The 56,950-nt window shown below is 68.1% G+C and carries 48 protein-coding genes and 1 pseudogene (1 of these 49 cut by a window edge); 26 read left to right on the forward strand and 23 right to left on the reverse strand.

Going from position 1 to position 56,950, the window contains the following annotated elements; translation table 11 throughout:
* Nucleotides 1-61: 61 nt before the first annotated feature.
* On the reverse strand, nt 62-1,453 hold the full coding sequence (gene radA, locus ACCC97_RS12330) for a DNA repair protein RadA (RefSeq protein WP_007836793.1): 1,392 nt from the start codon (nt 1,451-1,453) through the stop codon (nt 62-64).
* Between the two features lie 100 nt (nt 1,454-1,553).
* Here radA and hpaR point away from each other — a divergent pair, with 100 nt between their 5' ends.
* The 16 genes from hpaR to ACCC97_RS12410 all read left to right on the forward strand — a co-directional run bounded on the left by hpaR (nt 1,554) and on the right by ACCC97_RS12410 (nt 15,299).
* Nucleotides 1,554-1,988 (forward strand): homoprotocatechuate degradation operon regulator HpaR, encoded by a 435-nt coding sequence (gene hpaR, locus ACCC97_RS12335; RefSeq protein ID WP_007836792.1) that lies wholly within the window; start codon nt 1,554-1,556, stop codon nt 1,986-1,988.
* Nucleotides 1,985-2,620, forward strand: coding sequence for a fumarylacetoacetate hydrolase family protein (locus ACCC97_RS12340; protein WP_007836790.1), 636 nt, complete (start codon nt 1,985-1,987; stop codon nt 2,618-2,620). Before hpaR ends, ACCC97_RS12340 begins: the two co-directional genes overlap by 4 nt.
* The gene (locus tag ACCC97_RS12345) at nt 2,617-3,387 is read left to right on the forward strand and encodes a fumarylacetoacetate hydrolase family protein (RefSeq protein WP_413315954.1); all 771 of its coding nucleotides are present in this window, start codon (nt 2,617-2,619) and stop codon (nt 3,385-3,387) included. The genes ACCC97_RS12340 and ACCC97_RS12345 overlap by 4 nt, the downstream gene beginning before the upstream one ends.
* Before the next feature lie 42 nt (nt 3,388-3,429).
* Complete coding sequence (locus ACCC97_RS12350; protein ID WP_413333030.1) at nt 3,430-4,422, forward strand: Bug family tripartite tricarboxylate transporter substrate binding protein; 993 nt, start codon at nt 3,430-3,432, stop codon at nt 4,420-4,422.
* A 20-nt stretch (nt 4,423-4,442) separates the two neighbouring features.
* Nucleotides 4,443-5,909: a 5-carboxymethyl-2-hydroxymuconate semialdehyde dehydrogenase gene (gene hpaE / locus ACCC97_RS12355; RefSeq protein WP_413333032.1), complete on the forward strand. Its 1,467-nt coding sequence runs from the start codon at nt 4,443-4,445 to the stop codon at nt 5,907-5,909.
* A 2-nt stretch (nt 5,910-5,911) separates the two neighbouring features.
* Complete coding sequence (locus tag ACCC97_RS12360; RefSeq protein WP_413333090.1) at nt 5,912-6,880, forward strand: tripartite tricarboxylate transporter substrate binding protein; 969 nt, start codon at nt 5,912-5,914, stop codon at nt 6,878-6,880.
* Nucleotides 6,881-6,883: 3 nt separating this feature from the next.
* Nucleotides 6,884-7,219: an aromatic ring-opening dioxygenase subunit LigA gene (locus ACCC97_RS12365; RefSeq protein ID WP_413333034.1), complete on the forward strand. Its 336-nt coding sequence runs from the start codon at nt 6,884-6,886 to the stop codon at nt 7,217-7,219.
* Nucleotides 7,216-8,043, forward strand: coding sequence for an extradiol ring-cleavage dioxygenase (locus tag ACCC97_RS12370; RefSeq protein WP_007836781.1), 828 nt, complete (start codon nt 7,216-7,218; stop codon nt 8,041-8,043). Before ACCC97_RS12365 ends, ACCC97_RS12370 begins: the two co-directional genes overlap by 4 nt.
* Before the next feature lie 13 nt (nt 8,044-8,056).
* On the forward strand, nt 8,057-8,464 hold the full coding sequence (locus tag ACCC97_RS12375; protein ID WP_413333036.1) for a 5-carboxymethyl-2-hydroxymuconate Delta-isomerase: 408 nt from the start codon (nt 8,057-8,059) through the stop codon (nt 8,462-8,464).
* Nucleotides 8,465-8,474: 10 nt separating this feature from the next.
* A complete protein-coding gene (gene hpaH / locus ACCC97_RS12380; RefSeq protein ID WP_413333038.1) occupies nt 8,475-9,278 on the forward strand; it encodes a 2-oxo-hept-4-ene-1,7-dioate hydratase in 804 nt (267 codons plus the stop codon).
* Nucleotides 9,279-9,413: 135 nt separating this feature from the next.
* A complete protein-coding gene (gene hpaI / locus ACCC97_RS12385) occupies nt 9,414-10,235 on the forward strand; it encodes a 4-hydroxy-2-oxoheptanedioate aldolase (RefSeq protein ID WP_413333039.1) in 822 nt (273 codons plus the stop codon).
* A gap of 25 nt (nt 10,236-10,260) precedes the next feature.
* Entirely contained in the window at nt 10,261-10,731 is a 471-nt protein-coding gene (locus ACCC97_RS12390; RefSeq protein ID WP_413315946.1) for an ester cyclase, read from the forward strand.
* Between the two features lie 4 nt (nt 10,732-10,735).
* Nucleotides 10,736-12,469 carry a dihydroxy-acid dehydratase gene (ilvD, locus tag ACCC97_RS12395; RefSeq protein ID WP_413333041.1) on the forward strand — a complete coding sequence of 578 codons (1,734 nt, stop codon included), beginning with the start codon at nt 10,736-10,738 and terminating at the stop codon, nt 12,467-12,469.
* Between the two features lie 36 nt (nt 12,470-12,505).
* Nucleotides 12,506-13,498 carry a Bug family tripartite tricarboxylate transporter substrate binding protein gene (locus ACCC97_RS12400; protein ID WP_007831660.1) on the forward strand — a complete coding sequence of 331 codons (993 nt, stop codon included), beginning with the start codon at nt 12,506-12,508 and terminating at the stop codon, nt 13,496-13,498.
* An 18-nt stretch (nt 13,499-13,516) separates the two neighbouring features.
* Complete coding sequence (locus ACCC97_RS12405; RefSeq protein ID WP_413333043.1) at nt 13,517-14,308, forward strand: class II aldolase/adducin family protein; 792 nt, start codon at nt 13,517-13,519, stop codon at nt 14,306-14,308.
* A gap of 13 nt (nt 14,309-14,321) precedes the next feature.
* Nucleotides 14,322-15,299 carry a 2-dehydropantoate 2-reductase gene (locus tag ACCC97_RS12410; protein ID WP_007831665.1) on the forward strand — a complete coding sequence of 326 codons (978 nt, stop codon included), beginning with the start codon at nt 14,322-14,324 and terminating at the stop codon, nt 15,297-15,299.
* A gap of 57 nt (nt 15,300-15,356) precedes the next feature.
* On the opposite strand, the gene ACCC97_RS12415 is transcribed toward ACCC97_RS12410, so the two are convergent.
* Both ACCC97_RS12415 and alr read right to left on the reverse strand, forming a co-directional pair.
* Complete coding sequence (locus tag ACCC97_RS12415) at nt 15,357-16,079, reverse strand: hypothetical protein (RefSeq protein WP_413333045.1); 723 nt, start codon at nt 16,077-16,079, stop codon at nt 15,357-15,359.
* Nucleotides 16,076-17,185, reverse strand: coding sequence for an alanine racemase (alr, locus tag ACCC97_RS12420; protein WP_007831670.1), 1,110 nt, complete (start codon nt 17,183-17,185; stop codon nt 16,076-16,078). The genes ACCC97_RS12415 and alr overlap by 4 nt, the downstream gene beginning before the upstream one ends.
* A gap of 182 nt (nt 17,186-17,367) precedes the next feature.
* On the opposite strand from alr, the gene lplT reads away from it, so the two are divergent.
* The 3 genes from lplT to ACCC97_RS12435 all read left to right on the forward strand — a co-directional run bounded on the left by lplT (nt 17,368) and on the right by ACCC97_RS12435 (nt 20,176).
* Nucleotides 17,368-18,672 (forward strand): lysophospholipid transporter LplT, encoded by a 1,305-nt coding sequence (lplT, locus tag ACCC97_RS12425; protein ID WP_007831672.1) that lies wholly within the window; start codon nt 17,368-17,370, stop codon nt 18,670-18,672.
* Between the two features lie 112 nt (nt 18,673-18,784).
* On the forward strand, nt 18,785-19,678 hold the full coding sequence (locus ACCC97_RS12430) for a DMT family transporter (protein ID WP_007831678.1): 894 nt from the start codon (nt 18,785-18,787) through the stop codon (nt 19,676-19,678).
* A 9-nt stretch (nt 19,679-19,687) separates the two neighbouring features.
* Complete coding sequence (locus tag ACCC97_RS12435) at nt 19,688-20,176, forward strand: glutathione peroxidase (protein WP_007831681.1); 489 nt, start codon at nt 19,688-19,690, stop codon at nt 20,174-20,176.
* Nucleotides 20,177-20,180: 4 nt separating this feature from the next.
* On the opposite strand, the gene ACCC97_RS12440 is transcribed toward ACCC97_RS12435, so the two are convergent.
* Genes ACCC97_RS12440 through ACCC97_RS12450 form a run of 3 tightly spaced genes read right to left on the reverse strand, consistent with a single transcriptional unit; the run spans nt 20,181 to nt 26,701 of the window.
* Nucleotides 20,181-20,633 carry a hypothetical protein gene (locus tag ACCC97_RS12440; RefSeq protein ID WP_413333047.1) on the reverse strand — a complete coding sequence of 151 codons (453 nt, stop codon included), beginning with the start codon at nt 20,631-20,633 and terminating at the stop codon, nt 20,181-20,183.
* A gap of 3 nt (nt 20,634-20,636) precedes the next feature.
* The gene (locus tag ACCC97_RS12445) at nt 20,637-21,497 is read right to left on the reverse strand and encodes an OmpA family protein (protein WP_413333049.1); all 861 of its coding nucleotides are present in this window, start codon (nt 21,495-21,497) and stop codon (nt 20,637-20,639) included.
* A gap of 20 nt (nt 21,498-21,517) precedes the next feature.
* Nucleotides 21,518-26,701, reverse strand: a complete 5,184-nt coding sequence (locus ACCC97_RS12450; protein ID WP_413333051.1) for an ESPR-type extended signal peptide-containing protein — start codon at nt 26,699-26,701, stop codon at nt 21,518-21,520.
* Between the two features lie 306 nt (nt 26,702-27,007).
* Between ACCC97_RS12450 and ACCC97_RS12455 the strand changes: the two genes are divergently transcribed.
* The 3 genes from ACCC97_RS12455 (at nt 27,008) to ACCC97_RS12465 (ending at nt 31,552) form a co-directional block, all read left to right on the forward strand.
* Nucleotides 27,008-27,745: a response regulator transcription factor gene (locus tag ACCC97_RS12455; RefSeq protein WP_007831689.1), complete on the forward strand. Its 738-nt coding sequence runs from the start codon at nt 27,008-27,010 to the stop codon at nt 27,743-27,745.
* Nucleotides 27,746-27,839: 94 nt separating this feature from the next.
* Nucleotides 27,840-29,168 carry a FecR domain-containing protein gene (locus ACCC97_RS12460; RefSeq protein WP_413333053.1) on the forward strand — a complete coding sequence of 443 codons (1,329 nt, stop codon included), beginning with the start codon at nt 27,840-27,842 and terminating at the stop codon, nt 29,166-29,168.
* Between the two features lie 14 nt (nt 29,169-29,182).
* Nucleotides 29,183-31,552, forward strand: coding sequence for a CHASE2 domain-containing protein (locus ACCC97_RS12465; protein ID WP_413333055.1), 2,370 nt, complete (start codon nt 29,183-29,185; stop codon nt 31,550-31,552).
* Nucleotides 31,553-31,565: 13 nt separating this feature from the next.
* Here ACCC97_RS12465 and ACCC97_RS12470 read toward each other — a convergent pair whose 3' ends face one another.
* The 9 genes from ACCC97_RS12470 to ACCC97_RS12510 all read right to left on the reverse strand — a co-directional run bounded on the left by ACCC97_RS12470 (nt 31,566) and on the right by ACCC97_RS12510 (nt 41,282).
* The gene (locus ACCC97_RS12470) at nt 31,566-32,000 is read right to left on the reverse strand and encodes a carboxypeptidase regulatory-like domain-containing protein (RefSeq protein ID WP_413333057.1); all 435 of its coding nucleotides are present in this window, start codon (nt 31,998-32,000) and stop codon (nt 31,566-31,568) included.
* Nucleotides 32,001-32,090: 90 nt separating this feature from the next.
* Complete coding sequence (glcF, locus tag ACCC97_RS12475; RefSeq protein ID WP_413333059.1) at nt 32,091-33,323, reverse strand: glycolate oxidase subunit GlcF; 1,233 nt, start codon at nt 33,321-33,323, stop codon at nt 32,091-32,093.
* Between the two features lie 13 nt (nt 33,324-33,336).
* On the reverse strand, nt 33,337-34,446 hold the full coding sequence (gene glcE / locus ACCC97_RS12480) for a glycolate oxidase subunit GlcE (protein WP_413333061.1): 1,110 nt from the start codon (nt 34,444-34,446) through the stop codon (nt 33,337-33,339).
* A gap of 309 nt (nt 34,447-34,755) precedes the next feature.
* The gene (locus ACCC97_RS12485; RefSeq protein ID WP_413333063.1) at nt 34,756-36,258 is read right to left on the reverse strand and encodes an FAD-linked oxidase C-terminal domain-containing protein; all 1,503 of its coding nucleotides are present in this window, start codon (nt 36,256-36,258) and stop codon (nt 34,756-34,758) included.
* A 141-nt stretch (nt 36,259-36,399) separates the two neighbouring features.
* On the reverse strand, nt 36,400-37,284 hold the full coding sequence (locus tag ACCC97_RS12490) for a LysR substrate-binding domain-containing protein (protein ID WP_413333065.1): 885 nt from the start codon (nt 37,282-37,284) through the stop codon (nt 36,400-36,402).
* A gap of 122 nt (nt 37,285-37,406) precedes the next feature.
* A complete protein-coding gene (locus tag ACCC97_RS12495; protein WP_413333067.1) occupies nt 37,407-38,339 on the reverse strand; it encodes an SMP-30/gluconolactonase/LRE family protein in 933 nt (310 codons plus the stop codon).
* A 213-nt stretch (nt 38,340-38,552) separates the two neighbouring features.
* On the reverse strand, nt 38,553-39,977 hold the full coding sequence (locus ACCC97_RS12500; protein WP_007833397.1) for an ammonium transporter: 1,425 nt from the start codon (nt 39,975-39,977) through the stop codon (nt 38,553-38,555).
* A gap of 29 nt (nt 39,978-40,006) precedes the next feature.
* Complete coding sequence (gene glnK, locus ACCC97_RS12505; RefSeq protein ID WP_007833403.1) at nt 40,007-40,345, reverse strand: P-II family nitrogen regulator; 339 nt, start codon at nt 40,343-40,345, stop codon at nt 40,007-40,009.
* A gap of 64 nt (nt 40,346-40,409) precedes the next feature.
* Nucleotides 40,410-41,282: a TorF family putative porin gene (locus tag ACCC97_RS12510; protein ID WP_413333070.1), complete on the reverse strand. Its 873-nt coding sequence runs from the start codon at nt 41,280-41,282 to the stop codon at nt 40,410-40,412.
* Between the two features lie 214 nt (nt 41,283-41,496).
* On the opposite strand from ACCC97_RS12510, the gene ACCC97_RS12515 reads away from it, so the two are divergent.
* A complete protein-coding gene (locus tag ACCC97_RS12515) occupies nt 41,497-43,041 on the forward strand; it encodes a YifB family Mg chelatase-like AAA ATPase (protein ID WP_413333072.1) in 1,545 nt (514 codons plus the stop codon).
* Nucleotides 43,042-43,072: 31 nt separating this feature from the next.
* Here the strand turns inward: ACCC97_RS12515 and ACCC97_RS12520 are convergent.
* From ACCC97_RS12520 to tssJ, 6 genes and pseudogenes are all read right to left on the reverse strand, one after another.
* Nucleotides 43,073-45,162: pseudogene (locus tag ACCC97_RS12520) on the reverse strand (serine/threonine-protein kinase).
* Between the two features lie 46 nt (nt 45,163-45,208).
* Entirely contained in the window at nt 45,209-45,922 is a 714-nt protein-coding gene (gene tagF / locus ACCC97_RS12525; RefSeq protein ID WP_007831816.1) for a type VI secretion system-associated protein TagF, read from the reverse strand.
* Nucleotide 45,923: 1 nt separating this feature from the next.
* A complete protein-coding gene (tssM, locus tag ACCC97_RS12530) occupies nt 45,924-49,589 on the reverse strand; it encodes a type VI secretion system membrane subunit TssM (protein WP_413333073.1) in 3,666 nt (1,221 codons plus the stop codon).
* Nucleotides 49,589-50,998, reverse strand: coding sequence for a DotU family type VI secretion system protein (locus ACCC97_RS12535; protein WP_413314915.1), 1,410 nt, complete (start codon nt 50,996-50,998; stop codon nt 49,589-49,591). The genes tssM and ACCC97_RS12535 overlap by 1 nt, the downstream gene beginning before the upstream one ends.
* A gap of 8 nt (nt 50,999-51,006) precedes the next feature.
* A complete protein-coding gene (gene tssK, locus ACCC97_RS12540; protein ID WP_237726069.1) occupies nt 51,007-52,302 on the reverse strand; it encodes a type VI secretion system baseplate subunit TssK in 1,296 nt (431 codons plus the stop codon).
* Between the two features lie 254 nt (nt 52,303-52,556).
* Entirely contained in the window at nt 52,557-53,075 is a 519-nt protein-coding gene (gene tssJ / locus ACCC97_RS12545) for a type VI secretion system lipoprotein TssJ (protein WP_042673165.1), read from the reverse strand.
* Nucleotides 53,076-53,204: 129 nt separating this feature from the next.
* Between tssJ and ACCC97_RS12550 the strand changes: the two genes are divergently transcribed.
* The 3 genes from ACCC97_RS12550 (at nt 53,205) to ACCC97_RS12560 (ending at nt 56,413) form a co-directional block, all read left to right on the forward strand.
* Nucleotides 53,205-53,612, forward strand: coding sequence for a TssQ family T6SS-associated lipoprotein (locus tag ACCC97_RS12550; RefSeq protein ID WP_007831825.1), 408 nt, complete (start codon nt 53,205-53,207; stop codon nt 53,610-53,612).
* Between the two features lie 67 nt (nt 53,613-53,679).
* Nucleotides 53,680-55,617 (forward strand): type VI secretion system-associated FHA domain protein TagH, encoded by a 1,938-nt coding sequence (tagH, locus tag ACCC97_RS12555; protein ID WP_413333075.1) that lies wholly within the window; start codon nt 53,680-53,682, stop codon nt 55,615-55,617.
* Entirely contained in the window at nt 55,610-56,413 is an 804-nt protein-coding gene (locus ACCC97_RS12560) for a PP2C family protein-serine/threonine phosphatase (protein ID WP_413333077.1), read from the forward strand. The genes tagH and ACCC97_RS12560 overlap by 8 nt, the downstream gene beginning before the upstream one ends.
* Before the next feature lie 25 nt (nt 56,414-56,438).
* Here ACCC97_RS12560 and ACCC97_RS12565 read toward each other — a convergent pair whose 3' ends face one another.
* Nucleotides 56,439-56,819, reverse strand: coding sequence for a DUF4150 domain-containing protein (locus tag ACCC97_RS12565; RefSeq protein WP_413314911.1), 381 nt, complete (start codon nt 56,817-56,819; stop codon nt 56,439-56,441).
* A gap of 15 nt (nt 56,820-56,834) precedes the next feature.
* Nucleotides 56,835-56,950 carry the final stretch of a DUF3540 domain-containing protein gene (locus ACCC97_RS12570; RefSeq protein ID WP_413314910.1) on the reverse strand. 547 nt of this gene lie beyond the right edge of the window, so the window shows 116 of its 663 coding nt (coding positions 548-663); the start codon falls outside the window, past its right edge; it ends in the stop codon at nt 56,835-56,837.

Consider the following 56,950-nt stretch of genomic DNA (forward strand, 5'->3'; position numbering starts at 1 on the left):
GCCCGGCGCCACGGTGCGCCGGGCCATTTTTTCCCGGACTTCCCGGTCACTGATCAATCAATCAGTCGAGCCGGCGGACCACGTCCATCGCCTCTTCGATGCGGTCGACGGCGTGGATCGTCAGCCCTTCGATTTCCTTCGCGCCCTTGCGGGGCGCGTTGGCCTTTGGAACCACCGCCACGCTGAAGCCCAGCTTGGCAGCCTCGCGCAGGCGCTCCTGCCCGCGCGGCGCCGGCCGCACCTCGCCGGCCAGGCCCACCTCACCGAACGCGATGAAGCCCTTGGGCAGCGGTTTGCCGCGCAGGCTCGAGGTGATGGCCAGCATCACGGCGAGGTCGGCCGCGGGCTCGCTGATGCGCACGCCGCCCACCGCGTTGACGAACACGTCCTGGTCCATGCAGGCCACGCCCGCATGGCGGTGCAGCACCGCCAGCAGCATCGCGAGGCGGTCGCGGTCCAGGCCCACCGACAGGCGGCGCGGGCTCGGACCGCCGTTGTCGACCAGCGCCTGGATTTCCACCAGCATCGGCCGCGTGCCTTCGAGCGTCACCAGTACCACGCTGCCGGGCACCGGCTCGGCATGCTGGCTCAGGAAGATGGCGCTCGGATTGGTCACGCCCTTGAGGCCGCGCTCGGTCATGGCGAACACGCCGATCTCGTTGACCGCGCCGAAGCGGTTCTTGATGGCGCGCACGAGGCGGAAGCTCGAATGCGTGTCGCCCTCGAAGTACAGCACCGTGTCGACCATGTGTTCGAGCACGCGTGGGCCGGCCAGGGCGCCTTCCTTGGTGACGTGGCCCACCAGCACCACGGCCGTGCCGCTGGTCTTGGCGAAGCGCGTCAAGTGCGCCGCGCATTCGCGCACCTGCGCGACGGAACCGGGGGCTGACGTGAGCTGGTCCGAATAGACAGTCTGGATCGAATCGATCACCGCGATGGCCGGACGCGTGGCGTCGAGCGTGGCGATGATCTTCTCCAGCTGGATCTCGGCCAGCACCTGCACCTGAGAGTGATCGAGCCCGAGCCGTTTGGATCGCAGCGCCACCTGCGCCCCGCTTTCTTCACCGGTGACATACAGCGCGTTCTGCCCCGCGCGCTGCAGCGCATCGACCGCCTGCAGCAGCAGCGTCGACTTGCCGATGCCCGGGTCGCCGCCGATCAGCGTGACGCCGCCCGAGACGATGCCGCCGCCCAGCACGCGGTCGAGCTCGTCAATGCCTGTGGGCGTGCGCGCGACGTCGGTCGCTTCTATTTCCGACAGCGTGGCGAGCTCCGACGCGCCCGCGAGCGATGCGAACTGCGTACCGAAGCGGTTGTTGGCCGGGCCGCTGCCCGCGCCCGCGACCTGCTCGATCAATGTGTTCCAGGCGCCGCAGCTCGGACATTTGCCGAGCCATTTGGGGCTGGTGCCGCCGCATTCACTGCAGACGAAAAGTGTTTTGTCCTTGGCCATGCGGCGAGTTTAGGTGTCCGCACAAACCCTGATGACTGACAGCTAGGAAAGCTTTGGCGAATCATTTAACATGTTAAGTAATTTCAAAGAGAGACGCGTCTTGAGCACGACATTCACGCATCGCAATTTGCCGCGCCTGCTGCTGCAGGCCCGCGAAGCCGTGATGGCCCACACCCGGCCCAGCCTGCGCGAGCACGCGCTGTCCGACCAGCAATGGCGCGTGCTGCGCGTGCTGGGCGAACACGGTGCGGTCGACACCGGCCGCGTGGCGCGCGAAGCTTTCATCCTCGGGCCCAGCCTCACCGGCGTGCTTGCGCGCATGGAGCGCGACAACCTCATCACCCGCGCGCGCGACCCTGCCGACCAGCGCCGCACCGTGGTCGAGGCCACGCCGCACGGCATGAAGCTGGTGAAGCGGCTGGGCACCAGCATCGAGGCGCATTACGACTGGATGGAAAAGTCGCTCGGCAAGGCCAAGCTCGCGCAGCTCTACGGGCTGCTCGACGAACTCATCGCACTGGAGCAACCTTCATGAGCAGCGCCCCCCATTTCCTGCCCACCGGCACGGTGTACGGCACCCTGCTGAACTTCCGCGCCGAAGTGGTGGCGCTCGCAGCGCAGATGACGCAGCCGCCCTACAAGGCACCGCCGAAGGCGCCCGTGCTCTATGTGAAGACGGCCAACACCTGGAGCCCGCACGGCAGCGCCATTGCAGTGCCGGCGACCGTGCCCGAGGTGGAAATCGGCGCAAGCATCGGCATGGTGATCGGCGCCGAAGGCGATGTCGAGGGCTTCGTGCTGATGAACGATCTGTCGATTCCCCATGCGAGCTTCTTCCGCCCGCCGGTGAAGTTCAAGTGCGTCGACGGCTTCCTCGGCATCGGCCCCGTGCTGCGCGACGCACAGGAGGTGGCCGACCCCGCGAACTTCCTCGTCGAGGTGCGCATCGACGGCGAGCTGAAGCAATCCATCGTCTTCTCGCAGCTCGTGCGCCCGGCGCAGCAACTGCTTGCCGATGTCGGCGAGTTCATGACGCTGGCGCACGGCGACGTCCTGATGCTCGGCTGCGACCTTGGCCGTCCGCTGGCCCGCGCGGGCCAGCGCATCGACATCTCGGCGCCGGGCTTCGAGACCCTGAGCAACACGCTGGTGAAGGAGGCCGCATGAAGCACGCACGCGTCATCTTCGAAGGCCGCGAGCATTCCGGCACGAGCCATGAGTTCAATGGGCAGCAAGACGCCGCCGTGCGCCTGGACGACGGCCGCATCGTGCCGCAGGAGCAGCTCGTCTGGCTGCCGCCGCTCGCGCCCACGGCGCGGCCGCGCACCATCCTCGCGCTCGGCCTCAACTACGCCGACCACGCGAAGGAGCTCGAGTTCAAGGCACCCGAGGAACCGCTGGTGTTCGTCAAGGGCCAGAGCACGCTCATCGGCCACCGCCAGCTCACGCACCGGCCGGCCGGCGTGCAGTTCATGCACTATGAATGCGAGCTCGCCATCGTGGTCGGCAAGACCGCGAAGAACGTGAAGCGCGATGACGCGTATGACTTCATCGGCGGCTACACGGTGGCCAACGATTACGCGATCCGCGACTACCTCGAGAACTGGTACCGCCCCAACCTGCGCGTGAAGAACCGCGACACCTGCACGCCGCTGGGTCCGTGGTTCGTCGACGCGGCCGACGTGCCCGACCCCATGGCTCTTGCATTGCGCACCACGGTCAACGGCACGGTCACGCAGCAAGGCAACACGCGCGACATGATCTTCGACGCACCCTTCCTCATCGCGTACTTCAGCCGCTTCATGACGCTGTCGCCGGGCGACCTGATCCTCACGGGCACGCCCGACGGCGTGGTCGATTGCAAGCCGGGCGATGTGGTCGTGACCGAGATCGAGCACATCGGCGCGCTGGTCAACACCATCGACGCGGCCTGAACCCTTTTTCCTGTCACACATCAACAAGCGGAGACAAACGCAATGAACGCCGGAAAGAAAACGCTCGCCCTCGCCGCCGCCCTCGTGGCCGTGAGCGCCTCGATGTTCGCGCTCGACGCGCCCGCGCAGACTGCGGCCTTCCCCACCAAGCCCGTGCGCTGGGTGGTGGGCTACCCGGCGGGCGGCGGCACCGACTTTCTCGCGCGCACGGTCGGCGCGCAGGTATCGCAGCAGCTAGGCCAGCCGGTGCTCGTCGACAACAAGCCCGGCGCGGGCGCGATCATCGCGTCGGAGAACGTGGCGCGCGCACCGGGCGACGGCTATACCGTGTTCTCGGCCGACAACGGCGTGCTGGTCTACAACCCCGCGCTCTACAAGAAGCTGCCCTACGACGCCGAAAAAGACTTCGCGCTGGTCGGCATGATGGGCCGCTCGCCGCTCATCCTCACGGCCGCGCCCAATGCCGGCATCGCCGATGCCAAGGCATTGCTCACCGCGCTCAAGGCTTCGCCCGGCAAGTACAGCATCGCCACGCCGGGCACCGGCAGCCCGCACCACCTGGCGCTCGAGTTGTTCCAGCGCGAAGCCGGCGTGTCGATGCTGCACGTGCCGTACAAGGGCGGCGCGCCCGCACTGCAGGACCTGATGGGCGGCCAGGTCGCGCTGATGATGCTCGACCTGCCCAGCGGCGTGAGCGCCGTCAAGGCCGGCAAGGTGGTGCCGCTTCTCGCCATGTCGGCCGAGCGCGTGCCGCAGCTGCCGAACATTCCCACCGCGAAGGAACTCGGCTTTGCCAACGTCGAGGCCTACACCTGGCAGGGCCTCGTCGCGCCCGCGGCCACGCCGAAGGAAGTGCAGGCGAAGCTGGGCGCCGAGCTTCAGAAGGCCATGGCCGATGGCGGCGTGCGCCAGAAGCTCTACGACGCGGGCTGGGAAGCACGCCCCGCCGACGCCACCGAAATGACGCGCTACACCGACGCCGAGCGCAAGAAATGGCATGCCCTGATCAAGGCGCGCGACATCAAACTCGATTGAACCGGACCGGACACTTCTTCATGCAACAGATCGACCATCTCATCGGCGGCAAGTCCGTCGCGGGCAAGGACTACTTCGAAACCGTCAACCCCGCCACGCAGGAAGTGCTGGCCGAAGTCGCCTCGGGCGGCGAGGCCGAAGTGAACGCGGCCGTGGCTGCGGCCAAGGACGCCTTTCCGAAATGGGCCGGCCTGCCCGCGCCCGAGCGCGCGAAGCTCATTCGCAAGCTCGGCGACCTGATCGCCAAGCACGTGCCCGAGATCGCGCAGACCGAAACCAACGACTGCGGCCAGGTCATCGCCCAGACCGGCAAGCAGCTGGTGCCGCGCGCGGCCGACAACTTCTACTACTTCGCCGAGATGTGCACGCGCGTGGACGGCCACACCTACCCCACGCCCACGCACCTGAACTACACGCTGTTCCATCCGGTGGGCGTGTGCGCGCTCATCAGCCCGTGGAACGTGCCCTTCATGACGGCCACCTGGAAGGTCGCGCCCTGCCTGGCCTTCGGCAACACCGCGGTGCTGAAGATGAGCGAACTCTCCCCGCTGACGGCTGCGCGCCTCGGCGAGCTGGCGCTCGAAGCCGGCATTCCGCCCGGCGTGCTGAACCTCGTGCACGGCTACGGCAAGGAAGCCGGTGAGCCGCTGGTGGCGCACCCCGACGTGCGGGCCATTTCGTTCACCGGCTCCACCGCCACGGGCAACCGCATCGTGAAGAGCGCGGGCCTGAAGAAGTTCAGCATGGAGCTGGGCGGCAAGAGCCCGTTCGTGATCTTCGACGACGCCGACCTCGACCGCGCGCTCGACGCGGCCGTGTTCATGATCTTCAGCAACAACGGCGAACGCTGCACCGCCGGTTCGCGCATCCTGGTGCAGCAGTCGATCTACGCCGACTTCGCCGCGAAGTTCGCCGAACGCGCGAAGCGCATCACGGTGGGCGACCCGCTGGACGAGAAGACCATCGTCGGCCCGATGATCTCGCAGGCCCACCTGGCCAAGGTGCGCAGCTACATCGCGCTGGGCCCGAAGGAAGGCGCGACGCTGCTGTGCGGTGGCCTCGAAGCGCCGTCGAACCTGCCCGAGCGCGTTCAGCGCGGCAACTACGTCATGCCGACCGTGTTCGCCGACGTCGACAACCGCATGAAGATCGCGCAGGACGAGATCTTCGGCCCGGTGGCCTGCCTGATTCCGTTCAAGGACGAGGCAGATGCCATTCGCCTGGCCAACGACATCCAGTACGGCCTGAGCAGCTACGTGTGGACCGAGAACATCGGCAAGGCGCACCGCGTGGCCGCGGCCGTGGAAGCCGGCATGTGCTTCGTCAACAGCCAGAACGTGCGAGACCTGCGCCAGCCCTTCGGCGGCACCAAGGCCTCGGGCACGGGCCGCGAAGGCGGGACCTGGAGCTACGAGGTGTTCTGCGAGCCGAAGAACGTGGCGGTGTCGATGGGCTCGCACCACATTCCGCACTGGGGCGTGGCGTGAGCATGCAACGTCGCACGCTGCTGCAAGGCGCAGCGGCACTCGCGGCCCTGCCCTCGCTGGCGCGCGCGCAAGCGGCATGGCCCGCCAAGCCGATCCGCGTGATCGTGCCCTTCACGCCCGGCGGCACCACCGACTTCGTGGCGCGCCTGGTGGGCACGGAACTGTCGAAGGCGCTCGGCCAGCCGGTGATCGTCGACAACAAGCCCGGCGCGGGCACGGTGATCGGCGTCGATGCCGCAGCCAAGGCCGCGCCCGACGGCTACACCTTCGTCTGCGTGGCCAACAGCTTCACGGCCAACCAGACGCTGATCCGCAAGCTGCCCTACGACACGCAGAAAGACCTGCGCCCGGTCGCGCTCATGGGCATGTCGGAGCACGTGCTCGCCACGCACCCCAACAGCGGCCTGAAGACGCTGGCCGACCTGCGCAACGCAGCCAAGGCCAAGCCGGGCACGCTGAGCTTCGCCTCGTTCGGCAACGGCACCTCGGCGCACCTGTCGGGCGAAATGCTCAAGCAGCAGATGGGCCTGGACATCGTGCACGTGCCCTACAAGGGACAAGGCCCGGCGCTGACCGACCTGCTCGGCGGCCAGGTGACGACGATGTTCGGCAACTGGCCCGAGTTCCGCGGCCACATCCAGAGCGGCAAGCTGGTGGCGCTGGGCATGGCGACCGCGCAGCGCTCGCAGTACGCGCCCGCCATACCCACACTGGCCGAACAGGGCGTGCCCATCGAGTCCAATTCGTGGAACGGCCTGCTGGCGCCGGCCGGCACGCCCGACGCCATCGTGCAGCGCATGAACGCCGAGGTGAACCGCGCGCTCGCGGGCCCCGCGTTGACCGAGGCCTTCCAGAAGGGAGGCATCGCGTCGCTGTCGGGCACGCCGGAGCGCTTCGCGGCCTTCATCCAGAGCGAGATCGCGAAGTACGACGACGTGATCCGCAAGGCCAACATCCAGATCGAGGGCTGAACCATGAGCCTCTATGCGATGCAGAAATTCCTCTTCGCGCTCAACCGCGAGCAGGAGGTGCAGCGGCGCTATGCCGAAGGGGGCGACACGCGCACCGCGCTGCTCGCCGGCTATGACCTCGACGACGAAGAACGCGAAGCCATCGACACCGGCGACATCGGCAAGCTCTACGTGCTCGGCTGCAACGGCCAGTTGCTGATGCACTTCGCGCCCCTGCTCGGCATTCCGTGGGCCGATTACCTCGAAGCCATGCGCGAAGGCGTGCGCAAGTACGGACCGGTGCGCGCGGGCATCTATGCGATGACGACGGGCACAGACGAAAAGGTGGCAGGCGTATGAGTCTGGTTTTTGCAGGCGTGTGCAGCCACGCCCCCGGCATCACCGGCCGCGCGCATCTGGCGGACCCGGCCGTAAAGGACGAGTTCCATGCGCAGTTCCACCGCTTCGGCGAGGCCATGCGCGCCACCAAGCCCGACGCGGTGATCGTGATCGCCGCGGAGCACTTCGCGAACTTCTTCATGAACAACATGCCGGCCTATGCCATCGGCATGGCCGACAGCTACGAAGGTCCGATCGAAGACCCGAAGTGGCTGGGCATCGAGAAGCACACCATCCCCGGCGACGCAGCACTGTCGCAGCGCATCATCCGCGAGGTGATGCAGACAGTGGACGTGGCCTATGCGGAGGAATGGAAGTTCGACCACGGCATCATGGTGCCGCTGAACTTCCTCACGCCGAACTTCGACACCAAGGTCATCCCCGTGAACATCAACTGCCAGGGCCCGCCGCTCACGCCGCTGCACCGCGCCTGGGCCTTCGGCGAGGCCTTGCGCCGCGCCTGCGACAAGGTGCCCGAGCGCATCGCGCTGGTGGGCACGGGCGGTATCTCGCACTGGCCGGCCACGCCCGATTCTGGCAAGGTGAACGCGGAGTGGGACGCCGAGTTCATGCGCCGCTGGTGCGCCAACGATCGCGAGGGCATGCTCTCGCTGGACGACTATGGCGACGAAGCCACCTACCGCGAGGCGGGCCAGGGCGGCTTCGAGATCCGCACCTTCCTCAGCGTGGCCGCGGCCGCGCGCGGCAAGGGTGAGATCTTCCATATGAAGGCGATTCCGATCTTCGCGGTAACGTGCACGGCCGCGACCATGTCGGTGGAATGAACGGAGAACAGCAATGCCTCATCTGGTGATCCTCTACACGCCGAATATCGAGGCCGAGACCGACATGTCGGCCCTGTGCCGCACGCTGGCCGACACCATGCTGGAGCAGCGCGACGAAGCCGGCAAGCCGGTGTTCCCCATCGGCGGTACGCGCGTGCTGGCCTACCCTGCGGCGCACCACGCGGTGGCCGATGGCAAGGCCGACTACGCCTTCGTTTACCTCAACCTGCGCATGGCTGCGGGCCGCGCCGAGGCGGTGAAGAAGAAGGCCGGCGACGATCTGCTGGCCGGCGTGCGCGCGCATTTCGCGCCGATCTTCGACCAACGCCCCATCGGCATCACGCTGCAGATCGACGAAAGCCCCGGGCAGGTGTACGACGGCAAGCACAGCAACCTGCATCCCCTGTTCAACAAGAACTGAACGAAACCACATGCTCTCCAAAGCCACCATCGCCCAACTGGCCGCCGAGTTGCACGAAAGCGAGAAGTCGCGCGTGCAGGTCGAGCACTTCTCCAAGCGCTTTCCCGAGATGACCGTGGAAGACGGCTACGCCATCTCGCGCGAATGGGTGAAGGCCAAGATTGCCGAAGGCCGCACCGTGAAGGGCCACAAGATCGGCCTGACCTCGCGCGCCATGCAGCAGTCCAGCCAGATCGACGAGCCCGACTACGGCACGCTGCTGGACGACATGTTCTTCGAGCAGGGCGGCGACATCCCGTTCAAGCGCTTCATCGCGCCGCGCGTCGAGGTGGAGCTGGCCTTCGTCCTCGGCAAGAAGCTGCGGGGCCCGAACGTGACCATCTTCGACGTGCTGGCCGCCACCGACTACGTGGTGCCGGCCATCGAGATCATCGATGCGCGCATCGAGCAGTTCGACCGCCACACCAAGGCGCCGCGCAAGGTGTTCGACACCATCGCCGACAACGCGGCCAATGCCGGCATCGTGATGGGTGGCCGGCCGGTGAAGCCCGACGCGGTCGACCTGCGCTGGGTGAGCGCGCTGCTCTACAAGAACGGCGTGATCGAGGAATCGGGCGTGGCCGCGGCCGTGCTCAACCACCCGGCGACCGGTGTGGCGTGGCTTGCGAACAAGCTGGCGCCGTGGGACGAATGCCTCGAAGCCGGCGAAGTGGTGTTGGGCGGTTCGTTCACGCGGCCCACCACCGCAGTTCCCGGTGACACCTTCCACGCGGACTACGGCCCGCTCGGCTCCATCTCCTTCCGACTTGTATGAAGCTCGCCCCCAGGCTTCGCGCACTTCGTGTCGCTTCGCCAACCCCCTACCGGGGGCAACACCTGCGGCCCGGCAAAGCCGGTTCCGCGGTGCTCCACGAATGAAGACATCACCCTTCCACCTCCCGGACTAAACATGCACACCCCTATCAACACCTTCAAGCAAGCCCTTCAATCGGGCAAGCCCCAGATCGGCCTGTGGGTCGGGCTGGCCGACGGCTATGCCGCCGAGATCCTGGCCGGCACCGGCTACGACTGGCTGCTGGTCGACGGCGAGCATGCGCCCAACGACCTGCGCTCGGTGCTCGCGCAGCTGCAGGGCATTTCGAGCGCATGGTCGGCGCAGCCCGAGTCGGAGCGCTCGCACCCCGTCGTGCGCATTCCGGTCGGCGACACCACGCTGATCAAGCAGCACCTCGACATCGGCGCGCAGACGCTGCTGGTGCCGATGGTCGACACGGCCGAGCAGGCGGCGCGGCTGGTGCAGGGCATGCGCTACCCGCCTGAAGGCATCCGCGGCATGGGCAGTGCGCTGGCGCGCGCCTCGCGCTGGCAGGCCTACCCCAACTACCTGCACGAGGCCAATGCGCAGACCTGCCTGCTGGTGCAGGCCGAGACGGTGGAGGCAATGAAGAACCTCGACGCCATCGCGGCCACGCCGGGCGTTGACGGCGTGTTCATCGGCCCGGCCGACCTGTCGGCCTCGATGGGCTTCGTGGGCCAGCCGAACCACCCCGAGGTGCAGGCCGTGATTGCCGACGCGATTGCGCGCATCCGCAAGGCCGGCAAGGCGCCGGGCATCCTGTCGACCACCGAGGAACAGGCACGCAAGTGGCTCGCGGCCGGCGCGCTGTTCGTGGCGGTGGGCGTGGACACCATCGTGCTGGCGGCGGCGGCGAAGCAGCTGCTGGCCATGTACAAGGCCGCGCCCGGCACCGCCTCGCCCAACGGCTACTGATTTTCTTCACACCGGAGCACGCTCGATGCAACGCATGACTTTGGCGGCCATCGCCACAGCAGCCACCCTCTTCCTCGCCGCGTGCGCACCCATGGGCGCCGGCAAGCAAGGCGCGACCGCCCAGCAGGAAGCCAACCGCCAGGCGGTGCTCGCCTTCTATGAAAAAGGCCTGAACCAGAAGGACGCCGACGCAGCGCTGCAGTACGTGGGCAGCCGCTACGTGCAGCACAACCCCACGGCGGCCGACGGCCCCGAGGGTTTTCGCAAGTTCATCGCGTTCCTGCGCGAGAAGTTTCCGAACTCGCGCAGCGACATCAAGCGCAGCTTCGTCGACGGCGACTACGTGATCCTGCACGTCAACGCGGTGCGGGAACCGGGCACGCGCGGCAGCGCCATCGTCGACATCTTCAAGCTGGAGAACGGCAAGATCGTCGAGCACTGGGACGTGGTGCAGCCCGTGCCGGAAACCGCTGCAAACAAGAACGGGATGTTCTGACCCCATGACCGCGCCCGCCGACCCACCCAAGCGCTTTCGCTCCGCCACCATCCGCGAGGGCACGATCCGTGCGACCACGCGCAGCTTCCTGCATGCGCTGGGACAGGACGACGAGGACATCGCGCGCCCGCACATCGGCGTGTTCCATACGGGCGGCGAGATGAGCCCGTGCAACCTCAACCTGCGCGAGCAGGCGCAGCACGCCAAGACCGGCATCTATGCGGGCGGCGGCACGCCGCACGAATGCCCGGTGGTGTCGATCAGCGACGGGTTGACGATGGCGCACTCGGGCATGCGCTTCTCGCTGATCTCGCGCGAGCTGATCGCCGACAGCGTGGAAGCCTCCACGCGCGGCCACCAGTGGGACGGGATCTTCGCCATCGGCGCGTGCGACAAGAACCTGCCCGGCCTGATGATGGGCATGGTCCGCTGCAACGTGCCCAGCGTGTTCGTGCATGGCGGCTCGGCGCTGCCTGGCCAGATGCCGGGGCCGGACGGGCGCGACCTGAACGTGGTCGACACCTACGAGACCATCGGCAAGGTGCTGGCCGGCACCGCCACGCACGACGAACTCGACGCGATGAGCCGCGCCTGCCTGCCGACGGCCGGCGCCTGCGCAGGGCAGTTCACGGCCAACACGATGGGCATGGTGTCGGAGGCACTGGGCCTCGCGCCCATCGGCTCGAGCATGGTGCCTGCCGTGTTCAGCGAACGCGCGCCGCTGATGCGCCGCGCCGCGAAGACGCTGATGAAGGCAGTGATGGGCGACAGCCCGCTGCCGCGCGACATCGTCACGCGCAAGGCGCTGGAAAACGCCTGCGCCGTGGTATCGGCCACGGGCGGTTCGACCAATGCCGCGCTGCACCTGCCGGCGATTGCGCACGAGGCGGGCATCAAGTTCCACCTCGACGACGTGGCCGAGGTCTTCGCGCGCACGCCGCTCATCGCCGACCTGCGCCCCGGCGGCCAGTACCTTGCGCGCGACGTGTTCTACATCGGCGGCGCGGGCGTGATCCTGCGCACGCTGCTGGAGCAGGGCTTCCTGCATGGCGATGCGCTCACCTTCACCGGCCGCACGATGGCCGAGGAACTGGCCGGCGCCCTTGCGCCTGATGGCCGCGTGGTGCGCGAGGCCGGCAACCCGATCACGCGCGACGGCGGCCTCGCAGTGCTCAAGGGCAACCTTTGCCCGGACGGCGCGCTGCTCAAGACGGCGGGGCTCCAGGGGCTGGTGTTTCGCGGGCCGGCGCGCGTCTTCAACTCGGAGGAAGAAGCGCAGACCGCCGTGCAGAACCGCCTGTACGAACCCGGCGACGTGATCGTGATCCGCAACGAAGGCCCCAAGGGCAGTCCCGGCATGCGCGAGATGCTCGGCATCACCGCCCTGCTCTATGGCCAGGGCATGGGCGACAAGGTGGCACTGCTGACCGACGGGCGCTTCTCGGGCGCCACGCGCGGCCTGTGCATCGGCTACGCGGGGCCCGAAGCGGCCGACGGCGGACCGATTGCGGCGCTGCGCGACGGCGACGTGATCGCCATCGACGCGCGTGCCGAGGCACGCTCGATCACGGTCGATCTCACCACGGAGGAAATCGCCGCGCGGCTCACCCGACGTGAGGTAAACGCGGGGGCGGCCCGCGGGGGCTTGCTGGAAAAATACGCGCTCACCGTGCGCCCTGCCCATCAGGGCGCCGTGACCCACTCGGGCGCGGTCACCTGGCTGCGCGACGAGTCTTGATCGACCCTCCATAACCACCGTCCGGAGAGAGACACCATGAGCTTCACCCGCCGCCAGATCCTGCAGACCACCAGTGCATCCGCCTTGATGGCCAGCCTTGGCCAGAACGTCTTCGCGCAGGCGATGAGCATCGAGACCGCCACCATCGTCACCGGCTTCGCGGCCGGCGGCACCTCGGACACCACCTGCCGGCGCCTCGCGCAGAAGCTCAGCCCCGAGTACGCGAAGGTGGCGGTGGTCGAGAACCGCACCGGCGCGGGCGGCCAGATCGCCGTGAGCTACGTGAAGGGCCGCCCGGCCGACGGCAGCACCATCCTGCAGACGCCGACCTCGATCCTCACGATCTATCCGCACATCTACAAGAAGCTGCCGTACGACCCGATGGTCGACATCACGCCCGTCAGCCTGGCCTGCATCTTCGACTTCGGCTTTGCCGTGGGCCCGGCCGTTCCGGCCAGCGTGAAGACGGTGCCCGAGTTCCTGGCCTGGGCCAAGGCCAATCCGGCCGGCGCCAACTACGGTTCGCCCGCCGCGGGCTCCACGCCGCACTTCATCGGCGCGCTGCTGGGCAAGAAGGGCGGCGTCGAGCTCAAGCACGCGGCCTACCGCGGCACGCAGCCCGCCATGCTCGACCTGCTGGGCAGCAACATCTCGGCGGTGTCGGGGCCGATCGGCGACATCACACAGCACCTGCCCTCAGGCAAGGTGCGCATCCTGGGCGTCTCGGGCGCCAAGCGCAGCCGCTTCGCGCCCGAAGTGCCCACCTTCGGCGAACAGGGCATCAAGGACATGGCGCACAGCGAATGGTTCGCCTTCTTCCTGCCGGCCAAGGCCTCGCCCGAGCTGGTGGCGAAGCTGAACACCGCAATGAAGAACGCGCTCGCGCAGAAGGACGTGATCGACGGCCTCGGCACATTCGGCCTGGAGGCGATGTCTTCCACGCCGGCCGAGCTGGCCGATCTGCTGAAGAAAGACACCGCCAAGTGGGCGCCGATCGTCAAAGAGGTCGGCTTCACCGCGGAGGGTTGAACACATGAAGGAACTGCCATGAACACACTCGCCACCACCGCGCCGTCGGCGCTGGTCCATCCCTCGCTGCACCCCGACGAGCGCACCGCGCGCGAGCAGCTCGCGGCCTGCTACCGCGTGTTCGCGATGCTGGGCTGGACCGAGATGATCTACAACCACATCACGATGCGGCTGCCCGACAGCGTGACGGGCGGGGAGAAGCAGTTCCTCATCAACCCCTTCGGCCTGCACTACAGCGAGGTCACTGCGAGCAACCTGGTGAAGATCGACCTGCAGGGCAAGGTGCTCGACGGCCCGACCCATCCGGTGAACCCGGCCGGCTTCACGGTGCATGCCGCCATCCACGACGGCCTGCCCGGTGCGCACTGCGTGATGCACACGCACACCACGGCCGGCGTGGCCGTGGCCTGCCTGCAGGGCGGGCTGCAGCAGACCAACTTCTATACCGCCCAGCTGCACGACATGGTGGCGTACCACGACTTCGAGGGCATCACCATCCATGCCGACGAAGGCCCGCGCCTGCTCAAGAGCATCGGCAACCGCAACGCGGTGATCCTGCGCAACCACGGGCTGCTGGCCTGGGGCCAGACGCTGCCGCAGACCTTCGCGATCCTCTGGACGCTGCAGCGCGCCTGCGAGATCCAGATGGCCACCTTCTCGATGGGCGCGGCCATTCCGGTGAGCGATGAAATCGCGCAGCGCTGCACGCGCGACGCGCTGCAGTTCAGCCCCGAGCATGGCGCGGGGCAGGACGTGTTCGATGCGCTGGTGCGGCAAGTGGACCGCATCGACCCGAGCTACCGCAACTGAGGCGCCTGTTCCCATGAAGATTTGCATCTACGGCGCCGGCGCGATCGGCGGATGGATCGGCGTCGGCCTCGCACAGGCAGGCCAACGCCTCAACGTGGTGGCGCGCGGCGCCACGCTCGATGCGCTGCAACGCGACGGCCTCTCGCTCATGCGTGGCGACGTGCGCACGCGTGTGCCGGTGAACGCGGTGGCCGACCCCGAAGCGCTCGGTGTTCAAGACCTGGTGGTGATCGCCGTGAAGGCGCCCGCGCTGGCCGGCGTGGCCGAGCGCATCGGGCCGCTGATCGGCGCCGACACCATCGTGCTGGTCGCGATGAACGGCGTGCCATGGTGGTTCCTCGAAGGCGGCTTCGGCGGCGAGATCACGGGCCACCGGCTCGCGGCGGTGGACCCCGAAGGCGCTATTGCCAAGGCCATTCCCGCGCGCAACGTGATCGGCTGCGTGGTGCACGCGAGCTGCTCGCTCGACGGACCCGGCGTGGTGCGGCATCACTTCGGCAACGGGCTGATCGTGGGCGAGCCTTCGGGCGAAGCCACGCCGCGCGTGCAGAAGCTGGTCGAGCTGCTGAACGCCGCAGGCATCGACACCACGCTGTCGCCGCAGATCCAGAAGGACGTGTGGTTCAAGCTGTGGGGCAACATGACGGTGAACCCGATCAGCGCGCTGACGGGCTGCACCACCGACCTGATCATGGACGACGACTACGTGCGCGGCTTCATCTCGGCGGTGATGCTGGAGGCCAAGGAGATCGGCCGGCGCATCGGCATCGAGATCACGCAGAGCCCGGAAGACCGGCATGCGATCACGAAGAAGCTCGGCGCGTTCAAGACCTCGATGCTGCAGGACGTGGAAGCCGGCCGCTCGGTGGAGCTGGACGCGCTGGTGACCGTGGTGCGTGAGCTGGGCGAGTTGACTGCGGTGGCCACGCCCTTTACCGACGCGCTGCTGGGCCTGGCGCGATTGAGGACGCGGCAGCTCGGCCTGTATTGAGCGCGTCATGCACACCATCGCGGCGCGCAGGAAGGCGGCGCTGCTCGCGCTCGGTGCTCAGTGCTTCTTCAGCAGGACGCGCACCGCCTCGGGCAGGGAGTCGACCTGCGGCATGAAGTGGTCGAGCAGCGCGCCCAGGGCCACCGCGCAGACCACCGCGCCCAGCAGCGGCTTCCATGTGAGCCGCACGGCCGCCATGAGCCAGCCCTCGCGCGCCACGCGCACCGCGGCGCGGGCCGACACGTACGAGAACGCGACCTCGATGGCCACGGCCAGCAGCGCGTCCCAGCCGAAGTACAGCAGCACGAGCGAACCGGCGCCGAGCACGACGGCCGCGCAGATCAGGAAGATGGCGATCACCGGCACGACGATGACTGCGCCTTCGTCCGCCCCGCCCGCGATGTCGAGCGCGCCGCTCGCCACGTCGGACAGGCCGCTGCCGTCGCCGGCGCTCGCACGGCTTTGGGAACCACCGCCGAAGTCCAGATCGGGCGCATCGACGTTGGCGTCCACCTCGCGGCCCTCCACCAGGCGCCTGGCCCACCAGCGCAGCACCAGCAGATAGCCGAGGTATCCCACGCCCAGCGTGAGGAGGTAGCGCACCGCCAGCGAGTGCACATGCAGCAGGTGCATCTGCAGCGCCGACACGCCCCACATCAGCAGCATCGTGAACGTGCCGATCAGGATGCCGTGCGTGCGCAGGCTGTAGCTGCGGTGCAGGTCGCGTTCGATCTGCGTTTCCCACAGGCGCACGGAGCGCCAGTCGGAAAGGATCTTCATCGGCCTTCGGTGGGGGCCGGATCGGCGAAAGGCACGCGCTGCGCCACGGCGCACATGAGTTCGTAGCCGATCGTGCCCGCGGCCTTCGCAACCTCGTCGATGGGAAGCACCGCGCCGGTCTTCGCGGACTTGCCCCACAGCGTGACCTCGCTGCCGAACTTCGCGTCGGGCACGTTCGTGAGGTCGACGGTGATCATGTCCATGCTCACACGGCCGACCATGTGGGTGCGCACGCCGTTCACCAGCACCGGCGTGCCGCTGTCGCAGTGGCGCGGATAGCCGTCGGCATAGCCGACCGCCGCGATGCCGATGGTGAGTGGCCCCTGCGCCGTGAACCTGGAGCCGTAGCCGATGGTGTCACCGGCCTTCAGCGTCTGCACCGAGATGATCTGGGTCGACAGCGTCATGGTGGGCTGCAGCTGCCAGTGCGCCGCATCGTGCTCGGGAAAATCGGGCGCGCTGCCGTACAGCAGGATGCCGGGGCGCACCCAGTCGCCGCGCGTCTGCTCGGCATGGCGCAGCGTGGCGGCACTGTTGGCGATGGAGCGCTCGCCCGGCAGGTCGCGCGTGGCGCGCTCGAAGGTCGCGAGCTGGTGGGCGATGCCGCGCGCGCCGTCGGCGTCGCTGAAGTGGGTCATCAGCGAGATTTCGTCGACCTGCGTCAGCGCGTTCAGGCGGGTCCAGGCGGAGCCGAAGCGCTCGGGCGTGAAGCCCAGGCGGTTCATGCCCGAATTCATCTTCAGGAACACGCGCTGCGGCTTCAGGGTCTTGTGGGCGGCGAGCATGTCGATCTGCTCGTCGCAGTGCACGGTGTGCCAGAGGTCCAGCCGCGAGCACAGCTCCAGGTCGCGGGCGTCGAACACGCCTTCGAGCAGCAGCACCGGGCCGCGCCAACCGAGTGCGCGCACGCGCTCGGCCTCGGCCAGGTCGAGCAGCGCGAAGCCATCGGCGCCCCGCAAGCCTTCATAGACCCGCTCGATGCCATGGCCATAGGCATTGGCCTTGACGACGGCCCAGACGCGGGCCTCGAGGGCCGAGCGACGCGCCCGTTCGAGATTGTGACGCAGGGCGCCGGTATGGACGGTGGCGAGAATGGGACGCGGCATGGGAATTCCGGGGAAGACTCGGGGACAATGCAGACCACGTTTTAGCATCTTCGGGAATGGGGTTGAACACCGTAGGGATCCCTAATTCCGTGCCCCACCCCCATGCTATAACCGCCCATTCGCCCGCAGCGCAACACTTTTTCACTACCGCCAGCAGACCCCTCTGGCCAGCCAGCCCATCGATGAAGCGCGGTTTCTACACGATCATGTCGGCCCAGTTCTTTTCGTCGCTGGCCGACCAAGCGCTTTTCGTTGTTGCGGTCGACCTCATGCGAAGTTCGGGTGCGCCCGAATGGCAGCGCGCAGCCCTGGTGCCTATCTTCGCGGTCTTCTATGTGGTGCTGGCGCCGCTGGTGGGCGCTTTTGCCGATGCCTTGCCCAAAGGCACGGTGATGTTCATCAGCAATGCCATCAAGGTGGTGGGCTGCCTGATGATGCTGTTCGGCTCGCATCCGCTGCTGTCGTATTCGATCGTAGGGCTCGGCGCCGCGGCGTATTCGCCGGCAAAGTACGGCATCCTGACCGAGCTGCTGCCGGCATCCCAACTGGTGAAGGCCAACGGCTGGATCGAAGGACTGACCATCGCGTCGATCCTGCTGGGCATCGTGCTCGGCGGCTCGCTGGTGGGGCATGCCATTTCCAGCAAACTGCTGGCCTTCGACCTCCCGTTCATCGACACCGGCATCGACTCACCGGCCGAGGCCGCGATCTCAGTGCTGATCTTTGTCTACGTGCTGGCAGCATGGTTCAACACGCGCATCCCGCACACCGGCGTCGAGATGCGCCCGCTGCGCTCCAACCCCGAACAGGGCCTGGCGCGCAACATCGCCGCGCTGCTGCCCGACTTCTGGCACTGCAACGCCCGCCTGTGGCGCGACCGCCTTGGCCAGATCTCGCTGGCCACCACCACGCTGTTCTGGGGCGCGGGCGGCAACCTCAAGTACATCGTGCTGGCCTGGGCCTCGCTGGCTCTGGGCTACAACACCACGCAGGCCTCGGCGCTGACGGGCGTGGTGACCATCGGCACGGCCGTGGGCGCGATCGTGGCCTCGATGCGCATGCGGCTGGACATGGCCACGCGGGTGATCCCCATGGGCATCGCGATGGGACTGATGGTGATCTGCATGAACTTCATCGGCAACGTGTGGCTGGCGGTGCCGTTCCTGATCCTGCTGGGCGGCCTGGGCGGTTTCCTGGTGGTGCCGATGAATGCGCTGCTGCAGCACCGCGGCCACAACCTGATGGGCGCGGGCCGCTCCATCGCGGTGCAGAACTTCAACGAGCAGGCCTGCATTCTCCTGCTCGGCGGCTTCTACAGCGTGTGCACGGGCCTCGGCCTCTCGGCGTACGGCGCGATCAGTGCGTTCGGCCTCGTGGTGGCGGGATGCATGTGGCTCATCAAATACTGGTACGACAGCAACCTGAAGAAATACCCGGAAGAGATCGAGCATCTGCTGGCCATCGCCCGCAGCGACAAGCATCATTGACCTCCCCCAGGCTGCGCGCACTTCGTGTCGCTGCGCCTTCCCCCTCGCCGGGGGCGACACCAGAGGCCCGGCAAAGCCGGTTCCTCGGTGCCCCACGAAAATTTCCGCTCCAATGCAAGCAGCTCTCGCGCTCGTCTTCAACGCCTTCGTCTGGGGCGTTTCGTGGTTTCCGTTTCGCCAGATCGCGAGCCACGGCCTGCATCCGCTGTGGACCACCTGCCTGATCTACCTGGTCATCGCCGCCGCGATGGGGCTTTTGCGACGGCACGCGTGGAAAGGTTTCATTGCCTTTCCGATGCTGGCACTGCTGGGCCTCGCGGCCGGCTTCACCAACGTGGGATTCAACTGGGCCGTGACACAGGGCGACGTGGTGCGCGTGGTGCTGCTGTTCTACCTGATGCCGCTGTGGAGCGTGCTGCTGGGCTGGCTGCTGCTGGGCGAGCGGCCGACCGGCAGCGCGCTGGCGCGCGTGGCGCTGGCGCTCACCGGCGTGGTGGTGGTGCTGAAGGCGCCCGGCACCGAATGGCCGGTGCCGTCGAGCCTGCCCGACTGGCTGGGCATGGCGGCGGGCTTCAGCTTTGCCGTCACCAACATCGCGCTGCGCCACCTGCGACAGGCGCCGGGCGAGTCGCGCGCGCTGTCGATGTTCTGCGGCTGCGCCTTCGTGGCCGGCGCCGCGGCGCTGGGCGGCACCGCGCTCGGCGCGTTCGATTCGCCGCTGCACGCCTCGCCGGGCTGGCTCGGCTGGGCCGTGCTGCTGGGCACCGGCTTCGTCTTCGCCAACGTGTGCCTGCAGTACGGCGCGGCCCGGCTCCCGGCTGCCGCGACCTCGGTGATCATGCTGTCGGAGGTGCTGTTCGCGAGCGTGTCGTCGGTGGCGCTCGGCGCGGCCACGATGGAGCCGCGCATCCTCGCCGGCGGCGCGCTGATCGTGCTGGGCGCCGTCTGGTCGGCGTTTGCACGAACGCCCGGGCGGAGTGATGATCGCGCCTCTTCCCCCACCTGAGGAAACAGCATGACCAGCGTCTACGACTTCGAGGCCAACCGGATCGACGGCAAGCCGGTAAAGCTCTCCGCCTTCAAGGGCAAGGTGCTGCTGATCGTCAACACCGCCAGCAAATGCGGCTTCACGCCGCAGTTCGCGGGGCTGGAGGCGCTGCACGAGAAGTACGCCGACCAGGGGCTGGCGGTGCTGGGCTTTCCGTCGAACCAGTTCGGCGCGCAGGACCCGGGCACCAACGAGGAAATCGGCGCCTTCTGCACCACGAACTACGGCGTGAGCTTCCCGATGATGGAGAAGATCGACGTGAACGGCAGCAACGCCGCGCCGCTGTACCAGTGGCTCACCAAGGAAAAGCCGGGCCTGCTGGGCAGCACGGCCATCAAGTGGAACTTCACCAAGTTCCTCATCGGGCGCGACGGCACCGTGCTCAAGCGCTACGCGCCGCTGGACACGCCGGCCTCGCTGACGCGCGATGTGGAGGCGGCGCTGGCGGCGGGCTGATTCATCAAGGCCCGACGCGCAGGAACCCGATGCCTGCGTGCCGCCCATCCCGGCCATCGCGCCGGTCCAGCGCGTTCAGCCACTCGATCAGCGCATCCTCGTCGACCGGCGAAGGCAGCAGCCGGAACGACTCCTGCGCCAGCACCTGCGCAGGCAGCCGATGCACGATCTGCAGCTCGGTGTGATGGACGACATACAGCACCGGAAGCGGCCGGCCCGCGGCATCCTCCACGTCGGACAGCTTTGAGATCGTCTTCGCGGCGTCCGCATGGATCCCGATGATGACGGCGTCGAACTGATGCCCTGCGCGGATCGCCGCTACCAGTTCGGACATCCGGCCGAAAGGCGCGCTGTCCGCGCCCAGGACCGACAGCGAATTGGAGGTGCAGATGCGCTGCAGCGCATCCGAATCCACCAGGGCAATCCGATACTCCCTGGGGATCCAGGATGCGTTCACAGGCTACTGCTCCCCGGCGACGTCGATCTCGACGCGGCGGTTCGGCTGCAGGCAGCGCAGCAGGGCCGGCGAACTGCGCGTGCCCTCGCAATCGCTGACCACCGGCTGGCGCTTGCCCATGCCCGCGGCGCGGATCAGCTTGCCGTCGATGCCCTGCTTCACCAGCAGATCGCGCACGGTGTTGGCGCGGGCGAGCGACAGCGCCTCGTTGTAGGCGTCGCTGCCGAGCCGGTCAGTGTGCCCCGTCACCACGATGTAGTGCAGCGACCTGAAGTTGCCCCGCAGCTCGGCGGCCAGCCGCTCGATGCGCACCTGTCCGTCGGGGAGAAGGTCCGACAGCGAAGAGCCGTCGAAGCGGAACAGGCCGTCGGCATTCAACGTGACCTTCTGCGGCGGCGCCAGCCTGGTGCTGGCCGGAATCGGCGTAGCCGCCGGCGGCTGCGCGAGCAAGGCGCAGTCGGGGTTCTTCCACCAGCCGCCCGTCGACACGCCGTCGCCGCTGAAGCGCACCATGTACTGGCAGGTCACATAGTCGGCGCTCTTGCCCGTGCGGAAGTGGAAGATGTAGTTCCACTCGCGCACGCCCCAGAGTCCTTCGCTGAAATGCGGCCAGCCCAGCAGTTCGCGCACCTGGTCCTTGCCCATGCCGGTGCGCATGCGTGCGAACGCGTCGGTGCCGGGAAAGGCGCCTTGCTTCCACTTGGCGCTGCCAAGGTCCGGAAAGTCCTCGGGCCTGGGCGCCTCCGGCCGTTCCGATGCGACGCGCGCCTGCGCGTCCTTGTCGATGGCAGCGCCCGGCGAGGCACAGCCCTGGAGCACCAGCATTGCCGCTGCCAGTGCAGCTCCACAGATCGTTCGATTCATGATTTCTCTTCTCCCCGCGCTCAATTGAAGACCCACTCGGCGCCGACCGTGGCGGCCGCTCCCGCGCGACTCATGCCCACGCCGCCCGTCAGGCTCCATGCGTTGTTCTCCGAGGTGCGGCGGAAGCTCACGCCCACCGCGCTCTCGCCCTTGAAGACGCCATAGCCGATGCGCATCACCGTCTTGCCGGGCACGTAGGTGCCGGGCATCTGCACCGCCATGGCGGCGGCCACGCCGGCGTAGGCATTGCGCGCGACGCCCCGGATCTCGCTGCCGAGCGCGTTGACGCGCGCATCGGTGTAGGCCGTGTTGGCCGCGCTGGACTGGTTCAGCTGCTGCACGTTGACGGCATCGGTGGGCGCCACGCCCGGCGCCACGTTGTGCACCGCCACCGGACCGGCGGCGCTGCCGTTGCCCATCGTCACGCTGTTGTAGTTGACGCTGCCATCCACGTTCGTGTCGTAGCGCACGCTGCCGGCCTGCACCGCCTGCAGCTGGCGCACGTTCACCGCATCGGTGGCCTGCGTGCCGCCCGCGACGTTGGTGATCTGGCGCTCGTTGCCTGCACTGCCCACCGACACCGCGCCCTGCGCGGACAGCACCGAGACGTTCGAGAACATCTCGCGCTGCCCGTTCATGCCGGCGCGGTCGGCCGATGCGCCGCTGCCAAGGGCCACGCCGCTGCTGGTGGTGGCGATGGCATTCGCGCCCAGCGCGATGCTGCTTGCGCCATTCGCCTGCGCGCCGCTGCCGCCCGCAAAAGCGCTGTTGCCCAGCGCGATCGCCTGCGGCCCGATGGCCACGCTCTCCGCGCCGGCCGCCTGCGAGTCCGCGGCCTGCGAGTTGGCGTGGAAGTACTTGATGCCTGCACCGCCGACCTGGATGTTGTTGATGGCCTGGTTGGTTGCATAGAGCTGACTGCCGTTGATCGCGTCCGTGCTGGTGGCGCTGATCTGGCCGGCCGCCACGTTCTGGATCTGGCGCTCGGCCCCTGGCGCGCCGACGCTGACCACGCCCACCGGCGCGGCGCCGGCGAAGTCGTAGGTCTGTCCCTGGATGGTGGTGCTGGCCGTGGGCGTGGCCGCGGCGGTGGTCGAGCCCGCGCCGAGCGCCACGCTGTTGTCGGTGCTGGCGGTGGCGTTCGGGCCCACGGCCACGCTGTTGGCGGTGGTGGCACTGGCATTGGTGCCCACGGCCAGCGAATTGACCGCACCGGAGCCGACGCTCGCCCCCGCGCCGACAGCAATGCTGTTGGCCGCGCTCGCGCCGCTGTTGTCGTAGTTGCCCTGCCTGGTGCCGCCGTCGTTCACGCTGTAGTAGTGCGTCTGCGCGTTGTTGACGATGGTGGTGATGCTGCCGCCCAGCGCATTGACGGTGCTGGCGACCGCGTACAGCTGGCTGCCGTTGATGGCATCCGTGCTGGTGCTGCTGATCTCGCCCGGCGCGACGTTGACGATCTGCCGCTCGGCGCCGGGGGCGCCCACACTCACCACGCCCGCGGCGGTGCCGGCAAAGTTGCCGTAGGTGATGGACGGCCCCGGCGCATAGCTGACCGAGCCGTCCGGATTGAGCGTGGCGATCACGCCCGGCACCGTGGCGCTGCTGACCTGCACGGCCGCCTTGTCGGCGCTACCGTTGCCGAGCACCACGTTGTTGGCGTTGGCCACCGTGACGTTGTTGCCGAGCACGAAGCTCTGGTTGGCGCCGACCGCGATGGTGTTGTTGTTGCCGATGGCGTAGCTGTCGTCGGCGTCGATATAGCTGGGGTCGCCGATGGCGCCGGAATGCGCGCCATTGACCTGGTTGCCGGTGCCGATGCTGATCGACTGGAGGCCGTTCGCACGGGCGCCGTTGCCGATGGCGATAGCGCTGTTCTGAGAGGCCCGCGCTTGCGAGCCAATGGCCACGGTGTCATTGGCGGTGATGCCCGTACCGGCCATGAAACCGCTGGCGATGTTGTAGTCGCCGGTCACGTTGATGCCCGTCAGGAAGCCGCTCGCGACATTGTTGCTGCCGGTCACGTTGTTGCCGGCGACGTAGCCGCTCGCGACGTTGCCGCTGCCTTCGACGGAAGCCCCGGCGCTATTGCCGCTGGCTACATTGTTGCTGCCGATCGTGCCCGCCCCCGCTGAGGCGCCCAGGTAGGCATTTCCGCTGCCTTGCAGGCTGACCCCGGCCCCGGAACCGATGCCCGTATTGCTGGACCCCGACGCCGGATTGAGACCCGAAGCATTGGCCGATGCCAGCGCATTGCTGCCCAGCGCCGTGTTGGCGCTGCCGTCCATGAAACGCATCGCGTTCTGGCCGACAGCGGTGTTGTGGGCACCGTTGGTATTGCGCCCGGCCTCCTGGCCGATGAAGGTCGCATACTGGTACTTCGAGTTGGTGCCCGCCTGCGCCCCGACCATCACGCTGTCGGACAGGTAGCCCGGCTGCGCCAGCATGGTGGCGTTCAAACCTGCATTGGTGCCGATGACCACTTCCTGCGCGTCATGCGACTTCGCGTTGTTGCCGATGGCGATCGACGAGTAGAACGTCGAAGGCGTGGTCGCACCCGTGGAAACGGTCCCCGACACCGACGCGCCCGTGCCGATGGCGATGCCGCCGGTGGCGATAGCTCCCACGCTCGCGCCGTTGCCCATGGAAACCGAATTGGCGGCCTCCGCCGTCGCATTCACGCCCGCCGCCAGGCTGTTCAGTCCCGTGGCGCCGCCATTGCTGTAGTTGCCCTGCTGCGTGCCCCCGTCGTTCACGCTGTAGTAGTGCACCGCGCCCGCCGCCGCCGCGCTGGACACCGCCTTGAGCTGGCTCACGTTGACCGCATCGCTGTCGGCGGCGCCGGCGGCCACGCCGGTGATCTGGCGGAACTTGCCGTTGGCCGCGTCGCCCACGCTGACGGCCGCCAGTGTGCCGGTGGTTGAGGTGATGGCGCTGGCCTGTGCCGCGGCGGCGCTCGGTGGAACGTAGGGCGCGATGCCCGCTGCCGTGCTTGCCACCGACCCCTGCCCCAGTGCCACGCCGCCAGGCTGCGTCACGCTGGTGTCGCTGCCCAGCGCCACGGCCCCGCTGACGCTGGCGGTCGTGGCGCCGGCCGCATCGGCGCCCAGGTGGACGTTGTTGCCCAGCACGAAAGCATCGCTGGTGGTGGCGCCAATGGTGTTGTTGTTGCCGACGCTGTAGCTGTTGGCGCCGTTGATGATGCTGGGGTCGCCGATGGCGCCCGAATGATCGCCGCCGACCACGTTGCCGGTGCCGATGCTGATGGACTGCAGGCCTGTGGCTTTTGCGCTGGTGCCGATCGCTATGGCGCTGTCCTTGCCGGCCAATGCTCTGGATCCGATGGCGACAACATCGTTGGCCGTGACACCAGCAGCAGTCGCTTCATCGACGTTCGCGAAATAGCCGATTGCGACGTTGCGACTGCCGGTGCTTCCGTAGCCTGACGCATAGCCTCCTGCAAAGTTGTAGTCGCCCTTCACGCCACCGCCCGAGGAGTCTCCAATCGCAACATTGGAGTTCCCCGTGACGGACGTGCCTGCGCCGCTACCAAAGGACGAATTGCTGGATCCGGTCGAAGAACTGCCCGCCGAATAGCCGAAGCCTGCATTTGAATCCCCCTGGCTTCCTTCCAACGCGAAGGTCCCAAAACCGGCCAGTCCGTAGCCCGAGGAGTCGCTGCCCGCGTTCGCACCAAAAAAGGAGCTGGTGGTCGCTGTCGATCGCGAAGCTGCTTGGTACCCAACCGCGATCGATCCGTTCGTGCTGGATCCCTGGCCCGCCGATTCACCGATGAAGTAGCTGTTGCTTGAGGTGGAAGATTCGCCCGCCCTTTGTCCGATGGCGATATTCGAACCCATTGCCGTCGCGGATTCCCCGATCGCGATACCGCCGACAGAAGCAGGAGACAGGATCGTCTTGGCGCCGTGTCCGATCGCAACGGAACCCTGCGTCGCTGCTGTTGCCCCCACGCCGGCAGCCATTGAATTGACGCCCGTGGCGCCGTCGTTGGCATAGTTGCTGCCGGCACTCTGGTCGGTCGATTTGACGCTGTAGTAATGCACAGCCCCTGCCGCCGCCGCGCTGGACACCGCCTTGAGCTGGCTCACGTTGACCGCGTCGCTGTCGGCCGTGCCTGCCGCCACATATTGGATTTGTCTCGTGCCGGATAAAGCGGAGCCCACCGATACTGGAGCCAATGACCCGAACGTGGTGTTCACGATGGCGGTTTTTTCGGCCGCCGCCGCGGTCGCAGGAACGAAGCCCACACCGTTCGCAGAAGTACTGGCCACAGAATTGCTGCCGAGAGCCACGCCGTCGGCAACCGTCACAGACGTGTGGGTGCCGAGAGCCGCACCGCCACCCCTGCTTGCATTCGACAAGTAGCCGAGCGCCACCGTTTCGCTGGCCGTGATGGTGTAGCCCGCACCGTCTCCGATGGCGACGTTGCGATCGCCGGTCACGCTCTGAGCGGTATTCGCGCCGAACGCGATATTTCCACTGCCTGCGACCCTGTAGCCAGCGCCAAGACCCATGCTGAGATTGCCTGCGCCGGTGACATACATCCCGGAGGTCTGGCCCAGGGAGATGTTGTTGCTCCCCGAAACGCCGCTGCCGGTATCCATGCCTAGAGCGATGTTGTTCGAGCCGTTGACCGTCTGTCCCGTCCTGTAGCCCAGCGCAATCTGGTTGTTAGAGACGGCGGTCGATCCGGTTCCCGCCTGGGCACCCATCACGATCGCGTTCTCACTGACTGCCTTCGCCCCGCCGCCGATCGCGATGGCATTTTTTCCTGCCGCAGAGGTAGTGGTCGATCCAATGAGAACCGCACCGGCGCCCAGGTTGGCCGAGATGAGTGTGGAAAGGAAGGACGTGTCAGGAGTCCCTGCCGCCGTGCTCGGGATGCCGGACATGGTGGCAAAACCCCCGCTGCCGTTGGGTACTTGGCAGGTCCAGGTGGAAGTTGAGGTTGCCGGCGAGGTACTGGTCGAGCAAACGGCCCCACCGGGATTGGAAGTCAAGCTAGCACCAATGGCCGTATCCGCCCACGCGGTCGAACTCATTGCACACGCCGCCGCAAGTGCCGCAGCCCGCACCCGCGCATCACCGACTCCGCGGCACTTCTTTCCACGCGCGGCCCCAACCTCGCTCACAGCCACCCAGGCACCCAGTGCCTCGTTCCATACAGACCGGTAGGTCTTGTTCATTTCAATCTTCCTCGATCAATCAGGTTGCATGCACAACCTCGTCCATGACCGGGCACGGGAGACTGTGGCTTTTGCGAGATCGCAGCACCGGCCGGCACTGCACAGGGCGCGGATGATGTCGAGGGAGGTTCCGCGGCGCGGACACGCCACGAGGTTTCGTCAGAATTGCCGGCACTTTTCGTGTCGGTTTGTGAATTTTTTTTACACTGTTCGCATCCTTCGAGTAACTGCGGCGGTTTGTGTGAAATCGTCAGATTTGGTCCTTCGATTCGCTGTCAGAATCCCGCCGCCAAACGAACGGACCCCATGCGCATCGCCATCCTCGAAGACGACCCCGACCAGCTGTCCCACCTCGTGCGGACGATGGAGCAGCTGTTCACGGTGGGAGAAACGACGGTGGCGTGCACGGCCTTCACCGACGGCGCCGCGCTGCAGCAGGTGCTGCGGCGGGAAAGCTTCGACCTGCTGGTGCTCGACTGGAACGTGCCGGGGCTGGAAGGGCTCGAGTTGCTGAAATGGCTGCGCACCTGGCAGCACGACCTGGTGCCCGTGCTCATGCTCAGTTCCCGCACCTCGGAGCAGGACGTGGTGCAGGCGCTGAACTTCGGCGCCGACGACTACATCGTCAAGCCGTTCCGCCCGCTGGAGTTGCGTGCGCGCGTGCAGCGCCTGATGGCCAGGCGCTCGCCGGTGGCGCAATCGGACCAGGAGCGCTTCGGCCGATGGGAGTTCGACAGGCTCACGCAGAACGTGCTGATCCATCCGGTTCCGCCGGACAGCGCACCGCCCGAGCGGCATGCGCTCACCGATCGCGAGTTCAAGCTGGTGCTGGTCTTGTTCCAGCACATGGGCGGCGTGGTGTCGCGCGCCCATCTGCTGGAAAGCGCCGGCTACAGCGGCGAAGAGCTGCCGTCGCGCACGCTGGACAGCCACATCTACCGCTTGCGCAGCAAGCTCGGGCTGGAGGCGGAGCGCGGGCTGAGTCTGCGCACGGTCTATGGACGCGGCTATCGGCTCGAAGCCACCCGGCAGGAGGAACCCTGATGGTGCCGCAGGGGGCAAGGACTATGCTCCCGCCAACCAGAACGATTCCGACATGACAAAGAGCGATCACGGAACGAGGGGAGATTCTCAAGCGATGCAGTGCAGGCAGCTGGTGGCATGCGCCTGGTTCATTGCATTCGCGGTGTCCGCACAGTCGCAGCCGACCCCGCACGTCGTGCAGCCCGGCGAAACACTCTGGGGCATCACGGGGCAGCGCCTGCAGGCACCGCAGCGCTGGCCCGAGGTGCAGCAGCGCAACCAGGTCGGCGAGCCTCGCCTGCTGCAACCCGGCACGGTGCTGCATTTCGCGGACGGCCGCATCGTGCCCGAGGGCGCAGTCGTGGTGACGGCAGTCGAAGGAGCGGCCTCGCGCCGCCGCGGCGGCAGCGGGGGCGAACAGGCGCTCTCCCCCGGCATGCCGATCCAGCCGGGCGACATCCTCACCACCGGCGGCGAGGCCTTCGTTACCCTGGGCCTGCCTGGCGGCAGCCGCGTCGTGCTGCCCTCCCGCAGCGCGCTCGAAGTGCTGGCGATCGATGCCGCGACGGTCAGGCTGCGGCTCATCGAAGGGCGCGTGGAGTCGCAAGTCCAGAAGCAGCGGCCCAGCCAGCAGTTCGAGATCCGTGCGCGGTCGCTGGGCCTGGGCGTGCGCGGCACCCATTTCCGCGTGCGCGACGAAGGCGGCTTGCTGGCCAGCGAGGTCATCGAAGGCGAAGTGTCGGTCGGCAAGAGCGCCGCGGCAGGACGACAAGACCCGCAGCGGCCCGCAGCGCCTGCAGCTCCTGCCCTCGTACTGCGCGCGGGCCACGGCGCCGTCCTGCTGGAAGACGGCAGCGCCGAGGCGCGCACCCTGCTGACGGCGCCCCAGCTCCTGCCTGCCACCGGGCCCCGAAGCGGCGACCGGACGCTCGAACTCGTGCCGGTCGCGAACGCCAAGGGCTACCGGTTGCAGCTCGCGCGCGACGAGCGCGTCCTGCTGCCGGTGCACGAGCAGCGCGGCACCGGCCCCGCATTCACCGTGCCGCCCGAAATCGAGCCCGGCTTCTACCAGCTTCGCCTCACCGCCTTCGATGCCGCACAGCTCGAGGGATTGCCGGGCGACAGCACGGTCTACCTGCCGCCATCCAGTGCAAGTGGACAGGGCAGCAGCGCAGGAACGGCCACGCCGATAGCCGACGGCCGCGTCGAGATCCGGTGGCCCGGGGTTTCCGGTCGGCGCTACGCCTTCGAGCTTTCGCGCAGCGCCGACTTCTCGCTGCTGCTGCTCAGCGAGCCGGCTGTCTACGCCACGGGCATGACGGTGGGCCCCTTCGCGGTCGGCGGCCGCTACCACTGGCGCGTGCGCGAGCAGCAGCCGGGCAGCACTGAACCCGCGAGCCCCCGGCAGGGCTTCGGCGGAAGCTTCGACATTCCCGCGCGTTGAGCCGGGCCTTCGCAATGCGCACGCGGCTCGTCATCGAACGGCTGTTGATGGCGCTGCTGTTACCCATTGCCATGCTGGGACTGGCGCAGCGCCCCATCGTGACGCAGATCGATGCCTCGATCCATGACCGGATGCTGCGCCTTGCATCGCACACCGCGACGCCCGACATCATGATCATCGCGATCGACGAACGCAGCCTGGGCGAACTCGGCCGCTGGCCTTGGTCCAGGGAAACCCACGCCCGGCTGCTGGAGCGACTGGCGCCCCATGCACCGCGCGCGGTGCTGCTGGATCTTTTCCTGACCGAGCCCAGCATCAACCCGCGGGATGACGAGCGGCTGGCGCAAGCCATGGGCAAGCTGCCGGTCTACCTGCCGCTGCTGCATGCCCCGCCGTTGGCGTCGATGAGCGAGAACTGGCCGGGCTTCCTGCCGCCGCTCGCGGCATTCGCCGAACGCGCCAGGGGCGTCGGCCATGCGGGCCTGACGCCGGATTCCGACGGGGTGGCGCGCACGCTGTACCTGCGCGAGGGATACGCCGGGCACCTGCAGCCCTATGTGGGGGCGCTCATGACGGGCCGCGTCCCGCCGCAAGATCCCCCAGCGGCATCGTCCGGCACCTGGGTGCGCGAGGACCCGCTGCGCCTGCTGTTCGCCGGCCCGCGCGGCAGCTACCGCACGGTGTCGTATGTGAGCGCACTGCGTGGGGAAGTGCCCGATGCGCTGCTGCAGGGCAAGCTGCTGCTCATCGGCGCCACGGCCCCGGGCCTCGGCGACCAGACGCTGGCACCCCATGCGGGCGTCCGGGGCGTGCTGTCCGGCGTCGAGGTGCACGCCAATGCGATCGACAACCTGCTTCATGCGCGCAACATCAGCGTGCTGCCGCCACTCGCCTATGCGGCATGGACGGTGGTGCCGATCTGGATCGCGCTGTGGCTGCTGATCCGCATGGCGCACCACGCCTTGCCGGTCGCCTTCAGCCTGGCCGCGACCTGCCTGCTGCTCAGCATCGCCGCCATGCTCGCGCGGCACTGGTGGCTGCCTCCGGCGGCCCCCATATCGGGGCTCGCCATCCTCTACCTGCTGTGGAGCTGGCGGCGGCTGGAGTCTCAGTTCGCCTTTCTCCGCGAGCGCGCCCAGGCGCTGGACATGCTTCCGGCCGGCGCCTTCGAGATGCTCCCGGCCCTCGCGCCTGCGGCGGCCGATTCCGCGCAGCAACCCAAGCAGGCCCTGGACCGGGCCATTGCCCGTGTCCAGCGCATGCAGAAGCTGATGGACGAAGCCATGCACACCGTGCCCGTCGCCATGCTGATCTGCGACGAAGACGGGCGCATCGGATCGAGCAACGCCGCGGCCTTTCGCCTGTTGCGCGCCGGTGCGCCGCCTTCGCGCGACGGCGAGGCAGCGGCACTCAGGGGTGTGTCGCTGCCCAGGTTGCTCGCGACCCTGGCGACCACGGTGCAAGCCGATGCAGCGATGGCGGCGGAACACCCCCACTGGACCGTGCGCCTGCGCGGCGAATACCAGACCACCGAGGCGCACGTGTTCCAGTTCGAGGCCGCGCCCTTCGGCGCCGCGGCGCGTGACGAGCGGGGCTGGGTGGTGGCACTGCCCGAACTCACCGCCGAGCGCGAAGCCCAGCGCCAGCGCGATGAATGGCGGCGCTTTCTGTCCCACGACCTGCGCAGCCCGCAGATCACCATCCTCAGCCTGTTGTCGATGCATGACGCCGAGACGGACGCGGCACCGGCGCCGGCGGATCTGCTGCGGGCGATCCGCCGGGAAGCGGAATGCACACTCGCGCTGGCCGAGGGTTTCATGGACTACACCGAGGCCGGGTCGAACGACTACCGCTTTGCGGAAACGCATGTCGGCACGGTGCTGCTCGACGCGCGGGATCAGGTGTGGCCCTACGCCCGGACCCATGGCGTGCGCGTGGAGACAGGGCTCGACGAAACCGATGAAACAACGATCCGGGCCGACGGCGCGCTGCTGACGCGCGCCATCGTGAACCTGCTGAACAACGCCATCCGCCACAGCAGCCAGGGCGGCTGCGTGAGCCTGCGCATGGAGGCCATGCCCGATCTCCAGAGCCCCGGTGGAAGCGTTGTTCGCATCACCGTCAGCGACGAAGGCTCGGGCATGACACCTTCGCAACTGCAGACCCTGCTGACCACGCCGCGCGGCCAGCGCCTTGCCATGCACAAGGAAGATCAGGCTGCCGCCGCGCCTGCCCCGATGCCCGCCGCACGCGGCATGGGCCTTGGGTTTTCAGTGGTGCGCGCGGTCGTGCAGCAGCACGGCGGGCGCATCGAGGCGCAGAGCGCACCGGGCGTGGGCACCACGTTCTGGCTGAGCTTGCCGCTGCACTGCGGCACGCCCTGAGCGCACCGGGAGTTCAGAACCTGAAATCGACGGTCTTCGAACCGCCGCCCACCGTCACCGTCTGGCTCTTGGCACTGCCGGCCATGGCAGCGTCGATGGTGTAGCGGCCCGCCGGCAGGTCGATCAGGCAGACCGGCCCGCTGGCGCGCAGGCCCAGCGAAGGCGCTCCGTCGGCGCCCTTGATGTCGACCTGGACATCCGTCAGGTAGGCACCGTCGGAGCGCGCGAAGAGCAGCGCCAGAGGATGCTCCTTCATGGCCGCGCGCATGGCGGTCGATTCGTCCGAGCCGATGCCGCCGCAGACATAGCGCACCGCGCCCTCGCCCTTCCATTGCGGCATGGCCGACTGGGCTTGCACGCCAACGGCAGCGGCCACGCAAGCCAGCGCCAGCAGGGCGTGCCGCAGGTGCTTCTTCGGAACGATGGAAGCTGCTTGAACAGAAGACATGAGGCTTGCTCCTTGGAAAAATCGGTGCTGCCATGATGCGGCGCGAATTGCCATGGCGCGAGTCGGACCAGAGCGCTCTTCGGTGTGCGATCAGGCCGCCGCCAGCGCCGCGTCCAGCAGTTCCACCCAGTGCCGCACGGGCGTCTCCCGGCTGCCGCTTTGCAGGTGCGTGATGCAGCCGATGTTGGCCGAGGCGATGACACTCGGCTGCAGCTGCTCCAGGTGGCCGAGCTTGCGGTCGCGCAGCGGATAGGCCAGCTCGGGCTGCAGCACCGAGTAGGTGCCAGCCGAGCCGCAGCACAGGTGCGATTCGTTCATTGCCACGCGGATGTCGAAGCCCAGCGCGCGCAGATGCGTCTCGACGCCGCCGCGCAGCTTCTGGCCGTGCTGCAGCGTGCACGGCGGGTGGTAGGCCACCACGCCCTGCGGCGCGCGCACGCGGGCCTTCAGGGCAGGCACGAGGTCCGGCAGCAATTCGCTCAGGTCGCGCGTGAGCTCGCTGATGCGTGCCGCCTTCAGCGCGTAGGCCGCGTCGTGCTGTAGGATGTGGCCGTACTCGCGCACGGTGACACCACAGCCCGAAGCGTTCATCACGATGGCCTCCACCTCGTTGCGCTCCACGAAAGGCCACCACGCATCGATGTTGGCGCGCATCTGCGCCTTGCCTCCGTCCTGGTCGTTGAGGTGGAACTTCACCGCGCCGCAGCAGCCGGCCTCGGGTGCGATCACCGCCTGTATGCCGGCCGCGTCGAGCACGCGTGCAGTGGCACTGTTGATGTTCGGCATCATCGACGGCTGCACGCAGCCCGCGAGCATCAGCACCTTGCGCGCGTGCGTGGCGGTGGGCCAGGCGCCGGCATCCTGCCTGGCGGGCACCTTGGCTTTCAACGCCTCGGGCAAGACGCCGCGCACCGACTGGCCGAGCTTCATCGCCGGGCCGAACAGCGGCGACGGTAGGCCCTCTTTCAGCAGCCAGCGCTGCGCCGACTCCATCGCGGGGCGCGGCACCTTCTCGTCGACGATCCTGCGGCCGATGTCGACGAGGTTGCCGTACTGCACGCCGCTCGGGCAGGTGCTCTCGCAGTTGCGGCAGGTCAGGCAGCGGTCGAGGTGCAGCTGCGTGCTGCGCGTCGGCGCCTTGCCTTCGAGCACCTGCTTGATGAGGTAGATGCGCCCGCGCGGGCCGTCGAGCTCGTCGCCGAGCAGCTGGTAGGTGGGGCAGGTGGCGGTGCAGAAGCCGCAGTGCACGCACTTGCGCAGGATGGCTTCGGCTTCGCGGCCTTCGTCGGTGCCGCGGAATTCGGGGGCGAGCTCGGTTTGCATGTCGGTTCTTGTTCTACGTGGAGGCGAGCAGGCGGCCGCGGTTGAAGAGGCCGTGCGGATCGAACTCGCGCATCAGCGCGCGCTGGATGCGTTCGACGGGCGCGCTCAACGCGTCGAAGCGCGGGACCTTGCCTTGGGTGTCCGACCGGGGCAGGCGGAACAGCGTGGCGTGACCGCCCGCGGCGCGCGCGATCTCGCGGATGCGCGCGGCCTGATCGGGCCGCGCCTTGTACCAGCGCTGGCCGCCGTGCCATTCGATCAAGGGCGCGGCGCCGTCGAGCGAGAGCACCGGCGCGGTCTGCGGCACCGACAGGCGCCAGAGCGCGTCCGTGCCTTCGCCGGTGGCGAACCACGGCAGTTGCTGGTCGCGCAGCGATTGCCATTCGGCGGCGGCACGCGCGTTGTTCTTGCGCTCGCCGCCGAGGTGTGTGCATGCGGCTTCCACGGCGGCCGCGGCGCCGCGCAGGCGCAGGTAAAGCGCTCCCGCGCCTTCGTATTCAAACCAGCAGCTCGCATTCAGCGGCAGCGGCCGCCCGCCCCATTCGTTGAGCAGGCGCAGCGCATCGGCCTGGCCGCAGGCGAATGCTAGCGTGGCCTCGGCAGGCGCGGCAGGCAGTACCTTGAGGCTCACTTCGGCGATCACGCCCAGCGTGCCGAGCGAACCGGCCAGCACGCGCGAAACGTCGTAGCCCGCGACGTTCTTCATCACCTGCCCGCCGAAGGTCAGCAGCTCGCCGCGGCCGTTGACCAGCGTGGCGCCGAGCACGTAGTCGCGCACCGCGCCGACGCTCGCGCGCGCGGGTCCGCTGAGGCCGGCCGCGACCATGCCGCAGACGGTGCCGTTTCCGCCGAAGCGTGGCGGCTCGAACGGCAGGCACTGGCCTTTTTCCGCAAGCACCGCTTCCAGTTCGGCGAGCGGCGTGCCGGCGCGCACTGTGACGACCAGCTCGCTTGGCTCGTAGCTCGTGATGCCGGTGAGGTCGGCTGTGCTCAAGACCTCGCCATGCGGCGCCTCGCCGTAGAAATCCTTGGTGCCGCCGCCGCGAATGCACAGCGGTGTGCTGGCTGCGGCTGCAGTACGAATGCGCTCGATGATCTGGTGGAGTGCTGTGTCGGTACTCATCTGGCGGTCCATCGTGAGTGCTGTTGTTCGGGGTGCGTGCACAGGCCACCGGGTACTCCCCTCCGCGAATGTCCCCCGCCTTCGGCTCCTCCTTTATTTCGCTGCGGGGAGCACCCGGCGCCCTGTGCACAACGAGCGCTGCTCTTGTGCTGGCCGATCAACAAGTGCTCTGATCGATCACGCCGGCGGGGTGCCTTGCGCAGCGAAATAAAGGAGGAGGCCGAAGGCCGGGGGACATTCGCGGAGCAAGGTACCCCGTCGGCGTGATCGCGCCCCGAATGAACCCACGGGTTAAAACAGGTCGCCATGTCAGAACCTCGGCAGATCCGGATGCTGCAACTTCCCCCCGCGCACCACCTGCTTGCCGTACTCGGCGCAGCGCTGCAGTGTGGGAATCACTTTGCCGGGATTCAACATACCCTCGGGATCGAAGGCGCGCTTCACGCCGAACATCTGCTCGTTCTCGGCCGCTGTGAACTGAACGCACATGCTGTTGAGCTTCTCCACGCCTACGCCGTGCTCGCCCGATACCGTGCCGCCCATCGCGACACTGGTCTCGAGGATGTCGGCGCCGAACAGTTCGCAACGGTGCAGCTCGTCGGGGTCGTTGGCATCGAACAGCACCAGCGGATGCAGGTTGCCGTCGCCCGCGTGGAACACGTTGCAGCAGCGCAGGTTGTATTTCTTCTCCATCTGCTGGATGGCCAGCAGGATGTCCGCGAGCCGCTTGCGCGGGATGGTCGAGTCGAGGCACATGTAGTCGGGGCTGATGCGGCCCGAGGCGGGGAACGCGTTCTTGCGCCCGCTCCAGAACTTCATGCGCTCTTCCTCGCTGTTGCTGCACGCGATGGCGGTGGCGCCACAGCCGCGCAGCACGGCGGTCATGCGGCCGATTTCTTCCTCGACCTCTTCGGGTGTGCCATCGGATTCGCACAGCAGGATGGCCGCCGCGTCGAGGTCGTAGCCCGCGCGCACGAAGTCTTCGACGGCGGCGGTCATGGGCTTGTCCATCATCTCCAGGCCCGCCGGGATGATGCCGGCCGCGATCACCGCGGCCACCGCGTCGCCGGCCTTTCGCACGTCGTCGAAGCTGGCCATGATGCAGCGCGCGAGCTGCGGTTTCGGTACGAGCTTGACGGTGACCTCGGTGGTCACGGCCAGCATGCCTTCGCTGCCGATGACCAGCGCGAGCAGGTCGAGCCCCGGCGCGTCGAGCGCCTCGCCACCGAACTCGATGGGCTCGCCCTCGGCCGTGAAGCCGCGCACGCGCAGCACGTTGTGCAGCGTCAGGCCGTACTTCAGGCAGTGCACGCCGCCCGAGTTCTCGGCGACGTTACCGCCGATGGTGCAAGCGATCTGGCTCGACGGGTCGGGTGCGTAGTACAGGTTGAAAGGCGCGGCCGCCTCGCTGATGGCGAGGTTGCGCACGCCGCACTGCACGACGGCCGTGCGGCTCACCGGATCGATCTTCAGGATGCGGTTGAACTTGGCCAGCGACATGGTCACGCCCATGGTGTGCGGCATGGCGCCGCCCGAGAGCCCGGTGCCCGCGCCGCGCGCCACCACGGGCACGCCGAGTTGGTGGCAGGCCTTGAGCACGGCGGCCACCTGCGCCTCGGTCTCGGGCAGGGCCACCACCAGCGGGCGGGCGCGGTAGGCGGTGAGGCCGTCGCACTCGTAGGGCGTGGTGTCTTCGGCCTGCCAGATCAGCGCGTGGGCGGGCAGATGCGCCTGCAGCGCGCGCACCACTTCGGACTGGCGCTGTGTTTTCTGCAGCGAATCGTGCTGCGTGGGGGTGAGCGGCGCATTCATGCGGCGACCTCTTTCTGCTTTCTTCTGCTCGCGGGATGTCTCGGGGTTTATTTCACGCACTCTACGGAATTGCGGCGGCCCTGGGTTGACGGATTTTTGCCGGGTGCTTGAAAGAACTTCGCGAACGTGGTGATTGGTTCTTCAGCGCAGGCTCTGTTCCAGCCAATCGGTGAAGGCCGCGCACTCCCAGCGCTCCAGCGTGCCCGGCTGCCAGCAGATGTAGTGGCGGTGCGGCGACGGCACGGCCTGCTCGGACAGCGCGACCAGCCGGCCCGATTCGAACCACGCGGCGCCCAGCTTCTGCCGCACCAGCGCAATGCCGAAGCCGCTGGCGGCGGCGTCGTACACGAGTCCCAGGTCGTTGAACTGCGCGCCGATGTTCGGCTCGGGCTGGTCGAGCCCGCAGCTCGCGAACCAGGTGCCCCAGGGTTCGAGCGGGCTGCGGATCAGCCGCGCGCTGGCGATCTCGGCCGCGGTGCGAAAACCCGTGAACGGCCCGAACTCGTTGAGATAGCTGGGGCTGCACGCGGGCACCACCTGCTCCTCGAGCAACAGCCGGTGCTCGCAGTCGGCATACCCGCCGGGGCCGTAGCGCACTTCGAGGTCGGCCTGCTCGGCCGTCACGTCGAGCAGCGGGATCGACACCTGCAGCACCAGCTCGATGTCGGGGTAGATGTTGCGGAACAGCTCCAGTCGGGGCATGAGGAACTGCCGGCTGAAGGTGGGCGTGACGGCAATGCGCAGGCGAGTGGCGCGCTGCGCGGCGTTGGCGCCGAGCGGCATGGCCTGCAGCGCGGCGAGCCCCGTGCGCACGTTGGCGAGGTAGGCCGCGCCGTCCGCCGTGAGGCTGAAGTCGCTGCGGCCGAAGAGCTTGAAGCCGACGTGCGATTCGAGCTGGCGGATGCGGTGGCTCACCGCGCTGGGCGTGACGCACAGCTCGTCGGCCGCGCGGCCCGCGTGCCGCAACCTTGCGACGGCCTCGAAGGTCAGCAGGCATTGGATCGGGGGGATGTGCTGCGCAGCCATGGCGTCTTAGCTTCTTTGCGGGACGATCGCGTTCTGGGCGCGTGCACAGGACACCGGGTACTCCCCTCCGCGAATGTCCCCCGTCGGCGTGATCGCACCCCGAACAACGCGCTTCACGCCAATCAGTCCTCGAAGAAGTTCACAGGCAACCCTCGCGTCTCGACCTGCATCGAGATCACCGTGCCCGAGGCCGGCCGCTGCTCGATCTCGGCGGCGGGCCGACCCTTGCGGCCGCTGGTGACGAACAGCGTCTTCAGGTCGTCGCCGCCGAAGCAGGGCATGGTCGGGCACTGGACGGGCACCGGCACGGCCGCCACTTGCTGGCCCGAGGGCGAGAAACGCAGCAGCTGCGCGCCTTCGAACATCGCCACCCAGTAGTAGCCTTCGGCGTCGATGGTGGCGCCGTCGGGGCGCCCCCCGTAGCGCAGCAGCGAGTCTGGCGACCAGCCCTCGGGCTTGGCGTCGAACTGCTGGAACACGCGAGCGTGCGAGAGCGAGTTGCCCTCGGCGTCCCAGTCCCACGCGCGCACCACGTGTGCGGGGGTGTCGGCCCAATAGAGCGTGCGGGCGTCGGGCGAGAACGCGAGGCCGTTGGCGGTGGTGGCCTGGTTGGCCATCTGCGTGATGGTCGGCGAGATGCCGGTGTTGCTGCGTGCGTCGAGGCAATAGAGCGCGGCATTGGCACGGTCCTTGGCCTCGTTGATCGAGCCGGCCCAGAAGCGGCCCAGCGCATCGCACTTGCCGTCGTTGAAGCGCATGGTGCTCACGTCATGCTCCACGCGCGCCATCGCGACCAATTCGCCACCCCATTGGCGCGCGCGGTAGATGCCGTCGCGCAATGCGATCACGAGGCCGCCGCTGCGCGCCGGCGCCATGCAGCCGGGCTCGGTGGACAAGGGCCATCGCTCTACCTTCGCCTCCGGCGAGCCGATGTCGCCGCGCGTGCGCAGCACGGCACGCCCGGGAATGTCGAGCCAGTAGAGCGAGCGTTCTTCCGGGTGCCAGAACGGCGACTCGCCGAGCTCGCAGAGGCTGTCTTCGATGGAGGTCCACATGGTGTCGCGATTGTGCCCCCGGCCATCGCGGCGGCGGGCAAAAAAAAGCCCGCTGGCGCCGGAGCGCTCGCGGGCTGAACATCCAAAGGAGACCTCGCTTGAAAACTTTTTCTTCAATCGGTGAACACCGCGGAACCGGCTTTGCCGGGCCGCTGGTGTTGCCCCCCGCAAGGGGGTTGGCGTAGCGACACGAAGTGCGCGTAGCCTGGGGGTTTACCTGTTATATGCGGTCTCGCCGTGCGAGGAGATGTCGAGGCCTTCGCGCTCTTCTTCTTCCGACACACGCAGGCCGAGGGTCAGGTCGGCGATCTTGTAGGCGATGAAGGCCACCACGCCGGACCACACGACCGTGAGCGCCACGCTCTTGATCTGGATCCAGACCTGTGCGCCCATCGCGAAGGTGTCGGGCGTTGCGCCGCCGGTGCCGCCGAGGCCCTTGGCCGCGAACACGCCGGTCAGGATGGCACCCAGGATGCCGCCCACGCCGTGCACGCCGAACACATCGAACGCGTCGTCCGCGCCCAGCATGCGCTTCAGGCCGCCCACGCCCCACAGGCAGACCAGGCCGGCCAGCAGGCCGAGCACGATCGAACCCATCGGGCCGACGAAGCCGGCTGCCGGCGTGACGGCCACGAGGCCGGCCACGGCGCCGGACGCGGCACCCAGCATCGAGGCCTTGCCCTTGTGCAGGCTCTCACCCAGGATCCACGACAGCGCCGCGGCAGCGGTGGCGAGCACCGTGTTGATGAAGGCCAGGCCGGCGACGGCGTTGGCAGCACCGGCCGAGCCGGCGTTGAAGCCGAACCAGCCGACCCACAGCAGCGAAGCGCCGACCATGGTGAGCGTGAGCGAGTGAGGCGTGAACGCTTCCTTGCCGTAGCCGACGCGCTTGCCGACCATGTAGGCACCGACCAGGCCGGCCACACCGGCGTTGATGTGCACCACGGTGCCGCCGGCGAAGTCCAGCGCGCCGTCCTTGCCCAGCAGGCCGCCGCCCCACACGATGTGGGCGATCGGCACGTAGCTGAAGGTGAACCACAGCACCGAGAAGAGCAGCACGGCCGAGAACTTGGCACGCTCTGCGAAGGCGCCGACGATCAGCGCCACGGTGATGGCTGCGAAGGTGCCCTGGAAGGCGACGAACACGTATTCGGGAATCGTGGTCAGCGCGCCGAAGGTCTCCTGCGTGATGCCCTTCATGAAGATCTTGTCGAAGGTCCCCAGGAAGTTGCCGTCGCCCGAGAAGGCCAGGCTGTAGCCGTAGACGGCCCACAGGATGCTGATCAGCGAGAAGATCACGAAGACCTGCATCAGCACCGACAGCATGTTCTTCGAGCGGCCCAGGCCGCCATAGAACAGCGCGAGGCCGGGAATGGTCATCAGGATCACGAGAAGCGTCGAAGTCAGCATCCAGGCGGTGTCGCCGGAGTCGATCTTCGGAGCCGGTGCGGCTGCGGGCGCCGCGGGGGCGGCGGCGGCCGCAGCCGCGGCGGGCGCTGCCGCAGGGGCAGCCGCCGCGGGGGCGGATGCCGAAGCAGCGGGCGCCTCGGCCGTGGCCGCGGGCGTTTGTGCAAGGGCGGTGGTGCCGGCAGCCAGCACACTCAAACCGAACGCAAGAGAGACAAGCAGTTTTTTCATAATCGTTGTTCTTTCGGGCCTGGACTCGATCAGAGGGCTTCGCGGCCCGTTTCGCCGGTGCGGATGCGAACGACTTGTTCGAGGTTGTAGACAAAGATCTTGCCGTCGCCGATCTTGCCGGTGCGTGCCGCGCCTTCGACGGCCTCGATCACGCGGTCGACGAGGTCGTCCGAGACGGCCGCCTCGATCTTGACCTTGGGCAGGAAATCGACCACGTACTCCGCGCCGCGGTAGAGCTCGGTGTGGCCCTTCTGGCGGCCGAAGCCCTTCACCTCGGTGACGGTGATCCCCTGCACGCCGATGGCCGACAGTGCTTCGCGCACCTCGTCGAGCTTGAACGGTTTGATGATGGCTGTGACCAGCTTCATGAGTTTTCTCCTTCGGATGGAAATGAAATGGTGCGGCAGCTTGGGCCGCACCTCGTTGTTTTATTTACAGCGTCTTCGTCAGCGTCAGGATGAAGCGCGCCTTGTTGGGCGAGTAGGTCGTCTGGCCGAAGGGGCCGAAGCCCAGGTCGATGCCCGGGTTCGCGACCGCGACATACGAGCTCTTCTTGTTGGCGCCTTGCACCGAACCGGTCAGCGACAGGCCGTTGCCGAAGTCGTAGCTCGCGCCCACGTTGTAGTCGACGTAGCTCTTGTAGCCCAGGCTGCGGATGTCGCTGGACATGTTCGTGTAGCCGACGGCCGCCTTCAGCGTGACCTTGGGCACGATCTCCTTGCTGTACGACAGGTTCAGGTAGCCGGTGTTGGTGCCCTTCAGGCCCGAGCCGGCCTTGTTGCCTGCGTAGCCGAAGTAGTCCTTGGAGACTGTGTGCGAGTACTTGGCGGTGAAGGAGCCGAGGCTTTCATTGGCGTAGGTGCCCGCGACGTACAGCTCGGTGGTGTTGCCCGAGGAGTTGCCCGGGTAGATGTAGGTGAGCGCACCCACGTCCATGTCCAACGGGCCGGCCTTGAACTTGTAGCCGCCGTACACGTCCATCTCGATGCTGTTGCCCTTGAGCCAGTTGACGCTGGAATTCCAGTTGCCCACGTAGAAGCCGCTGTCGCCGAAGGCGTAGTCCAGGCCGCCCTGGATGGCGGGCTTGAAGCCCTTGGTCTTGGCGTAGTCGTTCTTGCCGATCATGTCCTGGTCCTGGCCACGGAACTTGTAGTTCGTGGTGATGGACACGTTGCCCGTGAGGTTCGGGGCGGGCGCTGCCGCAGGTGCCGCGGCGTCCGTGGTGGCCTGCGCAAGGGCTGCGCCCGACGCGGTCAATGCAGTGGCCAGAACGATCAGCGCCTGGACGGCGGTACGGTGCGTCATCGGGAAACTCCTCGCAAGTGTGTTGTGAACCTGGAGGCTCAAAGCAGGGAGCGTGCCAAAGTGCACGAATACCGGTCCTCGCGCCACCGGACACCGCCTCGACTGAGAGCCAAATCGTTACAACGTCTGTTGCGGGGTGGTTGCAGTTATCCGGTGCGTTGCACCACCGCGGGTCCGGGAAGAATCACGCACCATACTGGGGAGAGGGAGAAGAATGGGACTGTCTTTGGTGCAAAGCCGCGCTTTGCTGGGGCTGGAAGCGGCCAGTGTCACTGTCGAGGTGCATTTGGCGAACGGCTTGCCGAGCTTCACGCTGGTCGGACTGGCGGAAACCGAGGTCAAGGAGGCGCGCGAGCGGGTGCGCTCGGCCATCCAGAACGCGGGGCTGGAGTACCCCAACAACAAGAAGATCGTCGTCAACCTCGCGCCGGCCGACCTGCCGAAGGATTCGGGGCGCTTCGATCTGCCGATCGCGCTGGGCATCCTCGCGGCCAGCGGGCAGATCGACAACGCCCGGCTGGCCGGGCACGAGTTCGCGGGAGAGCTGTCCCTGTCGGGCGAGCTGCGGCCCGTGCGCGGCGCCCTGGCGATGGCGCTGGCCCTGCACACGCGCGGCGTGGCCACGCGGCTGGTGCTGCCCCTGGACAGTGCGCAGGAGGCCGCGCTGGTGCCCGACGGCGAGGTCTATGGCGCCCGGCACCTGCTGGACGTGGTGCGCCAGTTCGTCGCCGACAGCGAGGCCGCCTCCCAGTGGCCCGACCCGCCGTCCGACGGCTGGGCGCGGGTCCGTGCGACGGCCGGCGCAGGCGTGCCGCACTATGCCGACCTGGCCGACGTCAAGGGACACGCGAGCGCCAAGCGCGCACTGGAGATCGCGGCGGCCGGCGGCCACAGCCTGCTGATGATGGGCGAACCCGGCTCGGGCAAGTCCATGCTCGCCCAGCGCTTCGCCGGGCTGCTGCCCGCGATGAGCATCGACGAGGCCTTGGAGAGCGCCGCCGTGGCCAGCCTGGGCGGGCGCTTCGCGACGCAGCGCTGGATGACACGGCCTACGTCTTCGCCCCATCACACATCCAGTGCGGTGGCGCTGGTGGGCGGCGGCTCTCCGCCAAGGCCAGGCGAGATTTCGAGAGCGCACCACGGCGTTCTCTTCCTCGATGAATTCCCCGAATTCGCACGCTCCGCACTGGAGGCGCTGCGCGAGCCGCTGGAGACCGGCACGATCACCATCTCACGGGCCGCGCGCAGCGCCGAATTCCCGGCGCGCTTTCAATTGATCGCCGCGATGAACCCCTGCCCTTGCGGCTACCTGGGCTCCGCATCGAAGGCCTGCCGCTGCACGCCCGACCAGGTCTCGCGCTACCAGGGCAAGCTCAGCGGCCCGCTGCTGGACCGCATCGACCTGCACATCGAGGTACCGGCGGTGTCGGCGCAGCTGCTGCTCGACGCGCCGGCAGGGGAATCGACGGAAAGCATCCGCGGCCGGGTGATCGGGGCGCGCGAGCGCGCGATGCAGCGGCAGGGGTACGCGAACCAGTCGCTGCAGGGCGCGGCGATCGACCGGCACGCCAGGCTCGACGACGCGGCCCGCCGGTTCATGTTCAACGCGGCGTCCAAGCTCGGATGGTCGGCGCGCAGCACGCACCGCGCGCTGAAGGTGGCGCGGACGATTGCGGACCTGGGCTCATCGGAGGCCGTGCAGGTCGAGCATCTTGCGGAGGCGGTGCAGTACCGCAGGGCGCTGCACAGCCGCACATGAATGCGGCCCCGCCGCCAGCGCCGGCGTACTGCTATTTGAACTCGTGCGCCACCACGGGCGCCGACTTGCTGTCCTGCACCGTCACCCGCTGCCGGTAGACCTCGAGGTCGCCATTGCGCACTTCGATGTTGTAGATGCCCGGGCGCAGCGACAGCGACTTGAGCGGCGGGCTCACGCCGCGGTCCGCGCCGTCGACGAACACCTGCCCCCACGGGCGGACGTTGAACAGCACGCGTCCCAGGCCTGGCGCCGCCGCGGGTGCGGGTGCAGGGGTGGCGGCAGCGCCCGTCGTGCCGGGTGTCGCACCCGCCACGGTCGTCGTGGTGCCCGGCGGCTGCGTGCCCGGCACGAGGGGCACGGACGGCGGCGAGAGCCGGTTGATCTCGGCGAGGGCGTTGCGCGCCTCGCGCGCATGCACACCGCGGCGGTAGCGGCGCAGGTAGGCCTCGTAGCCTTCGCGCGTGTTCTCGGTCTGCGCGAGATTCCAGTCTTCGGCCTCGGCGATGGCCAGCGCGGATTCGGGCGGCGCGGCCGGCGGGACGACCGGCACGGTCTCCAGCGGCGCCAGCGGACCCGCCGCAGCAGCAGGCGCGCTGGCCGGCGTGGCGGGCGGCGGTGCGGTGGGTGCGCCGGCCACGGTTGGCGGCACGCCATCGGTGGCGGGCGGCGGCATCGCCACCGGCGGCGCGGTGTTGCTCGACATCGGCGCGGCGGGTGGCGGCGGCGCCGGCACCATCGCGGTCTTGGCGTCCTGCGGCTGCATGCCCGAGGTCAGGCGCAGGCCGATCCAGCTGCCCACGGCCACGAGCGCGATCACGAGCCCGCCCACCAGGCCCCACCGCGGGAATGCGGGTTTCTTCTTCTGCGCGGGCGCCGCGGCCTTGCGGCCAGGCGCCTTGCTGCGACTGTCCTGTGGCGCAGGCGCCTTCGGCAGCTCGGGCGCTGCCGTGGGGGGGCGCCCCCGGGGCCCCGGGGGGGGGGGGGGGGCCCGCGGGGGGGGCGGGGGGGGCGGGGGGGGGCGGGGGGGGGGGGGGGGGGGCCGGGGGGGGCCCCCCGGCCCGCGGGGGGGGGGGCCCCCCCCCCCGACACCGGGGAGAACTGCTGCGGCTCCAGCGGCGGCGGCGGCGGCGTTGCCGGCACGGTCGATGCGGGAACGATCACCGTCGGCGCGCCCATGCCACTCACGTAGATGTCGCCGAGCTTCACCAGCCCCAGTTCGGCCGCGAAGGCGGCCACGGTCTGCGTGCGGTCCTTGCTGTGCACGGCCAGCGTGTGGTCGACCGCGGCGCAGAAGGCCGGGCTCAGGTCGGCGCGGTCCATCGAGGACAGCGGCACGTAGGCATCCTGCACGCTGCGCACCACGGCCGAAGGCGGCGGATGGCCGGTGACCGCACGGTACAGCACGGCGCCCAGGGCATACAGGTCGGTCCACGCGCCCTGCAGCAGGGTGTTGTCGTCGGCGTACTGCTCGATGGGCGAGTAGCCCGACTTCACCATCACCGCCACCTCGTCGACGAGGTCGGCAATGGACTTGCGCGCCGCGCCGAAGTCGAGCAGCACCGGCAGGTCGTCCTGCTGGATGAAGATGTTGTCGGGCGCGATGTCGCGATGGAAGCACTGGCTGCGGTGCAGCGTCTCGAGGGCGCCCAGCAGCGGCCCGAGCATGCCGACCAGCCAGGGCTCGGTGATCTTGCCCGGCTCGTCCTCGGCCAGGCGACGCAGCGTGCGGCCCTTGTAGAGCTGGATCGCCATGTAGGCGGTGGAGTTGGCCTCCCAGAAGCGATGCACCCGCACCAGCGCCGGGTGGCTGAACTGCGCGAGCGTGCGCGCCTCGTTGATGAAGCTGCGCAGGCCCGCCTGGAAGGTGGCCGTGACCCGCTCGGAACGCACGTGCACGCTGTTGTCGCCCACGCGGCGCGCGAGCATCGAAGGCATGTATTCCTTGATCGCTACTTCGCGCTGCAGCGAGTGGTCGTAGGCCCGGTAGACGATGCCGAAGCCGCCTTCGCCGATCACCTCCAGCAGCTCGAATTCGTCAAGCCGGTGGTTCACGCCCAGTGGATGCGGCCGTTCCTCCTGCGTGTCGGCCGGCGGGCTTGCGGTGCCGTGCGTCGTGGTCATGCTTCTTCTCCTGCGGGGCGGTGGCTCTCATGGCTCATCTGGTGCTTCATGCCCATGGCACGTGTCCCTGCGAAAACAACTTGGAAAACAATGGTGTGTTGAGGCCGCCGCCGTGGGCGGCGGTGCGCAGCGGCGATCCATCGGCCTGGTTGGTCCACCAGTAGCTGGTGCTGCCGAAGGGGTCGAAACACAGTGGAAGCTCGGGCCAGCCCAGGCGCTGCTGCGCACCCGCGCCGCCTGCCGTCGGCCCGAGGATCGAGAGGATGTCGTCCGAACCGCCGCTGGCGGTCTGGAAGCCGGCGCGGCCCGCGGCCAGCACCTGGCTGTCGAACTGGTCGGGCGCCACGCCGTGGCGGATGGCCTGCAGCAGCGCGCTGCCGCACTGCCAGTACCACTCGGCCGAGCCTTCGAGCACCGACGGGCGATAGTTGCGCGCGGCCACCTGCAGCGTGATGCAGACGGGGTAGTAGCGGCCCACGCGGTCGCAGCTCGGCGCGATGCAGCCGAACTGCACGGCGTCGACGCCCTGCGTGGCGGGAATGGCGAAGTTCCACACCGGAGCCACCGCGTAGTGCTGCGTCATCGCATCGGGCCAGCGCTTGAAGCTGCCCAGGCCGTTCTGCATCCAGCGGTCCCACCAGGCCTGCAGCTCGCGCGGCATGCGGCGGTAGAGAAAGTCGCCGGCAGCGGGCAGCTTGCCGTACCAGCCGATCTGCTCGTCGACGGGCACCCAGGCCTGCGGGGGAATGCTGCTGTTCATATCAGGACTTCCCGGGGCAGGAGAAGCTGTTCATCTGCGACAACCGCAGCGGGTTGTAGACGCTGTTGGCCGTGACCGCGAGCACCACCTTCTTGCCCTGCAGGTCGAAGCTCGCATTGAACGATTCGGGCGAGCTGCCCGCGGAGATCGAGGCCTTGTCGAACAGCCGGTGCAGCGCCCACGGCCCTTCGGTCACGATGCCACCGGCCGGCGTGCCGTTGGCGGTGGTGACCTGGAGGCGCACCTGGTTGCTGTTGCGCGGGCCGGGCCACTTGACGGTGCTCGGCGCCTGCGGGCCATGCGCGTAGCGCACCGTCTGCCCGTCGATGTCGAGCGTGAACTGCGTGAGCGACGCATCCATGTCCTCGGGCCGGATGTCGATGGTGAACGAGGGCGTGCGCCCGCCCGCCATGCCCGAGAAGAACACGTCGCGGATGGCCTGCGCCTTCTGGAATGAATCGAGGTACGCCGAGCGCCCCGCCGCGCTGCCGTCCACGCCGCGCTTGAAGGCCCACGGGTTGACCGAGGTGTCGACCTGCGTGACGAGGTTCTTCTGGAAGAAGTCGTCCATCATCCCGCCCGGCGCGAACAGCTGCGCGAAGTCGCCCGAGGCCACGTCGCGGTTCGACCCACGCGTGAACGGATAGCGCCCCGCGATCGCCTGGTTGCAGAACGAGCCGATGCTCGCCGCCGCGCTCTGTCCGATGTTCTGCCGCGTCACCGCCGCCGCCTTCGACGACGCCGTGGCCGACAGATCATTCAGCATCCCCTGGAACGGCACCGGCAGGCGCCCGGCCTCGGCCTGCACCTTGGTGACCGAATCGCTGGTCGGCGGGATGTTGCCGCTGCGCAGCGCGGTGTCGGTGGCAGTGAGGAAGTTGTAGAGCTCGTTGATGAGCGCGGCCGTCGCGTCGATGGGCGCCTGGCCGCCCTGCTTGGGCGCGGTCACCATGCGGCGCAGCGGCTCGAAGTGGTTGTCCACCAGCGATTCGGGCCGGTCCACGCGCGTATTGCGGCGCTGGCTGCCGTCGGGCTGGCCGATGAGCTGCTCGATGCGCTCGCGCGTGCTCTGCACGCGGTTCTGCGCCTGGTCGAGCAGGCTGCGCGCGGCCTCGTCGTGGTTGCGCAGCAGGTCGGTCTCTCGTGCGGCGCCGCGGATCAGCCGCGACATCGGCGACTCGGCTGTGGAGAGCACGCGCGTCATCTGGATGCTCTGCAACAGCGAGCGGCTGTCGGCCAGGCGGATGTCGACGAGGTAGTCGTCCCACACCTTGATGTAGTCGGTGAGGTAGAGCCGCCGCACTTCGCGCAGCAGCAGCTCGCGCGAGGTGATGTCGGTGATGCCGGGCGCGCGGATCTGCAGCACCCAGCGGTCTTCCTGCTCGAGCGACAGCGTGGTCTCGGCGATGCGCTTGTCGAAGATGTCCCAGTAGCCGCGGTAGGTGAACAGCGTGGGAATGCCATCGGTCAGCGGCTTGCCGCTGGCACGGCGGATGATCAGTGCCGACTCGGCCCCGCCCGCCTCGGCGATGGTGAAGGCATTGGGCGGGCTGGTCTGCAGCAGGATGCGGCGCAGCCGCGCATAAGAGCGCTGCGCCAGCGGCACGCCGGCCAGGCGCTCGCGGGTCTGCGTGATGAGCCTGTCGTCCTTGGCGAAGGGCGAGGTCACCACGCGTCCCGAGAACAGCGCTTTCAGGTGCGATTCGAGGTTGGCGCGCTGCTCGCGCGTGAGCGAGGCGCCGATCTTGCGGTCCACGTCGGTGAGCAGCCAGGCCTGCAGGAAGTCGGCGTCGTAGCGCTCGGGGTCGTACAGCATGAGGTACGCCTTGAGCGCTTCATAGCTGTACTCGGCGTCGATCTTCGCGGCCTCGCGCAGCGACTGCTCCACGCGCTGCGCGGCCTGCGGCAGCAGCACTGTCTCCAGCGCGCGCTGGTACACGCCGTCGGTCGCGGCCTGCAGCTTCTCGCCCTGGTAGAGGCCGAAGCGGTAGGACGTGGGCGGATCGCCGATGTCGAAGTGGCTGGACTTCGGCAGATCGCGCAGCTTGTCGAGGACGAGCAGCGAGCTCGCGATGTCGCCGCTCGAGTCGACCACCGTCGGCAGCTCGCCGCGCGCGGCCGCCTTGTTGAAGGCCTTGGCGTTGGTGTCGACCTCGGCCACGTAGTCCTTGTTGTTGCGCCAGCTGTTCACGCAGGCCCCCAGGAACAGCACCAGCAGCACGCCGATGGCGCAGTAGCCCGCGATGTCGATGGCCCGCTTGCGCCGGTACCAGCTCAGGTTGGTGCCGGCCACGCCCGCGTCGCGGAAGATCACCTGCTGCAGCAGCTCCTTCAGGAAGTAGCTCTTGCCCGGGCCCGGCGGCGGCGCCGGCGGCGCGTTGACCTGCAGGTAGCGCTTGATGGCGCCCATCACGCGGTCGAAGGCCGTGCCTTCCTGCGTGCCGCTGGTGAAGTACACGCCGCGCAGCATCGACGCGGCTTCGAACTTCGACGGATTGAACACGTCGGCCAGGAAGGTGCCGAGGATGTCCTCGAAGCTCGCGAACTGCTGCGGCAGCAGGTAGGCCTGCGCGCGGCGCATCGGGTCGGACTCGGCCGCCAGCAGTTCGGGCAGGCGTTCGTCCAGGCGCTGGTGCAGCAGCTTGTATTCCTGGTGGAAGCGCTCGCGCAGGTCGCCGCTCACCGGGGCCGCGCCCTTGCCCTTGACGGCCTTCGCGTTCGCCGGGTTGCCCTGGATGGGGAAGGTAAAGCCCCACACCTGCTGCCGCTCGGCACGGCCCAGCGAGCCGAAGTACTCGTTGAAGCCGGCCAGCAGGTCGGTCTTGGTGACCAGCACGTACACCGGGAAATCGATGCCCAGGTCGTTGCGCAGCTCCAGCAGCCGCTTGCGCAGCGCCATGGCGTGGCGCGCGCGCTGGGCGTCGTCGGCCAGCGGCAGGTCGGCGATGCTGATGGTGAGGATCGCGCCGTTGATCGGCTGGCGCGGGCGGAACTTCTTGAGCAGCTCGATGAAGCCCTTCCACTCGCCCTCGTCGGTCTCGCGGTTGCTCTCGTGCGTGGTGTAGCGCCCGGCCGTGTCGATCAGCACCGCCTCGTTGGTGAACCACCAGTCGCAGTTGCGCGTGCCGCCGATGCCGCGCACGGCCGCCTTGCCGAGCTGGTCGGCCAGCGGAAAGTCGAGGTCGGAATTGACCAGCGCGGTGGTCTTGCCCGAGCCCGGCGCGCCGATGAAGATGTACCAGGGCAGCTGGTACAGGTACTGCCGGTCGAACAGCGAGAAGCGGCTCGCAGGCTTGCCGTCGGCATCCTGGCCGAAGCGCATGTTCTTCAGGATGGCCGTGGCGTCGGTGAAGCCGCTCTGCAGCTCCTTGATCTCGGGCGCGTCCTCGGGTTTGGCCTCCTTCTCCTTCTTGGAAGGCGTGCGCAGCTGGTTGAGCAGCTGCGCATTGAGGCGGCGTTCGCGCCACTTGCGGTAGATGACGCGCACGAGCCAGATCGCGAACATCAGCACGATGACCGCGATGCGCACGATCTCGTCCTCGAGCGGACGATAGCGGCCCACCGCGATGGCCGGGCCGATGATCCAGATCAGGAAGGCGAGTGCGACCAGGCCCAGGAAGACCCACAGGTCGCGGCTGATGAGAAAACGGAAGATGGCGCGCAGCATCAGCGAGAGCCTCCGGGCTGCGGAGCGGGAGTGGGCGCCACAAGCGGCGCGGAGGTTGCTGGCACACCGGCAACGGGCGCCACCAGCAGCGTCACCTCGACGCGCCGGTTGCGCGCGCGGTTGGCGGCGGAATCATTGGGCACGATCGGGTCGGCATCGCCGCGGCCTTCGGCGCGCAGGCGCTGGGGCCGCGCGAGGCGGGTGGCGATCATCTTCTGCACCGCGTCGGCGCGGGCCTGCGAGAGCTGCCAGTTGGAGGGAAAGCGCACGCTGCGGATCGGCTGGTCGTCGCTGAAGCCGCTGACCAGCACGTTGCCTTCCACGGCATTGAGCGCATCGGCCACGCGCGCGAGCACCGGCACATAGCGGTCGAGCACGCGGTCGGAGCCCGAGGCGAACAGGCCGTCGCCGCGCAGCACCACCACGCTGCGATCGGCCTCGTCGCGCACGGTCAGCAGGCCGTCGCGGATCTCGGGCTCGAGAAAGCGCTGCAGCCGCGGCGTCGGCGCTGGCAAGACGACGGCGCGCTCCGTTTGCGGCAGGCGCACTGCATTGACGGCCGCGAAGGCGCCGTCGGAATGGCCCGCCAGGTTGAAGGTAAGCAGCGCGAACACGAGCACCAGCAACACCGCCGCCACCGCGCCCACCGCCCACACCGGCAGCCAGTTGCGCGCGCGCCGCACGGGCGCACTCGCGTCCTGCCAGTGCGGCGACAGCGGCACGGCGATTTCGCCGCGCGTCTGCCGGATGATCTGCAGCAGCCGCTGCTTGAGCGTCTCGAGCTGCGTGCGGCCGTTGTCGATGACGCGAAAGCGCCCCTCGAAGCCCATCGCCAGGCAGAAGTAGATGAGCTCGATCAGGTGCAGGTGCTGCTGCGGGTTCTGCACCAGGCGCGACAGCAGCTGGAAGAACTTCTCGCCGCCCCAGGTCTCGTTGTGGAACATCACGAGCAGGCTCTGCGACGACCAGATGCTGCCGCCCCACGGCGTGAGCGCGGCGGCCTCGTCGACCGCCGTGCACAGGCAGTAGCGCGCGCCGATGATCACTTCGGGAGAAATGCCCGCCTGCTGCGCGCGCGTCTCGAAGCGGCGCACCTCATCGACGAGGTGTTCGCGCAGCTGCGAGGGCGCGGCATGGTGGCCGGTGGCACGGATCTGCGGGATCAGGTCGAGCAGCGGATTGGCCGCGGCCACGAGCGGGTTGTTGCCCGCGAGCGCCGTGTCGCCCGCATGCGGGCGCCGCGAGTCGTGCCACGCGGTGAAGGACTCCGGCTGGGCGCCGAGGCCACCGATACCGCCGGCACGCGAGGCGGACGGCATGCCGCCTGCATCGCCGCTGGCGTTGCCGCCGCCGGGGTTCGGCGGCACGAAGCCGCCCGGGCCGACGGCCATGTCGTTGACACCGTTCATAGACTCCCTCACGGACGGATGGCCCAGAACTCCATGGCCAGGCCGGGAAAGTCACCGGCCAGGTGCATCGCCACGCCGCCGGACTTTTCGAGCTGTCGCCACATGTCGCCGCTCTTGTCGAGTTCGAAATAGTGGTAGCCCGCGTTGTACGGAATCTGCCGCGGCGCCACCGGCAGCGGCCGTACCACCACGCCCGGCAGCTGCAGTTGCACGAGGTCGCGGATGCGCTCGACCGAGCCGATCTTCACCTGCGTGGGGAAGCGCTGCTGGATGGCATCGGCCGGCAGGTCGGCATGCACCGCGAGCACGAAGCCCGCGTTGCGCACCAGCACCGGATCGGGCATGCGGCCCACGCGCACGCCGTGGCTGCGCTCTTCGAGTTCGATGGCGATCGCGCTCTGCTCGAGCACCGCCGACAGCGAACGCCGCAGCTCTTCCAGCAAGGGGCGGATGCAATCGTTGAGGTTGTCGTGGTCGTACACCGGCCACAGCACCGGACGGCGCGTGGGCGAGGTGTGCGTGGCCAGGTGGCAAGCGAGCTTGAGCCAGTCGACGAACAGCTCCTCGGGATGCACCTGCACCGCCTGCTGCGCGTGCCACGTGAGTGCAAGGTAGCGATTGACCAGTTCGAGCAGCAGGAAGTCGGAGACCTCGCTCACGCCGCCGCGCCCCGGCTGCGACAGCCGCGAGGCCAGTGCCTCGGAGCGCTGCGTGAGCAGCCCGTGCAGCTCCGCGATCATGCTGCGCAGCATCCCGTGCGCCGAGGCATCGAGCACCGGCGGAATGTAGTTGGCATCGACCACCAGCTTGTGGTCGGTGCGCCGCTCGATCACGCGCACCGCACCGATGGCCTGCCACTCCGCGGTGAGCGAAGAAGCGCGCGCCAGGCGCAGGCGCGGCGAAGCGAGCTGCAGCACGGCAGGACCGAGCGCAACGGCATTGCCGTCGTTCACCTCGCGCTCGATCACCCCGAAGCGCGCGGCCGAGCCTTCGTCTTCCGAGAAGATGACCTCCTCGCTGCCCGGCCTGCGCAGCGGCAGCGCGAGCACGATGAGTTCGTCGGTGAGGTCGTTCGGTACTTCGTAAGGCAGGGGCGCGTCTTCGGCGCCGAACGAAAACGGCGTGCCATCCGGCATCACGCCCGCACCGCCGAGCAGCGACACGCGGCCCAGTGCGTACGCGTCGCGGTCGATCTCGAGATGCAGCCAACCCCAATAGGCGCCTTGCAGGCCTGCGGTACGCCGGGTCACGTACTGCTCGACATAGCGTTCCATTTGCTGGAAATGCTGCGGCCGAAGGTACATCCCTTCGGACCACACCACGCGATTCGCCAACGCCTGCGGAAGGGCGCCGTTCTTTGCGGCGCCCGGATTGCGAACTGTCACCAAAAGACCTCCTGGGGAGTGCTCACGTCGAAGCGGAAGATGCGCTGAGGAGCGGCCTCCCGGTCCACTTGTTTTGCTCTTGATGCTACACGGCGCGTCTTACGTTTTGCACCGCAATTCGCTAGCTAATTTTTCGCACTTTCGTACTAGTGAATCAAATTTTTGAGAAGAAATTAACGACTTGGTAGCAACTCGATGCCCGTCTTGCGGATGGCGACATGCACGGCCTGCTCGCTCGGCGAGAACTGCCACACCTTGTACAGGTTGGTCTGCTTCGGTTCCTTCAATGGCAGCACGATGCGCCAGCGCGCGGCTTCCAGCTTGCGGTAGCCCGCGATGATGCCGATGGCGCGCGAGTCGAGTCCCGCCTCGCGCTTGAACACGCGCTCTTCGCCGCTGCGCATGATGGCCTGGTCGGCGTTCACGAGCTCGGTCATGAGCGTCTCGCGGTCACGGTCCTGTAGTGCAAAGTAGTCTGCCGTCTCGAAGTTGCCGGAAGATTTCAGTTCGAAGACTTTGACGAGGATCGGCGCGGCCTGGCCGCGTCCGTCGGGGTTGACGCCATCGTCGATCTTCACGGTGATGGCATAGGGCGTGGGCATGGACTTGGCCGTCGATGCGCATCCACTGATGAGGCCCGCAAACAACGGTGTGGTTGCAAGTGCGCCTTGTAGCAAGCTTCGTCGATGCATTGAATTCTCCCCGGGGGTTCGCGGCCTATATTATCGAAGTCGTGCGCCCTTACGATGGCGCGTCGCGTGCATGTCGCAACACAGCGGCACACTACTCAAGGATTGCCTTTTGCAAGGTAGGAGAGAAGATTGAAGTCATGTCTGCCTGCTCTGGCGCTCGCTCTTTTGGTGATCGCGGGTTGCACGACCACACCACCGCCCGATCCCGCACCGCAACCCGAACGGCTGAGCCAGCAGGTGGCACGCACCACGCTCGAACGCGCGCAGCAGGCGTATGACGACGGCGACTATGCCAAGGCCGTCAACACGCTCAAGAGCGGCGGCGTGTCGGTGTTCGACGCCGCCGAGCCCGCTACGCGGCTCGATGCGATGAAGCTCGAAGCCTTCAGCTACTGTGTGGCAAACCAGGTGCCCGAATGCCGCACGCAGTTCCGCAAGATCCTCGATGCGTTCCCGAGCTTCGAGCTCAACGTGGCGGAGCGCAAGCATCCGGTGTGGGGGCCTGCGTTCGAGGCCGCCAAGCGAATGAAGCGCTGATGAAGAACACCGCGGCCCTGCAGTCGCCGCTGTTGCCGAAGCGCGGGAAGACGAACACGGAGAAGCCATGCTCTGGACAGTGATCGAACATGCGGGCAGGCCGGTGGCCGCGGGGCCCTCGGCATTGCTCGCGGCACCCGGCGGAACGATCGGACGCAGCCCCGACAACCACCTCGTGCTGCCCGATGAACAGCGCCAGATCTCACGCCTGCAGGCCACAGTGCGCTTCGACGACGACGGCGTTGCGGTGCTGCGCAACATGAGTGCCGTGCTGCCGATCAGCGTGAACGGGCGCTCGCTTGCGCATGAGCAGGAAGCACGCGTGGCCGATGGCGACCGCGTGGCGATCGGCAGCTATGTGCTGGAGGCCGCGAGCCCGCTGCGTGCGCCGCCAGTTGCGCCGCCCGTGACGGCGGCAGCACCGGTACAGCCGCCGGCTTCTCCAGTGCAGCCGTTGCAGCCGCTTTCGATGGCGGCACCGATGATGGCCGCGCCCGTGTCGGCGGGCCCCGTCGATGCGCTGCTGCCGTCCTCCGGCGCATTCGACGTGTTCGCCGATCTGTTCGGCGAAGGCGCGCTGCCCATCGGCGATACGCAGCCCACGGTGGCGATGCCAACGCCGCCGCGGCAGGCCCCCCCTCCGGCTCCAGCACCCGTGGCGGCGCCGGCGCCCAGCGAATCTTTCGCGGCGCCCCTGCAGCCATCGGCACCGCCGTCACCGCCACCCCCGCCAAAGACAGGCCCGAGCCTTGCCCCGGCGCAGATTCCTTCCGCCGCGGACTGGGACGCCATCCTCGCCAACGCGCCGCGCCGCATCGACAGCACGCCCGCGCCGATGCCCGACCCGATGGCGCACGAACCCTTCGAGCTGCCGTCGCAGGCGCGCCGCAACCCGGTCGATCCGCTCGCGGAACTGAACCCGGACGCGGCCAACGACATGTCGGACATGGCGCTCAAGCGCGGCGTCGATCCGCTCTCTTTCTTCGCGGCCGACGAAAGCGCGCACTCGCCGCTGACCGACCCGCGCCCCACCGCGCTGGCGCACACCGATCCGCTGCTGCCGGGCGACACGCACCCCGCGCTCGACCTGCTGCAGAACAACAGGCCTGCCGTGCAGGGGTACAGCCAGTCGAACCATGCGCGCGAAGTGGCGGCGCAGTTTCGTCCGCCGAATCCGGTGGCATCGCCAGTGCCCGCCCCTGCGCCTGCGCCCGCCGTCGAACCGGCGAGGGTGGAAGCACCTCCTCCGCCGCCGCCTCCCGCACCGGCGCCCGTGGTGCAAGAAAGCCCGCCCGCAGCGCCGCCTGTCGTGGCCGCCCCCGTGACCGTCGAGCCGGCGCTTGCGCCCGTCACCGCTACGCGGCCCGCAGCGCCTGCACCTGCTGCACTGCCGTCGTCCACATCGGAAGCCCTCTTCAAGGCTTTCCTCGAAGGCGCCGGCGTGCCCGAGGTCGCCGGCCAGCAGCCGCTCGACATCGAGGCCATGCAGCGGCTGGGCCGCATCATGCGGGCCTTCACCGACGGCACCATCGACCTGCTGTCCTCGCGCGCCATGCTCAAGCGCGAGGTGCGCGCCGAGATCACGATGATCGTGGACGAGGAGAACAACCCGTTCAAGATCCTGCCCAACGGCCGCGCCGTGCTGATGCAGATGTTCGGCGCGCGCATGCCCGGCTTCCTGCCGCCCGAAGCGGCCGTGCACGATGCGCTCGGCGACCTGCAGTCGCACCAGCTCGGCATGGTTGCCGGCATGCGCGCCGCGCTGCTCACGCTGTTGAAGCGCTTCGATCCCGCGGCACTGAACAGCGCCACGCCGCACGACGGAGGCCTGGGCGAGAAGCTGCTGCCCGGTGGCCGCGAGGCGCGCCTGTGGCGCGAACTGCAGCAGCTGCACACCGAGACCACCGCGGCCGTCGAGGACGACTTCCAGGCCGTCTTCGGCCGGGCCTTCCAGCAGGCCTACGACAAGGAAATGGAAAGATTGAAGGAGGCGCGCCGTGCTTGAACTCACCCGCGCTTTCGCGGTGCCGATATCGACCTCGCAGTTCTCCTGTGTCGGCGAGCGCAGCGGCAACCAGGACGCCATCGGCTACCACCTCGACGAATACAACGCCTGCTTCGTCGTCAGCGACGGCGTCGGCGGCAACGCGGGCGGCGAACTGGCCGCACGCATTGCGGTCGACACCGCGCTCAACACCTTCGTGCGCAACCCGTCGGTGGAGCAAGAGGACATCCAGCACGCCGTGAAGGCCGCCAACGACGCCATCCTTGCCAAACAGCGGGAACTCGCCGACCAGAGCAGGATGAGCGCGACCATCGTCTCGCTGTTCGTCGACCGCACCAGCGGCCAGGCCTGCTGGGCTCACGTGGGCGACAGCCGTCTCTACTGGTTCCGCCGCGGCGCGCTGATGCAGCGCACCGAAGACCACAGCCTGTCGGAGCGCTCGGGCGAAGCGGCACTGGGCAACGGTACCAATGGCGGAGAACGCCTGGTCAAGACCAACCTGCTGTACCGCGCGCTCGGCGCCAGGGCCGCGGTGGAAACCACCGTGTCGACGCCGCAGCGCCTGGCCGATGGCGATGCTTTTTTGCTGTGCACCGACGGCTTGTGGCAGCTCATTTCACAGCAGGTGATGGAACGTTCATTGCAACTGGCCGACAGCGCTGAAGAGTGGCTCGCGCTGCTGCGCCGCGCGGCCGAGGCCAAGGCCGATGAGTCGCGCGACAACTACTCGGCGCTGGCGGTGTGGGTGGGGTTTCCGCAGCAGGTGACGCTGGCGGGCACGGCCAGGCCCGTCTGACGATCGCGGGAAGCGGCGCGCTTTCTCAGGGCGCCAGCATCAGCACCTTGAACTGGCTCGGCACGATGCGCATGCCGACCATGTTGCAGCGGTTCTGCATCGTGATGCTGGTCACGCGGGTGGCCGGCGTGCCCTTGAGCAGTACCGTGAACGCGCCGGTAAGGTGACGCGATTGCTGCATGAAGGTCTGCGACACAACGCCGCCCAGCGCCCCGGGCTGATCGCCCAGGGTGATTGGCGTGGTCGTAGCCATGTTGTGTGCCGGCATCGCCATGAAGAGGATGTTCCAGGCGTTCGGTACGGCCATCGGCCCGAGGGCCATGTTCGGGAACGGAATGGGCACCGGCGTGCGGCAAACGTCCGGGAAGGCGAGGTCCATCCCCATCAATTGGCAGTTGGCAAACATCGTTGAAGCTCCTTGTCAGCCCATGTGGATCTGCGAGGCGTCGACCTTCACCAGTTCCTTGCCGGTCACCATCGTGTGCTGGCCGTGGATGCGCACCGTCTGCGTGGCCTTGCAGTCCAGATGACCGACGC

It is taken from the genome of Variovorax sp. Varisp85 (genome assembly GCF_047304045.1).
GTDB lineage: Bacteria > Pseudomonadota > Gammaproteobacteria > Burkholderiales > Burkholderiaceae_C > Variovorax.

Coding starts and splice junctions, on each gene's coding strand:
- ACCC97_RS12405 (WP_413333043.1), top strand. CDS start 13,517: ATGAACACACTCGCCACCACCGCGCCGTCGGCGCTGGTCCATCCCTCG.
- ACCC97_RS12365 (WP_413333034.1), top strand. CDS start 6,884: ATGAGCCTCTATGCGATGCAGAAATTCCTCTTCGCGCTCAACCGCGAG.
- ACCC97_RS12340 (WP_007836790.1), top strand. CDS start 1,985: ATGAGCAGCGCCCCCCATTTCCTGCCCACCGGCACGGTGTACGGCACC.
- ACCC97_RS12495 (WP_413333067.1), bottom strand. CDS start 38,339: ATGTGGACCTCCATCGAAGACAGCCTCTGCGAGCTCGGCGAGTCGCCG.
- ACCC97_RS12400 (WP_007831660.1), top strand. CDS start 12,506: ATGAGCTTCACCCGCCGCCAGATCCTGCAGACCACCAGTGCATCCGCC.
- ACCC97_RS12455 (WP_007831689.1), top strand. CDS start 27,008: ATGCGCATCGCCATCCTCGAAGACGACCCCGACCAGCTGTCCCACCTC.
- glcE (WP_413333061.1), bottom strand. CDS start 34,446: ATGAGTACCGACACAGCACTCCACCAGATCATCGAGCGCATTCGTACT.
- tssM (WP_413333073.1), bottom strand. CDS start 49,589: ATGCTGCGCGCCATCTTCCGTTTTCTCATCAGCCGCGACCTGTGGGTC.
- ACCC97_RS12565 (WP_413314911.1), bottom strand. CDS start 56,819: ATGTTTGCCAACTGCCAATTGATGGGGATGGACCTCGCCTTCCCGGAC.
- hpaH (WP_413333038.1), top strand. CDS start 8,475: ATGCTCTCCAAAGCCACCATCGCCCAACTGGCCGCCGAGTTGCACGAA.
- hpaI (WP_413333039.1), top strand. CDS start 9,414: ATGCACACCCCTATCAACACCTTCAAGCAAGCCCTTCAATCGGGCAAG.
- ACCC97_RS12465 (WP_413333055.1), top strand. CDS start 29,183: ATGCGCACGCGGCTCGTCATCGAACGGCTGTTGATGGCGCTGCTGTTA.
- ACCC97_RS12445 (WP_413333049.1), bottom strand. CDS start 21,497: ATGAATCGAACGATCTGTGGAGCTGCACTGGCAGCGGCAATGCTGGTG.
- ACCC97_RS12360 (WP_413333090.1), top strand. CDS start 5,912: ATGCAACGTCGCACGCTGCTGCAAGGCGCAGCGGCACTCGCGGCCCTG.
- radA (WP_007836793.1), bottom strand. CDS start 1,453: ATGGCCAAGGACAAAACACTTTTCGTCTGCAGTGAATGCGGCGGCACC.
- ilvD (WP_413333041.1), top strand. CDS start 10,736: ATGACCGCGCCCGCCGACCCACCCAAGCGCTTTCGCTCCGCCACCATC.
- ACCC97_RS12370 (WP_007836781.1), top strand. CDS start 7,216: ATGAGTCTGGTTTTTGCAGGCGTGTGCAGCCACGCCCCCGGCATCACC.
- glnK (WP_007833403.1), bottom strand. CDS start 40,345: ATGAAGCTGGTCACAGCCATCATCAAACCGTTCAAGCTCGACGAGGTG.
- ACCC97_RS12500 (WP_007833397.1), bottom strand. CDS start 39,977: ATGAAAAAACTGCTTGTCTCTCTTGCGTTCGGTTTGAGTGTGCTGGCT.
- alr (WP_007831670.1), bottom strand. CDS start 17,185: ATGCCGCGTCCCATTCTCGCCACCGTCCATACCGGCGCCCTGCGTCAC.
- tagH (WP_413333075.1), top strand. CDS start 53,680: ATGCTCTGGACAGTGATCGAACATGCGGGCAGGCCGGTGGCCGCGGGG.
- ACCC97_RS12450 (WP_413333051.1), bottom strand. CDS start 26,701: ATGAACAAGACCTACCGGTCTGTATGGAACGAGGCACTGGGTGCCTGG.
- ACCC97_RS12510 (WP_413333070.1), bottom strand. CDS start 41,282: ATGACGCACCGTACCGCCGTCCAGGCGCTGATCGTTCTGGCCACTGCA.
- ACCC97_RS12460 (WP_413333053.1), top strand. CDS start 27,840: ATGCAGTGCAGGCAGCTGGTGGCATGCGCCTGGTTCATTGCATTCGCG.
- ACCC97_RS12535 (WP_413314915.1), bottom strand. CDS start 50,998: ATGAACGGTGTCAACGACATGGCCGTCGGCCCGGGCGGCTTCGTGCCG.
- ACCC97_RS12375 (WP_413333036.1), top strand. CDS start 8,057: ATGCCTCATCTGGTGATCCTCTACACGCCGAATATCGAGGCCGAGACC.
- ACCC97_RS12410 (WP_007831665.1), top strand. CDS start 14,322: ATGAAGATTTGCATCTACGGCGCCGGCGCGATCGGCGGATGGATCGGC.
- ACCC97_RS12345 (WP_413315954.1), top strand. CDS start 2,617: ATGAAGCACGCACGCGTCATCTTCGAAGGCCGCGAGCATTCCGGCACG.
- tssJ (WP_042673165.1), bottom strand. CDS start 53,075: ATGCATCGACGAAGCTTGCTACAAGGCGCACTTGCAACCACACCGTTG.
- ACCC97_RS12490 (WP_413333065.1), bottom strand. CDS start 37,284: ATGGCTGCGCAGCACATCCCCCCGATCCAATGCCTGCTGACCTTCGAG.
- tssK (WP_237726069.1), bottom strand. CDS start 52,302: ATGTACCTTCGGCCGCAGCATTTCCAGCAAATGGAACGCTATGTCGAG.
- ACCC97_RS12415 (WP_413333045.1), bottom strand. CDS start 16,079: ATGAAGATCCTTTCCGACTGGCGCTCCGTGCGCCTGTGGGAAACGCAG.
- ACCC97_RS12485 (WP_413333063.1), bottom strand. CDS start 36,258: ATGAATGCGCCGCTCACCCCCACGCAGCACGATTCGCTGCAGAAAACA.
- ACCC97_RS12430 (WP_007831678.1), top strand. CDS start 18,785: ATGCAAGCAGCTCTCGCGCTCGTCTTCAACGCCTTCGTCTGGGGCGTT.
- ACCC97_RS12350 (WP_413333030.1), top strand. CDS start 3,430: ATGAACGCCGGAAAGAAAACGCTCGCCCTCGCCGCCGCCCTCGTGGCC.
- ACCC97_RS12435 (WP_007831681.1), top strand. CDS start 19,688: ATGACCAGCGTCTACGACTTCGAGGCCAACCGGATCGACGGCAAGCCG.
- glcF (WP_413333059.1), bottom strand. CDS start 33,323: ATGCAAACCGAGCTCGCCCCCGAATTCCGCGGCACCGACGAAGGCCGC.
- lplT (WP_007831672.1), top strand. CDS start 17,368: ATGAAGCGCGGTTTCTACACGATCATGTCGGCCCAGTTCTTTTCGTCG.
- ACCC97_RS12515 (WP_413333072.1), top strand. CDS start 41,497: ATGGGACTGTCTTTGGTGCAAAGCCGCGCTTTGCTGGGGCTGGAAGCG.
- hpaE (WP_413333032.1), top strand. CDS start 4,443: ATGCAACAGATCGACCATCTCATCGGCGGCAAGTCCGTCGCGGGCAAG.
- ACCC97_RS12390 (WP_413315946.1), top strand. CDS start 10,261: ATGCAACGCATGACTTTGGCGGCCATCGCCACAGCAGCCACCCTCTTC.
- ACCC97_RS12470 (WP_413333057.1), bottom strand. CDS start 32,000: ATGTCTTCTGTTCAAGCAGCTTCCATCGTTCCGAAGAAGCACCTGCGG.
- tagF (WP_007831816.1), bottom strand. CDS start 45,922: ATGAACAGCAGCATTCCCCCGCAGGCCTGGGTGCCCGTCGACGAGCAG.